48 protein-coding genes (1 of these 48 running past the window's edge) are annotated in these 57671 nt (G+C 59.1%); 27 read left to right on the forward strand and 21 right to left on the reverse strand.

Annotated elements, in window-relative coordinates:
- Positions 1-90: 90 nt before the first annotated feature.
- The 4 genes from HJY11_RS10450 to HJY11_RS10465 form a co-directional block, all read right to left on the reverse strand.
- A complete protein-coding gene (locus tag HJY11_RS10450) occupies positions 91-864 on the reverse strand; it encodes a GNAT family N-acetyltransferase (protein ID WP_208075907.1) in 774 nt (257 codons plus the stop codon).
- Positions 865-1292: 428 nt separating this feature from the next.
- Positions 1293-2816, reverse strand: a complete 1524-nt coding sequence (locus HJY11_RS10455) for a hypothetical protein (RefSeq protein ID WP_208075908.1) — start codon at positions 2814-2816, stop codon at positions 1293-1295.
- 371 nt (positions 2817-3187) lie between these two features.
- Entirely contained in the window at positions 3188-3613 is a 426-nt protein-coding gene (locus HJY11_RS10460) for an acyl-CoA thioesterase (RefSeq protein WP_208075909.1), read from the reverse strand.
- A 14-nt stretch (positions 3614-3627) separates the two neighbouring features.
- A complete protein-coding gene (locus HJY11_RS10465) occupies positions 3628-4953 on the reverse strand; it encodes a hemolysin family protein (RefSeq protein WP_208075910.1) in 1326 nt (441 codons plus the stop codon).
- A 637-nt stretch (positions 4954-5590) separates the two neighbouring features.
- On the opposite strand from HJY11_RS10465, the gene nifJ (HJY11_RS10470) reads away from it, so the two are divergent.
- Positions 5591-9136: a pyruvate:ferredoxin (flavodoxin) oxidoreductase gene (gene nifJ / locus HJY11_RS10470; protein ID WP_208075911.1), complete on the forward strand. Its 3546-nt coding sequence runs from the start codon at positions 5591-5593 to the stop codon at positions 9134-9136.
- Between the two features lie 90 nt (positions 9137-9226).
- Here the strand turns inward: nifJ (HJY11_RS10470) and HJY11_RS10475 are convergent, their stop codons facing one another.
- Positions 9227-9562, reverse strand: a complete 336-nt coding sequence (locus HJY11_RS10475; RefSeq protein ID WP_208075912.1) for a YcxB family protein — start codon at positions 9560-9562, stop codon at positions 9227-9229.
- A 639-nt stretch (positions 9563-10201) separates the two neighbouring features.
- Here HJY11_RS10475 and nifJ (HJY11_RS10480) point away from each other — a divergent pair.
- The 9 genes from nifJ (HJY11_RS10480) to HJY11_RS10520 all read left to right on the forward strand — a co-directional run bounded on the left by nifJ (HJY11_RS10480) (position 10202) and on the right by HJY11_RS10520 (position 23219).
- Positions 10202-13747 (forward strand): pyruvate:ferredoxin (flavodoxin) oxidoreductase, encoded by a 3546-nt coding sequence (gene nifJ, locus HJY11_RS10480; protein ID WP_208075913.1) that lies wholly within the window; start codon positions 10202-10204, stop codon positions 13745-13747.
- A 410-nt stretch (positions 13748-14157) separates the two neighbouring features.
- On the forward strand, positions 14158-14409 hold the full coding sequence (locus HJY11_RS15685; RefSeq protein WP_368041580.1) for a helix-turn-helix transcriptional regulator: 252 nt from the start codon (positions 14158-14160) through the stop codon (positions 14407-14409).
- Positions 14366-14596, forward strand: coding sequence for a DUF6514 family protein (locus HJY11_RS10490; RefSeq protein ID WP_208075915.1), 231 nt, complete (start codon positions 14366-14368; stop codon positions 14594-14596). Before HJY11_RS15685 ends, HJY11_RS10490 begins: the two co-directional genes overlap by 44 nt.
- A gap of 188 nt (positions 14597-14784) precedes the next feature.
- The gene (locus HJY11_RS10495; RefSeq protein WP_279571075.1) at positions 14785-15702 is read left to right on the forward strand and encodes a LysR family transcriptional regulator; all 918 of its coding nucleotides are present in this window, start codon (positions 14785-14787) and stop codon (positions 15700-15702) included.
- A 251-nt stretch (positions 15703-15953) separates the two neighbouring features.
- A complete protein-coding gene (locus tag HJY11_RS10500) occupies positions 15954-17144 on the forward strand; it encodes an iron-containing alcohol dehydrogenase (RefSeq protein ID WP_208075917.1) in 1191 nt (396 codons plus the stop codon).
- A 211-nt stretch (positions 17145-17355) separates the two neighbouring features.
- The gene (locus HJY11_RS10505; protein ID WP_208075918.1) at positions 17356-18198 is read left to right on the forward strand and encodes a sulfide/dihydroorotate dehydrogenase-like FAD/NAD-binding protein; all 843 of its coding nucleotides are present in this window, start codon (positions 17356-17358) and stop codon (positions 18196-18198) included.
- Positions 18199-18200: 2 nt separating this feature from the next.
- Positions 18201-19595: an NADPH-dependent glutamate synthase gene (gltA, locus tag HJY11_RS10510; protein ID WP_208075919.1), complete on the forward strand. Its 1395-nt coding sequence runs from the start codon at positions 18201-18203 to the stop codon at positions 19593-19595.
- 519 nt (positions 19596-20114) lie between these two features.
- Complete coding sequence (locus HJY11_RS10515; protein WP_243764430.1) at positions 20115-22418, forward strand: vitamin B12-dependent ribonucleotide reductase; 2304 nt, start codon at positions 20115-20117, stop codon at positions 22416-22418.
- Positions 22419-22868: 450 nt separating this feature from the next.
- Positions 22869-23219, forward strand: a complete 351-nt coding sequence (locus HJY11_RS10520; RefSeq protein WP_208075921.1) for a DsrE family protein — start codon at positions 22869-22871, stop codon at positions 23217-23219.
- 78 nt (positions 23220-23297) lie between these two features.
- Here HJY11_RS10520 and HJY11_RS10525 read toward each other — a convergent pair whose 3' ends face one another.
- From HJY11_RS10525 to HJY11_RS10535, 3 genes are all read right to left on the reverse strand, one after another.
- Positions 23298-24242, reverse strand: a complete 945-nt coding sequence (locus HJY11_RS10525; RefSeq protein WP_208075922.1) for a nucleoside hydrolase — start codon at positions 24240-24242, stop codon at positions 23298-23300.
- 18 nt (positions 24243-24260) lie between these two features.
- Positions 24261-25211 (reverse strand): nucleoside hydrolase, encoded by a 951-nt coding sequence (locus HJY11_RS10530; RefSeq protein WP_208075923.1) that lies wholly within the window; start codon positions 25209-25211, stop codon positions 24261-24263.
- A gap of 265 nt (positions 25212-25476) precedes the next feature.
- Positions 25477-26406: a DUF1848 domain-containing protein gene (locus HJY11_RS10535; RefSeq protein ID WP_208075924.1), complete on the reverse strand. Its 930-nt coding sequence runs from the start codon at positions 26404-26406 to the stop codon at positions 25477-25479.
- Positions 26407-26896: 490 nt separating this feature from the next.
- Between HJY11_RS10535 and HJY11_RS10540 the strand changes: the two genes are divergently transcribed.
- From HJY11_RS10540 to HJY11_RS10560, 5 genes are all read left to right on the forward strand, one after another.
- Complete coding sequence (locus HJY11_RS10540; RefSeq protein WP_208075925.1) at positions 26897-27817, forward strand: carbohydrate kinase family protein; 921 nt, start codon at positions 26897-26899, stop codon at positions 27815-27817.
- A gap of 266 nt (positions 27818-28083) precedes the next feature.
- Positions 28084-28638 (forward strand): hypothetical protein, encoded by a 555-nt coding sequence (locus HJY11_RS10545; protein ID WP_208075926.1) that lies wholly within the window; start codon positions 28084-28086, stop codon positions 28636-28638.
- A 256-nt stretch (positions 28639-28894) separates the two neighbouring features.
- Positions 28895-30295, forward strand: coding sequence for an MATE family efflux transporter (locus tag HJY11_RS10550; protein WP_243764432.1), 1401 nt, complete (start codon positions 28895-28897; stop codon positions 30293-30295).
- Between the two features lie 83 nt (positions 30296-30378).
- Complete coding sequence (locus HJY11_RS10555) at positions 30379-31251, forward strand: patatin-like phospholipase family protein (protein WP_208075928.1); 873 nt, start codon at positions 30379-30381, stop codon at positions 31249-31251.
- Positions 31248-32213 carry a D-2-hydroxyacid dehydrogenase gene (locus HJY11_RS10560; protein ID WP_208075929.1) on the forward strand — a complete coding sequence of 322 codons (966 nt, stop codon included), beginning with the start codon at positions 31248-31250 and terminating at the stop codon, positions 32211-32213. Before HJY11_RS10555 ends, HJY11_RS10560 begins: the two co-directional genes overlap by 4 nt.
- A gap of 74 nt (positions 32214-32287) precedes the next feature.
- Here the strand turns inward: HJY11_RS10560 and HJY11_RS10565 are convergent, their stop codons facing one another.
- From HJY11_RS10565 to HJY11_RS10575, 3 genes are all read right to left on the reverse strand, one after another.
- A complete protein-coding gene (locus HJY11_RS10565) occupies positions 32288-32725 on the reverse strand; it encodes a Fur family transcriptional regulator (RefSeq protein WP_208075930.1) in 438 nt (145 codons plus the stop codon).
- A gap of 42 nt (positions 32726-32767) precedes the next feature.
- Positions 32768-33655 (reverse strand): putative manganese transporter, encoded by an 888-nt coding sequence (locus HJY11_RS10570; protein ID WP_243764433.1) that lies wholly within the window; start codon positions 33653-33655, stop codon positions 32768-32770.
- Positions 33656-33798: 143 nt separating this feature from the next.
- The gene (locus HJY11_RS10575) at positions 33799-34545 is read right to left on the reverse strand and encodes an aspartate/glutamate racemase family protein (RefSeq protein WP_208075931.1); all 747 of its coding nucleotides are present in this window, start codon (positions 34543-34545) and stop codon (positions 33799-33801) included.
- Between the two features lie 234 nt (positions 34546-34779).
- Between HJY11_RS10575 and HJY11_RS10580 the strand changes: the two genes are divergently transcribed.
- Positions 34780-35772, forward strand: coding sequence for a hypothetical protein (locus tag HJY11_RS10580; protein ID WP_208075932.1), 993 nt, complete (start codon positions 34780-34782; stop codon positions 35770-35772).
- Positions 35773-35856: 84 nt separating this feature from the next.
- On the opposite strand, the gene gyrA is transcribed toward HJY11_RS10580, so the two are convergent.
- From gyrA to dnaA, 10 genes are all read right to left on the reverse strand, one after another.
- Positions 35857-38394, reverse strand: a complete 2538-nt coding sequence (gene gyrA, locus HJY11_RS10585; RefSeq protein WP_208075933.1) for a DNA gyrase subunit A — start codon at positions 38392-38394, stop codon at positions 35857-35859.
- A gap of 60 nt (positions 38395-38454) precedes the next feature.
- A complete protein-coding gene (locus HJY11_RS10590) occupies positions 38455-39135 on the reverse strand; it encodes a YcxB family protein (RefSeq protein WP_208075934.1) in 681 nt (226 codons plus the stop codon).
- Positions 39132-39788: a YcxB family protein gene (locus HJY11_RS10595; RefSeq protein WP_208075935.1), complete on the reverse strand. Its 657-nt coding sequence runs from the start codon at positions 39786-39788 to the stop codon at positions 39132-39134. The genes HJY11_RS10590 and HJY11_RS10595 overlap by 4 nt, the downstream gene beginning before the upstream one ends.
- A gap of 16 nt (positions 39789-39804) precedes the next feature.
- Entirely contained in the window at positions 39805-40458 is a 654-nt protein-coding gene (locus HJY11_RS10600; protein WP_208075936.1) for a hypothetical protein, read from the reverse strand.
- A gap of 28 nt (positions 40459-40486) precedes the next feature.
- On the reverse strand, positions 40487-42415 hold the full coding sequence (gene gyrB, locus HJY11_RS10605) for a DNA topoisomerase (ATP-hydrolyzing) subunit B (protein WP_368041577.1): 1929 nt from the start codon (positions 42413-42415) through the stop codon (positions 40487-40489).
- A gap of 35 nt (positions 42416-42450) precedes the next feature.
- Positions 42451-42750 carry an extracellular matrix regulator RemB gene (gene remB / locus HJY11_RS10610; protein ID WP_208075937.1) on the reverse strand — a complete coding sequence of 100 codons (300 nt, stop codon included), beginning with the start codon at positions 42748-42750 and terminating at the stop codon, positions 42451-42453.
- Between the two features lie 27 nt (positions 42751-42777).
- On the reverse strand, positions 42778-43878 hold the full coding sequence (gene recF, locus HJY11_RS10615) for a DNA replication/repair protein RecF (RefSeq protein WP_208075938.1): 1101 nt from the start codon (positions 43876-43878) through the stop codon (positions 42778-42780).
- Positions 43875-44090: an RNA-binding S4 domain-containing protein gene (locus HJY11_RS10620; protein WP_208075939.1), complete on the reverse strand. Its 216-nt coding sequence runs from the start codon at positions 44088-44090 to the stop codon at positions 43875-43877. The genes recF and HJY11_RS10620 overlap by 4 nt, the downstream gene beginning before the upstream one ends.
- On the reverse strand, positions 44080-45186 hold the full coding sequence (gene dnaN / locus HJY11_RS10625; protein ID WP_208075940.1) for a DNA polymerase III subunit beta: 1107 nt from the start codon (positions 45184-45186) through the stop codon (positions 44080-44082). Before dnaN ends, HJY11_RS10620 begins: the two co-directional genes overlap by 11 nt.
- Positions 45187-45546: 360 nt before the next feature.
- A complete protein-coding gene (gene dnaA, locus HJY11_RS10630) occupies positions 45547-46881 on the reverse strand; it encodes a chromosomal replication initiator protein DnaA (RefSeq protein ID WP_208075941.1) in 1335 nt (444 codons plus the stop codon).
- A 404-nt stretch (positions 46882-47285) separates the two neighbouring features.
- On the opposite strand from dnaA, the gene rpmH reads away from it, so the two are divergent.
- From rpmH to HJY11_RS10685, 11 genes are all read left to right on the forward strand, one after another.
- Positions 47286-47420 carry a 50S ribosomal protein L34 gene (gene rpmH, locus HJY11_RS10635; RefSeq protein ID WP_021660069.1) on the forward strand — a complete coding sequence of 45 codons (135 nt, stop codon included), beginning with the start codon at positions 47286-47288 and terminating at the stop codon, positions 47418-47420.
- A 59-nt stretch (positions 47421-47479) separates the two neighbouring features.
- Positions 47480-47851: a ribonuclease P protein component gene (gene rnpA, locus HJY11_RS10640; protein WP_208075942.1), complete on the forward strand. Its 372-nt coding sequence runs from the start codon at positions 47480-47482 to the stop codon at positions 47849-47851.
- Complete coding sequence (gene yidD / locus HJY11_RS10645; protein ID WP_208075943.1) at positions 47848-48075, forward strand: membrane protein insertion efficiency factor YidD; 228 nt, start codon at positions 47848-47850, stop codon at positions 48073-48075. Before rnpA ends, yidD begins: the two co-directional genes overlap by 4 nt.
- A 34-nt stretch (positions 48076-48109) precedes the next feature.
- On the forward strand, positions 48110-49171 hold the full coding sequence (locus tag HJY11_RS10650; protein WP_208075944.1) for a YidC/Oxa1 family membrane protein insertase: 1062 nt from the start codon (positions 48110-48112) through the stop codon (positions 49169-49171).
- A gap of 30 nt (positions 49172-49201) precedes the next feature.
- On the forward strand, positions 49202-50179 hold the full coding sequence (gene jag, locus HJY11_RS10655) for an RNA-binding cell elongation regulator Jag/EloR (RefSeq protein ID WP_208075945.1): 978 nt from the start codon (positions 49202-49204) through the stop codon (positions 50177-50179).
- Positions 50180-51103: 924 nt separating this feature from the next.
- On the forward strand, positions 51104-52483 hold the full coding sequence (mnmE, locus tag HJY11_RS10660; RefSeq protein WP_208075946.1) for a tRNA uridine-5-carboxymethylaminomethyl(34) synthesis GTPase MnmE: 1380 nt from the start codon (positions 51104-51106) through the stop codon (positions 52481-52483).
- A 63-nt stretch (positions 52484-52546) separates the two neighbouring features.
- Positions 52547-54472 carry a tRNA uridine-5-carboxymethylaminomethyl(34) synthesis enzyme MnmG gene (mnmG, locus tag HJY11_RS10665; protein ID WP_208075947.1) on the forward strand — a complete coding sequence of 642 codons (1926 nt, stop codon included), beginning with the start codon at positions 52547-52549 and terminating at the stop codon, positions 54470-54472.
- The gene (rsmG, locus tag HJY11_RS10670) at positions 54465-55175 is read left to right on the forward strand and encodes a 16S rRNA (guanine(527)-N(7))-methyltransferase RsmG (protein ID WP_208075948.1); all 711 of its coding nucleotides are present in this window, start codon (positions 54465-54467) and stop codon (positions 55173-55175) included. Before mnmG ends, rsmG begins: the two co-directional genes overlap by 8 nt.
- 197 nt (positions 55176-55372) lie before the next feature.
- The gene (locus HJY11_RS10675; protein WP_368041578.1) at positions 55373-56167 is read left to right on the forward strand and encodes a ParB/RepB/Spo0J family partition protein; all 795 of its coding nucleotides are present in this window, start codon (positions 55373-55375) and stop codon (positions 56165-56167) included.
- A 302-nt stretch (positions 56168-56469) separates the two neighbouring features.
- Complete coding sequence (locus HJY11_RS10680) at positions 56470-57249, forward strand: ParA family protein (protein ID WP_208075971.1); 780 nt, start codon at positions 56470-56472, stop codon at positions 57247-57249.
- Between the two features lie 2 nt (positions 57250-57251).
- On the forward strand, positions 57252-57671 hold the 5' end (the start) of the coding sequence (locus HJY11_RS10685; protein WP_208075950.1) for a ParB/RepB/Spo0J family partition protein. The gene runs 432 nt beyond the window's last position; 420 of the gene's 852 nt are visible here — the first part of the coding sequence; its start codon is at positions 57252-57254; the stop codon falls past the right edge of the window.

The following is a 57671-nucleotide window of genomic DNA, read 5'->3' on the forward strand; positions in this document are numbered from 1 at the left end:
CCCCTGACGTAGTCTGTTTTCCTACATCAGGGGGCCTTTTGTCTCTGTCCTTTTTTTTACTGGACCTGTTCAAAAAGCCGGCGTTCTTTTTTACAAATTGCCGTTGCACTCCTCCACAAAGGCGCGCTCCCGGGCAGTCACCTCCACCCAGGCGGGGCGAAAGCCGCTCTTTACGGCGTTTCTCACCGAGGGGATGTTCGACCACGCCGCGCAGTAAAAGGGCACCTTGTCCCGCCGCAACACCTCTGCCGCCAGCTGGCTGGTGAGGGCGGCGGCAATTCCCCGGCAGCGGTAGCCGGGCAGCACGTCGATGCCGATCTGCCACATTTCCTCGCAGTCGGCCGAGCAGCCGGCCAGCCCCACCAGTTTTGCCCCATCGTAGGCCCCCACCGCCAATACGTCCAGTTCCCGCCGCTTTTCACAGAGGGCATTGCCCCACTGGGGCAGGTAAAGGGGGGCCAGCTCCTCCGGCCCCAGCAGCCGGGTGGGCAGGGGGGAGGGGAGGGGCCGCAGCGCCCGCAGGTCGGGGAGAAAGTACTCGGCCATAAAGCAGACGCGCAGCCCGTAGGGCTCCAGGGCGTCGTTTAAGACATGCAGGTTGGGGGTCTCAAAGCAGTGGACGGGGTCAAACCGATCCAAATAGTCTTTCACCAGCCCCTCCAGCTCGCCGCTGACCGAGGCCACTACCCCGCCCCCGTAGGAGACCAGGTTGCAGAAGAAGGGGAGGGTGAGATACCGACGCGCCCTCTCGTGGGGGCAGGAGAGGACGACCCGGTTCTCCCCCGCCAAAAAGTCCTCCGGCCGGCAGCTGCAGTCGATGGCCGACTGGCGCAGGGCCGTCTGGTAAATCTGTTCGCCTGTCATCCGCTCACCCTCCTCAAGGCAGTTTTTCATAGCGGTAAAACCGCTTTAAATCCAAGATACCAGCCCCAAACCCGCCTGGGTGCGGCGCTCAACCCCCTTCTTTTCGCAGGGGGCGACAGCCCGCACATTTCCCCAAAGACGTCCAGGCGCAGTGCCCGCAGCCCCGCCCAGCAGCCCTCGGCCGCGGCGAAACCCGGCGGACTGGAGGCTGCCGCCTCCACCAGAGCACCGATGGTTCTGGCGCGAAGAGAGGCGCCATCCCCCGTCCAGCCCTTGCCAACCGTCCAATCCACCTCCCGCGCCTCCTCTCTCCTCTGTTTTCCACTATATCACAGCAGGGCAGGGGGGAGAAAGGCCCCTTCACCTCGGCGCAAAGAGGGGGCGGCCGGTTGACATCGACCGCCCCCTCCGGGAACTCTTTTTAGGGTCTACTGGACCGGCAGAGTCTCTACCTTGTCGTAGCCGCTGAAGTTGCTCTTGATATAGGCGGCGACTTCTTGATCGCTCTCCACCCGGTAGGAGATATTGGTTGCGCTCACACTGGCGTCGGTGGCCGAGAACTGGTCGTTGATGGGCCCGACCTTCACCATGTAGTAATAGACCTTCTCAACGTCCTCAAACACCTCTTCCGGGTAGTAGGAGGTCTGCTGCTGGCCCTTGACGGTGACGGCGTAGACCAACACGATCTCGTCGTCGGAGTAGCTGCCCGGCTCGTCGTGGAGGAAGTAGGAACCCACCAGCTTCTGCCCGGCAACGGTTTTGTCCTTTTTGTAGGAGAAGCCGTAGGCGCTGCTGAGAATCGAGCTCTTCTTGGAGGAGAGGAGCGACTCAGCCTGGGCCTTGGCGGCGCTCACCGTCTCGGCGGGGATGCTGGCGGCGCTGTCGTACCGCTCGGTCAGGCCGGTGACCTCGATTTCGCGCACATCTTCCTTGATCTTGATACGCATCCGCTTGGCGGTCTCTTTGGAGTAGACCGCCCGCACGACCACCTTGTCGCCGTTTTTCAGGCCGTCGCTGGGCTCAAACTGGTAGCTGACAGAGGAGACGAAGTTGGCCACGTCGCTGTCGTTGTAGTCGTACTCCACATTGGCGCGATCCATCACAATGTAGGCGTCTCCCGACTCGCCCTCCAGAGTGTACTCCACATTGGAGACCAGGTCCAGCCGGGTCTGGGTGAGGATCGAGAGGGCGATGCCCCCGCCGATGAGGAGGACCAGCGCCGCCGCGATCCCGATAAAGGTGAGTTTGCCGGCCTTGCTCTTGGCGAATTCTTTGAATTTCTTCAGCCCCTCGCCCTTGGGCGCCTGGGGAGCCGGGGCGTACCCGCCCTGGGGAACGGTGTACCCGCCCTGCGGGGGGACAGGCGCGCCCGCCACAGTGCCGGCAGCGGCGGCAACCGGCGCCTCGCCGAAGGCGCTAGAGCCCTGGGCGGCAGCCGGGTGCTTTTTCGCCCAGACCATCAAAAATACCTGGTAGCCGGCGAGGGCAATCTGCAAGAACATGCCGAACTGCAACAGCCCCAGCCGCAGCGAGAGGGTGGTGATCAGGCTGGCCCCGCTGCCCAAAGCCCCATAGACATTGCCGGAGAAGAGGCTGAAGCAGAACCCGATGACCCGAAAATTGAGGCAGAGAAAGAGCAGGTTCAGGCAGGCCACGGCAAAGGCGGCAATGGTGAAGGGGCGGCGGTCCTTCCAGGCAAACAGGCGAATGCCGTTGCCCGCACCGGACACGAGGGTGGCCAACAGGGAGACAAAGAAGGCCAGCATCAGCGCTATCAGCAGGATCACCATGAGGCCCAAGCCGTTTTCGTTTGCGCCAAAGCTGGTGAAATAGCTCTTGATGCTGCCGTAGACGATGCCCAGAGCGATCCAACAGAGCAGAGCGCCGCCGCCCATGCCGATGGCCAGCCAACCGGTGGCCTTCGGCGTCAGATACTTTTTCAATTTTTCCATCTGCAAAACATCCTCCTTGCATGGGAGCGGCTGCCGGGATATATCCCAACCAGCCGAACAAATTGATTTTCTTGCAGCCCCTGACCTGCAAAGGGAGGTGTTTTCCCTGACAGGATGGGAGCTAGTTATTTCTATTTTAACATATATTCACGGTTTGTGCACAATTTGTTCTTATTTTTTCCGCCTTTTATACTGCATTGGGACAGAAAACTGCAAAAAGCGATCCTTTTTTCAGTCGACAGGGCCGACAGAGCGAGGGGCAGAGGGAGAAAGGGGCCCTGGCACTGTGACGACTTTTTTTCTGAACGGCACAAGAGAAAAGGGGGGCATATCTTTTGATATGCCCCCCTTGCGCGCTGGTTTTTTGCCGGTCAGCCCTCTTCCCCCTCCATGGCGGAGAGGACGAGCCGGTAGATGTCCGGCCGGCGCTTTTTTAGGTTGAGGGGGCGCAGGTCGGGGCCGGTCCAGCCGTGGGTGGTGCTGCCGGTGTTGATCGGCCGCTCCTCCCCCTCTTTGAAGATCCGATAGGCAAAGACCACCCGGGCCGGGGTCAAGCGATCGACCCAGACCTCGACGCAGAGGCGATCCTCGTAGGTACAGCTGCCTTTAAAGTGGCACTCCAGGGCGCTCAAGGGGGTGAGGACCCCCTCCTTCTCCATCTGGGAGTAGGGGAGGCCCAGGGCGGCCACAAACTCGCTGCGGGCCTGCTCGTACCAAATGGGGTAGACCGAGTGGTGGGCAATCCCCATCCGATCGGTCTCGGCGTAGCGAACGGCAATTTGGGTGCGGTAGCGCACGGGCGATTCCTCCTCTACTGTTGCAAATCCCCCTCGGGGGAAAGGCGGGTGATGCGCACCAGGGCGATGCGCCGCTCCTCGACCCGGGCCACCTGAAAGTGATAGCCCCCGCAGTCGACAAAGGGGGTCTCCCCGTCGTCGGGGATAAAGCCCAGCCGGTCGGTGAGAAAACCGGCCACCGTGTCGTAGAGCGAGTCGTCGTAGTCGATCTCGATGCCCAGCTCCTCGCAGAGGTCGTCGAGATCGGTGGAGCCATCCACCAAGTAGGCGTCTTCCCCCTCCCGGCGGATTTCCTCCTCCTCGCGGTCGTACTCGTCCTGAATGTTGCCGACGATCGACTCCAGGATGTCCTCCATCGAGACCAGTCCGGCGGTGCCGCCGTACTCGTCCACCACAATTGCCAGCTGGGCGTGTTTTTGGGTGAGGGACTGAAAGAGGTCGCGGCATTTGACCGAGCCGGGCACATAGGGTACCGGGCGGACATAGTCGGCTGCCCGCTGTCCGGCGGCGTCGTTTTTTTCCACCAGGGGGAGCAGGTCTTTGACCATCACCACCCCGACAATGTTGTCCAGATCGCCGTCGTAGACGGGGATGCGGGAAAAGCCGGTGCGGATGGCCGCCTCCACCAGGTCGTGAACGGTGGCCGCCCGCTCCACCGCCTCGATCTCGGTGCGGTGGGTCATGATGTCCTCGGCGGTGGTGTCGTCAAACTCGAAGATATTGGCGATCATGTCCTTCTGACTCTGTTCGATGACCCCGGTCTCGCCCCCCTCGTCCACCATCATCAAAATTTCCTCTTCGGTGACCGTCTCGACCCCTTTTGGGGCCCGGGCGCCAAAAAGGGAGGCCAGCGCTCGGCCCAGACCGGCGGCCAGCAGCCCCAGGGGGATGGCCAGCAGTGAGAGCAGCCGGTAAACCGGCAGCAGCCCCCTGGCGCAAGCACGGCTGTACCGCTGCCCCAAGGCGGCGGGAAAGAAGCGGCAAAGGGCGGCGAAAAGGGCGCTCCAAACAAGGGCGAAGGCCAGCAGCCAAACCGGGGCAAACCAGGCCCCGCCACCGACCAACTGCTCCAACATCTGCCGGGCGGGGCGGGCAGCGGCCAGAGCGGCCAGCAGCCCTCCAAAGCCCAGGGCCAGGGTGCCGGTGAGCACCGCCGCCTCCACCCGGCGGGGGGCGCGCATTATCCGGGCCAGGGCCGCGTCGGCGCCGGCAAGGGCGGTCTGCTTGCGCAGCCGCTCATCCCAGTCGGCGAGAGCGCCGTGGTAAAAGGCGGTGAGCAGGGCCGCTCCCAGCGCGCAGCCAAGGGCGAGAAATAGCCAACAAGTCCCGTCAGGGTCCATTCTGTTTTTTCCTCCTCTATAAGCGCCTGCGGCGGCAACCCGCCGGGGCGTTGATCGCATTCCTTGCACCCTCTGTGTACAGGGGCGCTGTCCCGCCCTCTTGCCGGGCGAAAACGGCTTCTCTTCCCGGGGAAAGGGGCGCGGTATCACCCTGTGCCCGCCCTTCCCCGTCGCCCTCTGCGGGGCAAATCCCTTTCAATTTGTGCGTTTTTTGCTGCGGCAGGAAAAGAAAGGGGACCGGAAACATTTTCTGCAAGATATATACCTTTTATCATACCGGCATCGGCCGTCCTTGTCAAACGGGGGCGGCCACAGAGAAAAAAGCCTGTCCCGCCGCCCCACAGGTGGAATTTTCTTTTTTTGCCGGGGGAAGATTTGTCCCGCTTTTCCTTTACAATAGAGGGTAAACGTGTTAGAATTTTGAAGTAAAGAGGGGAGAAAATTTCCCTTCTTTTGCCCGCCAAATACATAGCTTCCGCAGAAGAAGGCCTTCTCCGGCCTTTTCGTTGCGCTTTTTTGCGCCTTTGCGAGGGGCCAGGCCGGGCGCGGCGCACCTGCGCGCTGTCCGGGCCGGTCGGTCCAGCGGGCGTGCTCCAGCAAGCAAAGAGGTTCTCTTTAATCAAAAGGAGGAAACACAATGGCAAGAAAAATGAAGACCATGGACGGCAACAATGCCGCCGCGTATGTGTCCTATGCGTTCACAGAAGTGGCTGGCATCTACCCCATCACCCCGTCCAGTCCCATGGCCGACTACGTTGACCAGTGGTCTGCCCAGGGCCAGAAAAACATCTTCGGCGACACCGTCAAGGTCGTCGAGATGCAGTCGGAGGCCGGCGCTTCCGGCACCGTGCACGGCTCGCTGAACGCGGGTGCGCTGACCACCACCTACACCGCCTCGCAGGGCCTGCTGCTGATGATCCCCAATATGTACAAGATCGCCGGCGAGCTGTTGCCCGCTGTCTTCCACGTGTCTGCCCGCACCGTGGCGTCCCATGCGCTGAACATCTTCGGCGACCACTCCGACGTCTACGCCTGCCGCCAGACCGGCTTTGCCATGCTGGCCGAGACCAACCCTCAGGAGGTCATGGACCTGGGCGCTGTCGCCCATCTGGCCGCCATCAAAGGCCGGGTTCCCTTCATCAACTTCTTTGACGGGTTCCGCACCTCCCACGAGATTCAGAAGATCTCCATCTGGGACTACGAGGACCTGAAGGACATGGTGGACATGGACGCCGTGGCCGCCTTCCGCCAGCGGGCGCTCAACCCCGAGCACCCCACCATGCGCGGCTCCCACGAAAACGGCGACATCTTCTTCCAGCACCGCGAGGCCTGCAACAGCTACTACGACGCCATCCCCGAGGTGGTCGAGGAGTACATGGGCAAGGTCAACGAGAAGCTGGGCACCAACTACCACCTGTTTGACTACTACGGCGACCCCGCCGCCGAGCGCGTCATCATCGCCATGGGCTCCATCTGCGACGTGGCGGAAGAGGTCATCGACTACCTCTGCGCCAAGGGCGAGAAGGTCGGCCTGGTGAAGGTCCGCCTCTACCGGCCCTTCTCCGCCAAGCACCTGCTGGCCGCCATCCCCGAGACCGCGACCAAGATCGCCGTTCTCGACCGCACCAAAGAGCCCGGCGCCTATGCCGAGCCCCTGCACCTGGATGTCATGAGCGCCATGGCCGAGGCCGGCCGCAAGGCCACCATCGTCGGCGGCCGCTACGGTCTGGGCTCCAAGGACACCACCCCGGCCAGCGTCTTCGCCGTCTATGAGGAGCTGTCCAAGGACGCCCCCAAGGCCCGCTTCACCATCGGCATCAACGACGACGTGACCCACCTGTCCCTGCCCGAGCACGAGGCCCCCAACACCGCGGCCGAGGGCACCATCGAGTGCAAGTTCTGGGGTCTGGGCGGCGACGGCACCGTCGGCGCCAACAAAAACTCCATCAAGATCATCGGCGACCACACCGACAAATACGTGCAGGCGTACTTCCAGTACGACTCCAAGAAGACCGGCGGTGTGACCATCTCCCACCTGCGCTTCGGCGACAAGCCCATCAAGAGCCCCTACTACATCAACAAGGCCGACTTTGTTGCCTGCCACAACCCCTCCTACGTCATCAAGGGCTACAAGATGGTGCGGGACGTGAAGCCCGGCGGCGTCTTCCTGATCAACTGCCAGTGGGATTTCGACGAGCTGAACCAGCACATGCCCGCCGAGGCCAAGCGCTACATCGCCAAGAATAACATCCAGCTCTACACCATCAACGCCATTGACAAGGCCATTGAGATCGGGCTGGGCAAGCGCACCAACACCATCCTGCAGTCGGCCTTCTTCGCCCTGGCCGGCGTTCTGCCCAAAGAGGATGCCATCACCTACATGAAGGACGCCGCCACCCGCAGCTTCTCCAAGAAGGGCGAGGCCATTGTCAAGATGAACCACGACGCCATCGACGCCGGGTTTGACTACTATGTAAAGATCGACGTGCCCGCCGACTGGGCCGACGCTGTCGACGCGGTGGATGAGACCGTTCTCGCCGGCACCAACGGCAAGCTGGTCAACATGGTCAAAAACATCCTGCATCCCGTTGGCAAGATGGACGGCGACAGCCTGCCGGTCTCCGCCTTTGTGGAGCACGCCGACGGCACCTTCGAGCAGGGCGCTTCCGCCTACGAGAAACGCGGCGTAGCCGTGACCGTTCCCCAGTGGGACGCCGACAAGTGCATTCAGTGCAACCGCTGTGCCTATGTCTGCCCCCACGCCACCATCCGCCCCTTCGCCCTGAACGAGGATGAGGTGAAAGCCGCTCCCGCCGGGCTCAAGAGCGCCAAGATGATCGGCAAGGGAATGGAGAACTACCGCTTCACCATGTCCGTCTCCCCCATGGACTGCATGGGCTGTGGCGTCTGTGTCGGCGTCTGCCCGGCCAAGGAGAAAGCCCTGACCATGGTCGCCCAGGAGAGCCAGGCCGACCAGCAGCCGGTGTTTGACTACCTGGTGGAGAAAGTCGGCAAGAAAGAGGGCATGCCCGCTGCCGAGACCGTCAAGGGCAGCCAGTTCGAGAAACCGCTGCTGGAGTTCTCTGGCTCCTGCGCCGGCTGTGCCGAGACCTCTTACGCCCGCCTGATCACCCAGCTGTTTGGCGACCGGATGTACATCTCCAACGCCACCGGCTGTTCCTCCATCTGGGGCGGCCCCGCTGCCACCTCCCCCTACACCGTGAACAAAGAGGGGCACGGTCCCGCCTGGGCCAACTCCCTGTTTGAGGACAACGCCGAGCACGGCTTTGGCCTCTACCTGGGCCAGAAGGCCATCCGCGAGAGCCTGATTGCCAAGATCGGCGAGATGGCTGCCAACAGTGAGGACGAGGGCTTCAAGTCCGCTGCCAAGGCCTACCTGGACAGCAAGGACAACGGCAAGGCCAACAAGGCCGCCACCGCCGCCCTGATCGCCGAGTTGGAGAAACACCCCACCTGCCCCGACTGCCAGGACATCCTGAAGAAGAAAGAGTACCTGGCCAAGAAGTCGGTTTGGGCCTTTGGCGGCGACGGTTGGGCCTACGACATCGGCTTCGGCGGCGTTGACCACGTGCTGGCTTCCGGCGAGGACATCAACATCATGGTGTTTGACACCGAGGTCTACTCCAACACCGGCGGCCAGGCCTCCAAGGCCTCGCAGATCGGCCAGGTGGCCCAGTTTGCCGCTGCCGGCAAGGCCATCGCCAAGAAGAGCCTGGCGGAGATCGCCATGTCCTACGGCTACATCTATGTGGCGCAGATCGCCATGGGCGCCGACATGAACCAGACCATCAAAGCCCTGGCCGAGGCCGAGGCTTACCCCGGCCCCTCGCTGGTCATCGGCTACGCCCCCTGCGAGATGCACTCCATCAAGGGCGGCATGGTCAACTGCCAGGCCGAGATGAAGAAGGCTGTGGACTGCGGCTACTGGAACATGTTCCGCTTCAACCCCGCTCTCAAAGAGCAGGGCAAGAACCCCTTCATCCTGGACAGCAAGGCCCCGACCACCGATTACAAGGAGTTCATCCTGAATGAGGCCCGCTACTCCTCCCTGACCCGCTCCTTCCCCGAGCGCGCCGAGAAGCTGTTTGACGCGGCCGCGGAGAACGCCATCAAGCGGTACAACCACCTGCTGAACCTGCAGAAGATGTACGAGGCCGAGTAGGCTTTTCAAAGCTACACCAACTGCAACAACAAAAAAGAGAGCTGCCGAGAGGCAGCTCTCTTTTTTTGCCTGTGGAAGGGGAGGGGGGGCTCACTGCTCCCGGGCGACGGCGGCGAGGAGATTCTCCATCTCCCGGCACTCCTCCGCCGACAGCTTTTCCCGGTCTATCAGCACCACCTGGTTGTCCAGCCGCTTAAGGTAGAGATAGTGTTCGATCTCCCCCCAGCAGCGGAAGGCGCGCCAATGGTTTTTTCCCGTGCCCAGTTCAGATACCACCTGAACGCCATCGCTGTCAAAGAAATACTCCCGCTCCCCCGAATACAGGGATCGGTCCACCCCCTTCATCGCCCTTCGGAGGACCGCTTTCTGAAACCACTTCGCCCCGCCGAAAAGCACCGCAAAAAAGAAGGCGGCAAACAGCGACATGGAAACGCCGCCCCGGGGAAACCCTCTCCTAAAAAAGGAAATAGCTGCGGCCAAACAGAGGATCGCCATTCCCGCGCTGACGGCGGAGGCGGCTCTCCGCCTTTTCACATTGGCCCGGCTCGACAGCGCGATCCTCTGCAAAACCTCCGCTTCCTCTTCGCCAAAATAGAACTTGTAATGCACCACTCTCCATCGCCCTCTCCGCTCTCCATTTTTAAAGACAGAATATCACATTCTTGTTAACGCCCGCCACCGTTCAGGTGAAGAACCTGTGATTTTTGTGGGGACAAGCCCCGCTGCCCTCCGTCTTCCCTGCCCCCAACGCCACAGCGGTGGAATGCGGGCCGCCCTTTTACAAACACCCTCTTCTTTCCCAGCAGCTGTTTTCACCCTTGGCGCGAAAGGGGGCTTTTTCCGAAGCGAGGACCCGCGGGGGAGGGCGGACAGGCAGAGGCGTGGCGGCTGCAGATGAGCAGGGGAAGAGGGGTGAAAAGCAGGGGAGATGGGAGAGCGTCAGAAGGGGTGGAGGGGTGCAGTTTTTTCCGCCCTTTCGGTCTGAACGATGGGGAAAGCGGCCATCCTCCCTATTAGAAGAGAGCCGCGCCCCAAAGGGCGTGGCCCGCAAAAGGAGGAACCAATATGGCGAGAAAAACCATGACCATGGACGGAAACACTGCCGCGGCCTATGCGGCCTACCCCTTTACCGAGGTGGCGGCCATCTACCCCATCACCCCTTCGTCGCCCATGGCGGAGGTGACCGACCGCTGGGCTGCCGAGGGGCGGGAGAACTTCTTTGACCAGCCGGTGCGGGTGGTGGAGATGCAGGCAGAGGGGGGCGCGGCGGGGGCGGTACACGGCTCCCTAGCGGCGGGGGCGCTGACGGCCACCTACACCGCCTCCCAGGGGCTGCTGCTGATGCTGCCCAACCTCTACAAGATGGCGGGGGAGCTGCTGCCGGGGGTGATTCATGTGTCGGCCCGGGCGGTGGCCAGCCACGCCCTCTCCATCTTCGGCGACCACTCGGACATCTACGCCTGCCGCCAGACTGGTGTGGCCATGCTCTGCGCCCAGAATCCCCAGGAGGTGATGGACCTGGCGGCGGTGGCCCATCTCTCGGCCATCGCCGGGCGGGTGCCGGTGATCCACTTCTTTGACGGGTTTCGCACCTCCCACGAGATTCAAAAGGTGGCCGTCTGGGAGCGGGAGACCCTGCGGGAGATGGTGGACTGGGAGGCAGTGGACGCCTTTCGCCGCCGGTCCCTCAACCCCGAGCGGCCGGTGTTGCGGGGGAGCGCCCAGAACCCCGACGTCTTCTTCCAAAACAGGGAGGCGGCCAACCCCTTTTACGACGCCTTCCCCCAGGTGGTGGAGGCACAGATGGAGAAGGTCAACCGGGCCGCGGGCACCGACTACCACCTCTTTGACTACTACGGCGCCCCCGACGCCGAGCAGGTCATTGTGGCCATGGGGTCGGTCTGCGACACCGCCGAGGAGACGGTGGACTACCTGAACGCCCAGGGGGAAAAGACCGGGGTGGTGAAGGTGCGGCTCTACCGCCCCTTCTGCCCCGACCGGCTGGTGGCGGCCATCCCGAGAACGGCAAAGGCCATTTCGGTGTTGGACCGCACCAAAGAGCCCGGCTCGGTGGGGGAACCCCTCTGGCTGGACGTGGCCGCCGCCCTGCGGGAGAGCCCCTTTGCCCACATCCCCCTCTACTCCGGGCGCTACGGCCTGGGCTCCAAAGACACCACTCCCGGCCAGATTGCCGCCGTGTTCGCCAACGGCAGGTGTGGGGGTAAACCTCGCTTCACCATCGGCATTGAGGACGACGTGACCCACCTCTCCCTCAAGGAGGTCGAGCTGCCCGACACCACCCCTCAGGGAACGGTCAACTGCAAGTTCTGGGGGCTGGGGTCCGACGGGACGGTGGGGGCCAACAAAAACGCCATCAAGATCATCGGCGACCACACCGATTTGCGGGTACAGGCCTATTTCAGCTACGACTCCAAAAAGTCGGGCGGGCTGACCATCTCCAACCTGCGCTTCGGCAAGGCACCCATCAAATCCACCTATCTGGTGCGCAAGGCAGATTTTGTGGCCTGCCACAACCCCGCCTACCTGGGCCGCTACCCCATGGTGGAAGACCTGGCCGACGGGGGAACGTTCCTCCTCAACTGCAGCTGGGACCCCGAGGAGTTGGAGCGCCACCTGCCGGCTGCCGACCGGCGGTATATGGCCGCGCACAACATCTCCCTCTACACCATCGATGGGGTAAAGATTGCCCGGAAAATCGGCCTGGGCGGGCGGATTAACACCATCTTGCAGGCGGCCTTTTTCAAGTTGACCGAAATCATCCCTGCCAAGGAAGCCATCGCCTACATGAAGGCCGCCGCCGAGTCCTCTTACGGCCGCAAAGGGGAACGGGTGGTGGCCATGAACCAAGCGGCCATCGACCAGGGCTTTGCGGCGGTGCACCGCGTCGAGGTGCCCGCCCGCTGGGCCCAGGCCACAGGGGAGGAGAGGGACCAAAACAGCCACCACGCCGGGGCGGAGATGGAGCGCTACCTGCGCGACATCCAGGACCCCATTGCCGCCCAGCAGGGGGACTCTCTGCCGGTGTCGGCCTTTCTCGGGCGAGAGGACGGCGCCCTGCCCCAGGGATCGGCCGCCTTTGAGAAGCGGGGGATCGCGGTGGACGTCTCCACCTGGGTGCCGGAAAACTGCATCCAGTGCAACTTCTGCTCCTACGTCTGCCCCCACGCCGTCATCCGCCCGGCGGTGATGAGCGCCCAGGAGCTGGACGCGGCCCCCGAGGGGATGGAGGCGGTTGCCATGACGGGGATGCCGGGACTCTCCTTTGCGGTGACCATCTCCCAGTTGGACTGCACCGGCTGCGGCTCCTGCGCCAACGTCTGTCCCGGCAAAAAGGGGGAGAAGGCGCTGGTGATGCGTCCTCTGGACAGCCAGCGGGAAAAGCAGCCCTATTTCGACTACGGACAGGGGCTTTCTAAAAAACCCGAAGTGGCGGAGAAATTTCGCCCGACCACCGTCAAGGGCAGCCAGTTCCAGCGCCCCTTGCTGGAGTTTTCGGGGGCTTGCGGGGGTTGTGGGGAGACCCCCTATGCCAAGCTCGTGACCCAGCTCTTCGGGGAGCGGATGGTGATCGCCAACGCCACCGGCTGCTCCTCCATCTGGGGCGGCAGCTATCCCTCCACCCCCTACACCGTGACCGAGGATGGGCGGGGGCCGGCCTGGGCCAACTCCCTCTTTGAGGACAACGCCGAGTTCGGCTACGGCATCTACCTGGCCCTGGACACGGTGCGCCGCCGACAGATCAGCCGGGTGAGACAGCTGCGGCAACAGGCTGCCGGAGCGCTGGCGGAGGCCTGTGAGCACTACCTGTCCACCCTGGATCAGGGGGCGGAAAACGCGGCCGCTGCCCGCGCCCTGCAAAAGGCCTTACAGGGGGAGAGGAGCGAGATAGCCCAGGCCATTCTGGCCGAAGGGGACTTTCTGGGCAAGAAGTCCTGCTGGGCCTTTGGCGGCGATGGCTGGGCTTACGACATCGGCTTTGGGGGGCTGGATCACCTGTTGGCCTCCGGTGCAGATGTAAACGTGCTGGTCTTTGACACCGAGGTCTATTCCAATACCGGCGGCCAGGCCTCCAAGGCGACCCCCACCGGGGCGGTGGCCCAGTTTGCCGCCGCCGGGAAGGAAGCCCAGAAAAAGGACCTGGCGGCCATGGCCATGAGTTACGGCAGCGTCTATGTGGCCCAGGTGGGGATGGGGGCCGACTACAACCAGTGTGTTAAAGCCCTGGTGGAGGCGGAGAGCTACCCCGGCCCCTCCCTGGTCATCTGCTATGCCCCCTGCATCAGCCACGGCATGAAAGGCGGGCTGGTGAATGCCCAGAGCGAGATCAAACGGGCGGTGGAGACCGGGTACTGGCAGCTGTTTCGCTTTGACCCCCGCCGGCGGGCAACAGGGGAAAACCCCTTTGTACTCGACAGCAAGGAGCCAACCCTGACCTACCGCGACTTTTTGGAGGGGGAAATTCGCTACACTGCCCTGCAAAAGGCCTTTCCCAAACGGGCGGAGGCCCTGTTTGAGCGGGCTGGATCGGCGGCCGGGGAGAAATACCGACGCCTGTTGGAGCTGCAAGCGCTCTATGCGCCCAAAAACTAAATCCCTTGCCTGCATGGGGGGACTGCGCCAATGGCGCAGTCCCCCCTTTTCTTTCTAGCGCGAAAAAAGGGACTAAATAACAATAAAAAAATTTTATTGTTTTCCTCTTTTTCTTGATAATATCTCGACATTTTTTGTTTTGTACGTTGAGAATGCGTCTCTTTCTCCTCTCTTATCAAGTACAATAAAAAGGAGACCTTTGCGTTTTTCCACCGGGCGTTCTTTTCCTCAAAAAGCGCGCCAGACCTTATTTTGACACCATTCGACAAAACTCGCTAGACAGATTACACCATTTCTTAAAACGGGCGAAAGGGGAAACGTGCACTTCTCACAAGGTGAACGCATAGTTCGTGGAAAAGGCGGAAAAACAAATATAAACTTCCTTTATAGGGGAGGTTGTCGTTTTGTCTTTGAAATCTGCCTTTTCGACCCAAATCCTGCATGCCCGCAGCGAGCGACGCCTCACCCAGGCGCAGGTCGCAGAGGCTGTTTGCATCTCTGTGCGGTGGTATCAAAAAATTGAAAAGGGGATCGCCCTTCCCAGCTCCGAAATCCTGCTTCGGCTGATTCTGTTCTTGCAGCTTGACGTCGAAGTGTTCCGGGAGGAGGTGGGTTTGCGTGTTCCAGTACACGGTGGTCAAAGAGGCCCTAAAAGACTGTGAGATCGGTCCCTACACCGGCTACGGCATCCGGGTTATAGAGGTTTCTTCCTGCGGGAGCGAGGAGGTGGCCTTTGTTTCGGACGTCTCCTGCGAGCGGGGGGTTGTCGAGCAATTGGCTGCGCTCTGTACCCGGTTGCAGCTGTATCCCTGTCATCTGTATGACGTCGTGCTTGACGCCATCTCTTGACCGATCGTTCTCTCCCTTTCCCTGGCAGGCTCTGCCAGGGCTTTTTATTGCCCCCATCAATCGGGTGGCGCAGGGGATAAATTGGGGAAAATATCGGCCTGACGCGGGCGAAAGTTGGTGCGGCTGTGGTATACTGGTAGGGTAAGACAATCTGCCGGAAGGGGGCGATTTGGCTGAACCTGCTACATCTGCGGTACGCGCTCGAGGTGGAGAAAACCGGCTCCATGACCCAGGCGGCCGACAACCTCTACACCACCCAGCCCAACTTGAGCAAAGCCGTGAAAAAATTGGAGGCCGATCTGGGGATGACCATCTTCAAGCGGACCCCCAAAGGGCTGCTTCCCACCAAGCAGGGGGCTGATTTTTTAGAGCGGGCTCGCTCGATTTTGGAACAGATGGACCAGTTGGAGGCCCGCTACCACCCGGGAGAGGCCGAACGCGTCTCCTTTAGTGTGGCAGTACCCAGGGCCAGCTATATCACCCACGCCTTTACCAAGTTCGTCCACTCCTTGGGCAGCACCGGGGGAATGGAGATCGACTTTAAAGAGACCGGTTCCCTGGACGCCGTCGGCTGTGTGGCGGGGCGGGACTATCAGCTGGGCATCCTTCGCACCGCGCCGGAGCAGGAGCAGTACTTTTTGCGCCTGCTCTACGAGCGGGAGCTGCAGCATCACCTCCTCTGGGAGTTTGAGCCCCTGCTCCTCTTCTCCCAAGACCACCCGCTGGCCCGGCAGGAGACCATCTACGAGCGGGACCTTGCCTCCTCCATCCTGCTGGAACACGGGGACTTGAGCCACCCCACCGCCGCCCGATTGGGGGGACGGGAGGAGCAACCCCTCTCCCTGCGGAGAATCTCCCTCTACGAGCGGGGAAGCCAGTTTGACCTGTTACAGGCCGTCCCCTCCTCCTATATCTGGGCCTCTCCTGTCCCCCAGGAGGTGCTGTCCCGCTGCCGTCTGGTGCAGCGGCGCTGCCACCGCAAGAGCGCGCGCTGCCAAGACCTCATCATCTACGCCAAGGGCTATCGCTTCAGTGAACTGGACCGCGCCTTTATCGGCAAACTCACCGCCACCATCCGGGAGCTGGGGGAGACCGAATACCACTGACCGAATCGAAACAGCTCCGGCAAAAAGCGCATTGGAAGCGTTTTCTGCCGGGGCTGTTAAATTGTAGAGCGCTCATATCCCGGAGACTATGGCGCCATGCCGATTATTCATTTCCCCTGAAGAAGGGTTTGTGTTAAACTATTAACGAAGCGAGAGAGGGGCGGCTGGGAGCGGGCCATCACCCCCGGTCACCTTTCTTCCTTGCTTTTAACCAACCAACTTTATCCACCTATTTCAAGGAGGTATTTTTTATGGCACGGTTTACACTGCCCCGGGACTTGTATCACGGAAAGGGCTCTCTGGAAGAGCTGAAAAACCTCAAGGGAAGCAAGGCCATTGTTGTGGTCGGCGGCGGCTCTATGAAGCGCTTCGGCTTTTTAGACAGAGCGGTCTCCTACCTGAAAGAGGCCGGGATGGAGGTCAAACTCTTTGAGGGCGTCGAGCCCGATCCCTCGGTGGAGACGGTGATGAAGGGCGCTGCCATGATGCGGGAGTTTGAGCCCGACTGGATCGTCGCCATGGGCGGCGGTTCCCCCATCGACGCCGCCAAGGCCATGTGGGCCTTTTACGAGTACCCCGAGACCACCTTTGAGGATCTGATCACCCCCTTCTCCTTCCCCACCCTGCGGCAGAAAGCGCATTTCTGTGCCATCCCCTCCACCTCTGGCACCGCCACCGAGGTGACTGCCTTCGCCGTTATCACCGACTACCAGAAGGGGATCAAATACCCTCTGGCCGACTTCAACATCACCCCCGATGTGGCCATCGTCGATCCGGACCTGGCCGAGACCATGCCCCAGAAGCTGACCGCTCACACCGGGATGGACGCCATGACCCACGCCATTGAGGCCTATGTCTCCACCCTGCACTGCAACTACACCGATCCCCTGGCCCTGCACGCCATCAAGATGATTCACCAGGATCTGAAAAAATCCTATGACGGCGATATGGCGGCCCGCGACCGGATGCACGACGCCCAGTGCCTGGCAGGGATGGCCTTCTCCAACGCCCTGCTGGGGATCGTCCACTCCATGGCCCACAAGACCGGGGCGGCGTACAGCGGCGGCCACATTGTCCACGGCTGCGCCAACGCCATGTACCTGCCCAAGGTCATCAAGTACAATGCCAAAAACCCCGAGGCCTGCGCCCGCTACGCCGAGATCGCCCGCTTCATCGGCCTGCAGGGAGAGAGCGACAGCGCCCTGACCGACGCCCTGATCGCCGAGCTGAAGGCCATGAACGCCTCGCTGAATATCCCCACCTGCATTAAAGACTACGAGGGCGGCATCATCGACGAAAAGGAGTTTCACGACAAGCTGGCCGATGTGGCGGCTCTGGCCATCAGCGATGCCTGCACTGGGTCCAACCCCCGTGTCCCCACCCAGGAGGAGATGGAGAAGCTGCTGAATGCCTGCTACTATGACCTGGAGATCGACTTTTAGCAAAACTCTGTAAATAGAGGGCGGCCCCGCCCGACGGGGCGCACACCGGTGCGAGGGGGGCTTGGTAAAGTCCCCCTCGCCTGCTGCTGTGCCAGAGAACCCCACCTTGTTTTTTTGCCCCAATCGTGTATAGTAATAGAGGTAAAAGCCAATCAAAACCTGCTGTGCTCGGCCAACTGCCGGGGCCCGCGAAAGGAGCAGCGATACGCCTATGTATAAAATTGTCAAAAAAGAGGTGCTCAACCCCACCGTCACCCGGATGGAGATCGACGCCCCGCTGGTGGCGAAAAAGGCCCAGCCGGGCCAGTTCATCATTCTGCGGGTGGACGACGAGGGGGAGCGCATCCCCCTGACGGTCGCCGACTACGACCGGGAGAAGGGGACGGTCACCATCATCTTTCAGATCGTGGGGGCCACCACCGAAAAACTAAACCACCTGGAAGAGGGGGAGTGCCTGCAGGACTTTGTGGGCCCCCTGGGCACCCCCTCCCACACCGACGGGCTGCACAAGGTCGCCGTCATCGGCGGCGGGGTGGGTTGCGCCATCGCCTATCCGATCGCCAAAAAACTGCATCAGCAGGGGGCGACGGTCCACTCGGTGGTGGGTTTTCGCAACACCGACTTGGTGATCTTGCAAGAGGAGTTCGAGGCAGTCAGCGACAAGCTGGTCATCATGACCGACGACGGTTCCAGCGGCCGCAAGGGCCTGGTGACCGACGCCCTGAAAGAGCTCATCGAGAGCGGGGAGCAGTATGACGAGGTCATCGCCATCGGTCCCCTGGTGATGATGAAGTTCGTCTCCGCCCTCACCAAAAACTACGGCATCAAAACGGTGGTGAGCATGAATCCCATCATGATCGACGGCACCGGGATGTGCGGCGGTTGCCGGCTGACGGTGGGCGGCGAGACCAAATTCGCCTGTGTGGACGGGCCCGACTTCGACGGCCACCTGGTGGACTTTGACGAGGCCATTGAGCGCTCGAGCATGTACCGGGATTTTGAAAAGCAGGCCCGGGAAGAGACCTGCAATCTGTTTGCCAAGGAGGTGCAGTGACTGTGCCCAACATGTCTTTGAAAAAAAATGAAATGCCCTCCCAGGCGCCCGACGTGCGCAACAAAAACTTTTTGGAGGTGGCTCTGGGCTATACCGAAGAGCAGGCGGTGGACGAGGCAAACCGCTGCCTGCACTGCAAAAACGCCCCCTGCGTGGGCGGCTGCCCGGTGGCCATCGACATCCCCGCCTTTATCGACAAGGTGAAGGAGCGGGATTTTGAGGGGGCCTACCAGGTGATCGCCCGGCAGAGTTCCCTCCCCGCCGTCTGCGGACGGGTTTGCCCCCAGGAGACCCAGTGCGAGGGAAAATGCGTGCGGGGCATCAAGGGGGAGCCGGTGGCCATCGGCCGGTTGGAGCGGTTTGTGGCCGACTGGCACAACAGCCACAGCACAGAGGCGCCCCAGCGCCCCGCCCCCAACGGGCACAAGGTGGCCGTCATCGGCTCTGGCCCCTCGGGCCTGACCTGCGCCGGGGACCTGGTGAAAAAGGGCTATGACGTGACCGTGTTTGAGGCCCTGCACCTGGCCGGCGGGGTGCTGGTCTACGGCATCCCCGAGTTCCGGCTGCCCAAGGCCATTGTGCAAAAGGAGATCGACGGCCTGAAGGCCCTGGGCTGCAAGGTGGAGACCAACATGGTCATCGGCAAGGTGCTCTCCATCGACGAGCTGTTCGAGCAGGGCTTCGAGTCGGTCTTTATCGGCTCGGGCGCGGGATTGCCTCGGTTCATGCGCATCCCCGGGGAGAACCTGAAGGGGGTCTACTCGGCCAACGAGTTTTTGACCCGCGTCAACCTGATGAAGGCCTACAAAGAGGGGGCCGACACCCCCATTGAGCGCGCCAAAAAGGTGGCCGTAGTGGGCGGCGGCAACGTGGCCATGGACGCGGCCCGCTGTGCCAAGCGGCTGGGCGCTGAAGAGGTCTACATCGTCTACCGCCGCTCAGAGGTGGAGCTGCCCGCCCGCCGCGAAGAGGTGGAGCACGCCAAGGAAGAGGGCATCATCTTTAAACTGCTGTGCAACCCGGTGCAGATCCTGCCCGACGAAAACAAGTTGGTGGGCGGCATCGAGTGCGTGGAGATGGAGCTGGGCGAGCCCGACGAGTCGGGTCGCCGCCGACCGGTGGCAAAGGAGGGGTCGGAGTTCGTGCTGGACGTGGACTGTGTGATCATGGCCATCGGCACCTCTCCCAACCCGCTGATCAAGTCCACCACCGCGGGGCTGGAGACCCAGAAGTGGGGCGGCATCATTGCCGACGAGGAGACCGGCCGCACTTCCCGCGAGGGGGTGTACGCCGGGGGCGACGCCGTGACCGGCGCAGCCACCGTCATTCTGGCCATGGGGGCGGGCAAAAAGGCCGCCACCGCCATCGACCAATACATACAGGGGAAAAACAGCTGAGTTTTCCCACCGAGAAGAGGGCGCGAGCTTTCCCAAAAAGGGGAGCCGCGCCCTCTCTTTTTGCCGCAATGGGGGCGAATGGGCAGGGCTTTTTGGGGGAGAGGCGAGCGCGTGTGAGAGAAAGGGGGAAAAGGCCTTCCTCTTCTCCACGACGCCTGCCCCGCCACCGGATCGCACAGGTGAAACGGGGACAGGCAGTTCAAGGAAAATTTTCCCGCCCCTTGTACAAACAGGCCCAGCGATCCTTCGCCCTCTCCGCCGCCTGCCCGCTCAAACTGGCGCGCCCCACCGCCCCCTCACAAAATGCCTTGAGAAGATATTGGAAACGCAATATTTTCTCTTCTGCACAAAAGGGGAAAAGAATCTTCTCTATTTTTCGGACCGCCAGGTTGATAACAGATATTGCCCCTATACAGCAGCAGTGATACAATATATAGTGTTATGGCCGGCCGACGGTTTTCCTGCGATGCGGCAAGGCCCCTGTTTTCCCGAGGATCGAAGAAAGAGGAGAGAAGCGAGATGCCAGTTTCAAAGAACGCAGAGACCGTACTGGAGCGGCGGTATTTAATACGCGATGAGAGCGGAAAGGTGACCGAGACGGTGGAGGGATTGTTTCACCGGGTGGCCAGCTCCATCGCCGACGCGGACAAGCCCTATACCGGCGGCGCCTCCACCAAGGCGCTGGAAAAGGAATTCTACGAGGCAATGACCAACCTGGAGTTCCTGCCCAACTCCCCCACCCTGATGAATGCCGGGCGACCCCTGGGCCAGCTGTCGGCATGCTTTGTGCTGCCGGTGGCCGACTCGATGGAGGACATCTTTGAGGCGGTGAAGCAGGCGGCCCTGATCCACAAATCGGGCGGCGGCACCGGCTTCTCCTTCTCCCGGCTGCGCCCCTGCGGCAGCGCCGTCAAATCCACCGGCGGGGTGGCCAGCGGCCCCATCAGCTTTATGCGGGTGTTCAACATGGCCACCGAGGCGGTGAAGCAGGGCGGCACCCGGCGGGGGGCCAATATGGGGATTTTGCGGGTGGACCATCCGGACATCCTAGAATTCATCGACTGCAAGAAGAACAATGCTGACATCACCAACTTCAACATCAGCGTGGGCATTACCGAGGAGTTCATGGCTGCGGTGATTGCCGACGGGGAGTACGACCTGGTCGACCCCTCCACCAAAAAGGTGGTGGGGTCCCTGGGAGCGAAGATGGTCTACGACAAGATCGTGGAGGGCGCCTGGCGAAACGGCGAGCCCGGCATCATCTTCCTGGATCGGCTCAACCGGGACAACGTGGTCCCTGGCCAGGGGCCGATCGAGAGCACCAACCCCTGCGGCGAACAGCCCCTGTTGCCCTATGAGAGCTGCAACCTGGGTTCCATCAATCTGGTGAAGATGCTCAAAGAGGGCAAAACTGGCTGTGAGGTGGACTGGGAGAAGCTCGAAAAGACGGTTCGCACCGCCGTCCACTTCTTGGACAATGTCATCGACGTGAACAAGTACCCCCTGGACAAAATCGACGAGACCACCAAGGCCACCCGCAAGATCGGCCTGGGGGTGATGGGATTTGCCGATATGCTGCTGATGCGGGGCATCTCCTACAACTCCGACGAGGGGGTAGAGGCGGCCCGGGAGATCATGTCCTTTATCAACCGGGTGGGCCACGAGGCCAGCGAGGAGCTGGCCAAGCAGCGGGGCGCCTTCCCCCTGTTTGAAGAGAGCATCCTCAAAGATGGGGCGGCCCGCCGCAACGGCACCGTCACCACCATCGCCCCCACCGGCACCCTCTCCATCATCGCCGGGTGCTCCTCGGGAGTGGAGCCGGTGTTCGCCTATGTCTTCATCCGCAACGTGATGGACGGCACCGAACTCATCGAGGTCAATCCGGTGCTCAAGCAGCTGTTGGAGGAGCGGGGACTCTACTCTGACGAGCTGATGCGGCGCATCTCCAAAGAGGGAACCATTGCCCACATCGAAGAGATTCCCGAGGACATTCGCCGGGTGTTTGTCTGCGCCCACGACGTGACCCCCGAATACCACGTGAAGATGCAGGCTGCCTTCCAGGAATACACCGACAACGCCGTCTCCAAAACGGTCAATTTTGGCCACACCGCAACCCTGGAGGATGTCTCCCAGGTGTACATGCTGGCCTACCGCCTGGGCTGCAAAGGCGTGACCATCTACCGCGACGGCAGCCGGGACAGCCAGGTGCTCAACATCGGCAAGGTCAACGACGGCTCCAAAGAGGCGGAAGTCCCCGCCCTGCCCACCCGTCAGATCGGCCCCCGCCCCCGGCCGGAGGTGGTCAACGGCTTTACCGAGCGGATGAAGATCGGCTGCGGCAACCTCTATATCACCGTCAACTACGACAAAGAGGGGATCGTGGAGGTCTTCACCAACACCGGCAAGGCGGGCGGCTGCCCCAGCCAATCGGAGGCCACCGCCCGGCTCACCTCCATCGCCCTGCGCTCCGGCATCTCGGTGGACGAGATCATCGACCAGCTCAAGGGGATCCGCTGTCCCTCCACCATCCGCCAGCAGGGGATGAGCTGCACCTCCTGCCCGGACGCCATCGCCAAGATCGTCAAAAAGGTGGACGACTTTTTGAAGAGCGGCGGCGCGGAACAAGGGGCCACCATCCCCAGTTCCACCCGCCATCCGGAGGCCCCCGCCAAGCGCACCGAGACCCCCCGCGCCGAAAAGGCCTGGATCGGCTACCACCTGCCCACCCACGCCCTGCGCACCTGTCCCGAGTGCGGCAGCGCCCTGGAGCACGAGGGCGGCTGTGTGACCTGCCGCAACTGCGGTTTTTCCAAGTGCGGTTGATGCCGCACCGCCTTACCGCCAAAAAAACGGAGTGGACACCCCGCCTTTTCCCCTAAGGGCGGTGGGGCGCGCCCTCTACAAAATGCCAACTGCCCGTACACCGACTTTCCCGGTGTGCGGGCAGCTTTTCTCTGTAATTGGATAAGGGTCGCCAAGTTTTCAACCTTTTCCACATAGCTGCTGTGGATTTCTTCGCGTCCTTCCAACTATCTCCCCTCTTTTTTCGACCTATCGCACTGCCAAAACGCTTTTTTCGTGGGCTTTTGCCCCTTTCTCCTTTTTCCCCAAACACCCAACAGGGCAGTTTTCAACATCTGTTGAAAACCCTGTTGAGAAACAGGAGCTTCAAAATAGTGTTTATATATTATTCACTATAAAATGCAAATATAGACATATTGTTCATATATCTTAAGGGTAGAAGCCATCCACCGATTGGGTCAGGAGGAGAGTATGCGCACGATTTTTCATGTAAGCGATTTGTCCAAGTGGGAACTGGCAATCAAAAATGCCATTCACATGCTCAACTACGGGAGGGACACCAAAACCGACTTCACCATTGAATTTATGGTCAATGGACCCGCCGTCACCCCACTCAACCTGCACGACGAGGCGGGGGAGCCGGTTCGCACCGCTCTGCAAGACCTGGTGAAACGGGGGGTCAACGTAGCGGTGAGTCAGAATACCATGAACCACCTGGGACTGGGGGTCAAGGACATCCCCTCCTATGCGCTGCTGGTGCCCGCCACCGCCATTGAATTGACCCGCAGACAGGACGAGGAGTACGCCTATATCCGCCCCTAGTGCCCGCAAACTGACAGAGAGCCGCCGGACTTTCGATCCGGCGGCTCTCTTCTCTTTTAAAAATAGGGCCTGTGTTGCCTAGTCGTAAGATTTGCAGGCTTTGATGAGCATCTCAACAAAGGCGTCGCGGTCGGTGGAGACACACCAGTAATTTTTCTTGCTGGGCTCCTTGTAGACCCGCATATCCACATAGGTAAAGCCATAGGTGTGCTCACCCTCGTACTCGACGGTGATGTCCCGGTGCTCCACCTGGAACAGTTCGGGGGCGATGGTGTAGGCCACCGGGCAGGCATCGTGAATGGGGCAGGCCTTCATGCCGTTTTTCTCCTGGCAGCGGTAGAAGAAGGCCAGCAGCTCAGAGACCACCTTGCCCACCTTGCCGCCCTCGGCGGCAAAGCGCTCAAACTCGGCCGGGGTGACGCAGGTCTGGTAGGTCATGTCCAGGCCGAACATGGTCACCGGCACGTCTAAATCAAAGACGTAGTGGGCGCTCTCTGCGTCCTGCCAGATGTTGAACTCGGCCCCTTTGCAGGGGTAGTCCTTAAAGTCAACGGCGCGGTTGGCCCCGCCCATGACGTTGATGGCAGCCACCTTCTCCACCAGTTCGGGGTGGCAGTAGAAGAGGGTGGCGATGTTGGTCAGGGGGCCAACTGCGAGGATGGTGACCTTCTCGCTGCTCTCGCGGAGGATGTCGGCGTAAAAATCGACGAAGTTTTTGTCCAGCACCTCGGTGGTGGGGTCGGGGAGAGAGGGGCCGTCGAGCCCCGACTCGCCGTGCACATGGGGCACCGGCACATGGGCTTTGCGCATGGGTTTGGCACTGCCGGCGACCACCGGCACGTCGGTGCGGCCCATCAGCTCAACGGCCTTGAGGGCGTTGACAGTGACCTTCTCCAGCGTCTGGTTGCCGGCGACGGTGACAATGCCCTTGACGTCCAGCTTATCGCTGGCCAGGGCCAGAGCCAGGGCGATAAAGTCGTCGTGGCCCGGATCGCAATCAATGATGACAGGAATCTTGCTCATGTTGGTTTTCCCTCCCGTTTATTTGTAGAATTTGACCATTTCCACGCACAGCTGCATGTACTTTTCCATATCCACATCCTGGATGTCGTTGCAGTTGTGGGGGGCCTCTTCGCTGATGACGTAGTTGGGCAGGGTAGCGCCGTAGCCGCCCATCTTGCTCTGGCACTCCATATCGATGTGGCAGGGCTTGTAGGTGACCATGTCGGGATCAATGAGCATCAGGAAGGGGATGGCGTCGTGGATGATGCTGGAAAGTTTGCCGTTGCGGTCGGGCTTGACATCCTTGTAGCCCTCCACCAGCCCGGCAAGAACGTCGCTGACCCGGCTCTCCATCTGGGAGAGCTCGGCCAAAAAATCCAGGGGCAGGCCGGTTTTAAGGGTGACGTTGAGGCCGGCCATGTTCACCAAGAGGCCGGATTTAAAGACGATGTCGGCGGCGTGTACATCCACCAAAATGTTAAACTCGGCAGTGGGGTTGGCGTTGCCGGTGGTGGTGGAACCGCCCATGATGTAAAAGCCTTTGATCATCTTGGGCAACTCGGGGTATTTGAGAAGGGCGATGGCGATATTGGTCAGGGGACCGGTGGCGACGATGACCAGTTCGCCTTCGCACTCGACCGCCTTTTCATAGATAAAGTCCCAGGCGGGCTTGGGGTAGACAGGGTTTTTGGCCGGAGGCAGGGTGACCGGGCCCAAACCGTTAACGCCGTGGGTGCCGGAGGCGGGGCGGTAGATGTCGTAGGAGAGGAGGGGCTTCTCGGCCCCGTAGGCCACTGGGCAGTTGATGCCCAGATACTCGGACAGATCGCGGGCGTTGCGCCGGGTGTGTTTGGCCTCGACGTTGCCGGCCACCGGGGTAATGCCCAGAATGTCAAACTTCTGGGTGGAGTGGGCCAGCATAATGGCAATGGCGTCGTCAATGCCGGGGTCACAGTCGATGACAATGGGGATTTTCTTGGTGTTTTCCATGACTTCGGATACCTCCATCTTCTATTTTGATACGGCGTTTTGCACATAAATCCGCATATTACAAAATCATTGTACCTTACCCCAGAGAGGTTGGCAAATAGAAGTTTCCTTTGCTTTTCTGTGAGATGTGAACAATTTCCAGGAGCAAAACTTTTCCCTGTTACCGCGAAAAAGCAAAAAGGGGATGAGGAAAACCGGACTCGCCGGGCCGGTCAAACCCGTTTGAGAAACTGAAAAGAGCGGGCAAAATGCCCGCTCGAAAAAATCAGAAAAACCGCAGCTGATCGTCCACCAGGGAGGCCATCTCCCTCTTGGCGACCTGGTCGCCTGGGGCGAGGGAGGAGCAGAGCAGAGGGCTGTACTCGTCGTAGCGCTCGTACCGGCGCAGGGCCGACTGGCCGCCCCCACCGGCGTAACAGTAGCGGCAGCCATTCAGGCAGCTGTCGTAAACGCCCACATCCACGCTCTCACAGCAGCCGCAGCCGGGGCGCTGCCCCCGGTCGGGCAGATGGCGCAGAGGGGTGCCGGAGATGGCGGCCAGCCGGCCTGCATCCACACAGCTGCCGTGGGAAATGCCCCATTGGGAGAGATCGACGCTCTCACAGCAGGTGGAGAGGGCGAAGCCGCAGGTCGCAGCCGTTTCCGAAAAGGAATGGGCCAGCTGTTCGATTTCGGCCCGGTTGGGGGCCCGCAAACCCAGGTCACGGCCTGCGCGGCCGGTCTTTTGATACGAGTCGAGAAAGCTGATGACACAGCTGTCAGCAGCCCCGGCCAACCGGCGGGCCATGGCGTCAAAGGAGCGCAGGTGGTATTCCACCGTGTAGGTGGGGCTGATGAGGATGGGGTCATAGCGCCAGACCACCTGTTTGGGGGAGGTGGCTTGGGAGAGCTGCCAAAACAGGTCGATGAGCTGCCTTTTTTCGGGGAGGCCGGGCTCCAGGTCCCTGCCGTAGGGGGTGATGGTGAACTGAAAGTAGAAGGGATAGGGGACCTGTCCCAGCAGGGGGAGGAGGGGGGCGGGGTTTTTGCTCCAAAACACCACCCCGTCCACCACCTGGGGGGAGAGGGAGATCTCACTGACCTGGTGGGGGTGAAAGGGATTTCTCACCCAGACCGAACCGGCCTTGATGCGGTTGATGAACCAGCGGCTGTAATAGCAGGGGATGTCGGTGCGGCGGCTGGCGCTGATGATCACGGCTCTACACCTCCTGACGGGCAGCTGAGGGGAAGTGGCCCCTCCCCCTGCAGCGGAAAATTTTTGTTTTTCTTCTTTCATTGTACTGCAAAAAGGGGGACAGACGCCAGCACTTTTGCTAGAAAAAAAGGAAAATATCACGATTTTTTAGAGACAGGGAGCATTCCTTTCTTTTTGGACAAGTCAACTGCTTGGGACATCTGCTGTCAAAAAGCAGCCGCCCTCTCCAAAGGGGAGACCACCCTCTCGGCCGTCGGATTATCTCCGGCGACAAATGCACAAACTGCGCTCTGTGCACCTGCCCTCTTTGAACGGAACCTCTTTTTTCTCCCCTTTGCCCCCTTCAAAACCTCCCTTCTTTGTGCAAAACAGAGAGAGTAGTCCCTCTTTTTCCGGCAACCCTACAATGTGGGCCGCGGCTCTTGAAAAGGCCGAGGCCCTACTGGTATAGTGGAGGTGTACGAAAACCTGTTGCAAAGGAGGAGCAGCTGTGAAATACATTGTGGCGGGAATGACCATCACCAACGACGTGGTCTTTGCCGACGGCACCAAGAGCGATTGCCATTTGGGGGGCGCTATTTTTTCACTGGAAGGGGTGCGCACCTACACCGACGACGTGCTCTACGTCTCCAACGTGGGGGAGGATTTTGAGGAGTACTACGGCGAGTGGATGGCCCGCAACAACATGAAACTGGACGGGATGAGCAAGGTGCTCGAACACACCCACTACAACATCGTCAAATACCATCCGGACGGCACCTACTATGAGTACTCCATCTACGGGCCGGAGTTTGAGGCCCGCAACCGCGAGGCCACCTGGATCAACGCCGATCAGGTGCTGGCCGTCTGTCAGGGGGCCAAGGCCATGTACATCGACAGCCACGAGAAGGAGCCCTTCTGGCAGCGGGTGGACGAGGTGCGGGCCACCGGCTGCCAAATCCTGTGGGAGCCCCCCACCAAATGCCTGGTGGACCCTGCGGTGCGGGAAAAAACCTGGAAGATCATCGACAAGGTGGATATGTACACCATGAACCGGCCCGAGTCCTTCGCCTTTTTCGGGGTGGACAGCGAGGAGGCGGTTCTCGAAAAGCTGCTGGAATACGGCAAGCCCTGCTTCTACCGGGTGGGTTCCAAGGGCTCTTACATGGTGTCGGGAGGGGAGTACGCCTTTGCCCCCAGCATTGACATCGGCGCCTTCGTGGACCAGACCGGATGCGGAAACTGCTCCACTGCAGCGGCCATGTACGCCTATTTTGAGGGGTATGACAATCTGATGGTGGCGGTGATGGCCAACATTGCCGCAGGGTACAATCTGCTGCAGTACGGCCCCTACCCCCACTTTACCCCCGAGGTGACCGCCGACGCCCTGACCCTGGCGGAAAAGACCTGTGCCGAGCTGCGGGCCAAATAAAATTTCTCTGCACCTGTAAGGGGGCGGCGGCCGATTGGGCTGGCCGTCCCCTTTTTTGCCCGCAAAGGAAGGGGGCTAGGAGACCTTTCTCTCGACTGAAAACCGTGGTATAATACACTGTAAAATGGATTTTTATACCGGGACGGCTGGGGGCAGATGGGCAAGTGCCGTTTGCTTCTTGCCCCACAGCCAAATACCGCTGTGTCTTCTGCGCCTGTAAAAGCACAGCCGCAACCGGCCGGCGGCCGGGGAAAGGAGGGGAGAAGATGGGCGAACAAAGTCCCAAGCGCAAGCTGTTTAACATCGTGCTGCTCTGCTGCGCAGCGGTGCTGTTGGTGGGGGTGGTCAACTACTTTCTCAACGGCCGGGGCCGCAGCAAAAAAATCGACGCCGCCGAACTGATGGAGCGCTACCAGAGCGCCTGTCAGGAAGCGGGGATAGAGGCTGATTGGGAGGCCATGACCTTTTCTGAAAACACCTGGAACGCCAAATTTGCCGCCGGTGAGGGACAGTTGGTGATGCGGGTGGAGCAAAACGACAAGGGCTACCTGAAAGCTGCCCAGTTTCAGTGGGACACCGGCTCTGTGAGCGATGAAGAGATGCGCTCTTGGGTGGATCTCATGTTTCTCTGCGCCGATGCGGAGTTGGCTGCCAGCGATCTGGACTCGGTCTGGTACAACCTGACCGACGAGTCCTCTATCAAAAAAAACGATCAGGGGGCCGACACCTCGTCCTACTCGCTGCACAAGATGGCCTATTCCTGGTACCGGGATGAAAACTTCACCGCTGTGCTGGTGGGAGACCCAGGAGCTTATCGGTAGGTTTTTGGTTTTGATATAAGTATAAAACAAATTGTATATTACTATTCGTATTATAAAGAGGGCAGGTTTTCACCGTTTGCCCTCTTTTTCTTCGCCCATCTTTCCTATTATCCTTAAAAGGCGCATCACAGCGCGCCAATTTTTCCTGTGACTCGACAAAAGTGGGGCGTTTTGAATGGCGAAAACTGTTTTGTTGTGCTACTATATTCATTGGTAGAAAATGACCGGGGGAGATCCCCCGAAAGGAGAGACCAACTTGGAAGCAAGCGCAGAAAAACAGAGTCAATTTGCCACCGGTAACATCTTTAAACTGGTGTTAAAACTGTCCATTCCCGCCATCACGGCCCAGCTCATCAACGCCCTGTACAACATCGTCGATCGGATGTACATCGGCCGGATGGAGGGGGTGGGGGCCGCCGCCCTCACCGGAGTCGGGGTGTCGATGCCCATCATCATGATCATTTCGGCCTTTGCCGCCCTCATCGGGATGGGGGGCGCCCCCCTCACCAGCATCCGTCTGGGGGCGGGGAAGAAGGAGGAGGCCGAGTCGATTCTCGGCAACTGCATGGCCCTGCTGGTGGCGGTGGGGTTGGTGCTGACGGCGGTCTTCCTTCTCTTCAAGCGGCCGATGCTGTTGGCCTTTGGCGCCAGCGAGAACACCCTGCCCTATGCCGACAGCTACCTGACCATCTATCTGCTGGGCACCCTCTTCGTACAGACCAGCCTGGGGATGAACGCCTTTATCAACTCCCAGGGGTTTGCCGCCACCGGGATGGTGACCGTCCTCATTGGCGCAGTGCTCAACATCATCCTCGACCCCATATTCATCTTTGGATTGGGGATGGGGGTGCAGGGAGCGGCTCTGGCCACCATCCTCTCCCAGGCAGTGTCGGCAGTCTGGGTCATTGCCTTCCTCTCCTCCAAAAAGACCATCCTCAAGATCAGGCGGCCCAACTTAAAACTCTGGACCCCCCACTCGGGGCAGGTATTGGCCCTGGGAATGGCCCCTTTCATCATGCAGTCCACCGAGAGCCTGGTGCAGATCGCCTTCAACTCCAACTTACAGCTTTACGGCAACGACCTCTATGTGGGGGCCATGACCATCCTCTCCTCGGTGATGCAGGTGCTGCTCATGCCCCTGATGGGCTTTACCCAAGGGGCTCAGCCCATCATCGGCTACAACTACGGAGCGGGCAACGCCCACCGGGTGAAAAAGGCGGTGGGCTACTCAGTGGGGTTGTGCATGGTCTACGCCGTGGCCATGTGGCTGGCCATTCGCCTAGCCCCCACCGTCTTCACCGGCATCTTCACCAGCGACCCCGCCCTGACCGAGACGGCGGTGGGGGCGATGAACATCTTTTTCTTCTCGATGTTCATCATGGGCGCCCAGTGTGCCTTTCAAAATGCCTTTATCGCCCTGGGAAAGGCAAAGGTGTCCATCTTTTTGGCGCTGCTGCGCAAGGTGATCCTGCTCATCCCCCTCATCTACATCCTGCCCCACTTCTTCGGCACCGACGGCATCTTTACCGCTGAGCCGGTGGCCGACTTTTTGGCGGCCGTGACCACCATCACCGTCTTCCTGACCCAGTTTGGAAAGATTCGCCGGGAGATGGATGAGACCCGTCTGCATCTCGCCCAGAAAGAAACCACAGACTGACCGCAACCTCAAAAAATAAAAAGCGCGCCGGGCAGCCCTCTCCAAAAGGGGGACGGCGGAAACAGAACAGGGAGGGAACATCATTGAAAACAGCACTGGTATTGGAGGGCGGCGGCATTCGCGGAACGTACACCGCGGGGGTGCTGGACGTCTTTTTGGAGGAGGGGATTGCCTTCCCCTATGTCATCGGCTCCTCGGCAGGGGCCTGTAACGCCTGCTCCTACCTCGCGGGGCAGAAGGGGCGTCAGTACACCATCAACACCAAGTACCTGGACAAGCGGTACGCCGGCTTCTGGCAGTTGATGAAAAACGGCAGTTTCATGAATATGGACTACCTCTTTCACACCCTGCCCACCGAACTGGTCCCCTTTGACTTTGACGCCTTTGACCAAAACCACACCACCTTTTACGCCACTGCCACCAACTGCTACACCGGCATGACCGAGTATTTTGAGAAGGAGGGGATGGATCGCTTCCTCACTCCGGTGCGGGCCTCCTCTTCCCTGCCGCTGATGACGCCGATGGTGGTCTGGAAAAAGGCCGCCTACCTAGACGGCGGGCTCACCGATCCCATCCCCTTTCAGCGGGCGCTGGAGGACGGAAACGACCGGGTGGTGGCGGTGCTGACCCGCCCCCAGGGCTATGTGAAGAAAAAGCCGGACAGTTTTCGCGCCATCAAGAGCGTGTACAAGGAGTTTCCCCAATTTGTCGCCGCAGTGAAGGAACGGCCCCAGGTCTACAACGGCCAAACGGCTGCTCTGGCCCAGTTGGAAGGGCAGGGGAAGGCCTTTGTACTGCGCCCCAGCGAGGGCATTCAGATAGGGCGGGTGCGGGCCAAGCCCGAGCAGATTGAGTCCCTCTACCGGCTGGGGCAGAAGGATGCCCGGGACAATCTGCCAGCCCTCAAGCAGTTTTTGCTGCAGGGGGACAAGGAGAGCGAGGAGACGACTCGATGAAAGCAGTGGTTTTGGACGGATACACCCTCAATCCGGGGGACTTGAGTTGGGAGGGGATCTCCTCCCAGGTGGAGGAATTTATCCTCTACGACGGCACCCCCCAGGAGCTGGCTGCCCAGCGGATCGGAAACTGCGAAATTGTCTTTACCAACAAGGTGGGGATCACCCGCGAGGTGATGGAAGCCTGCCCCTCTATGAGGATGGTGGGCTTGCTGGCCACCGGCTACAACATTGTGGATATTGCAGAGGCGGCGCGGCGGGGTATTTTTGTCTGCAACGTACCCAGCTACTCCACCCCCTCGGTGGCGCAGATGACCTTTGCCCTGCTGCTGGAAATTGCCAATGGGGTGGGCCTACATGACGAGTCGGTCAAGGCGGGGGAGTGGACCGGCTGCAAGACCTTTTCCTACTGGAAAAAGCCCCAGGTTGAACTCTGCGACAAGACCTTCGGCGTGGTGGGCTTTGGCAGTACCGGCCGGGCGGCCGCAGCCATTGCCCGCGCCTTTGGGATGGAGGTGCGCGTCTACACCCGCACCCAGCGGCCCGAACAGTTGGGGGAGGGGATGGCCTTTTGCACCCTGGACGAACTGTTGCAGACCAGCGACGTGCTCAGCCTCCACTGCCCGCTGACGGATGAGACGCAGGGCCTGATCGACGCCGACGCCCTGCGCCGGATGAAGAGGGGGGCCATCCTCCTCAACACCGCCCGGGGGGCCCTCTGCGATGAGAGGGCGGTGGCCGACGCCCTGCGCACCGGACAGCTGGCCGGGGCGGGCTTTGATGTGGCCTCGGTAGAACCAATTGCCGCCGACAACCCCCTGTTGACCGCACCCAACTGCTTTATCACCCCTCACATCGCCTGGGCGACCAAGGCAGCCCGCAGCCGGCTGATGGAGGTACTGGGACAAAATTTGCGGGCTTTTTTAGCCGGTAAGCCGCAAAATGTGGTCAATGGACTGTAAGACTAGACAGTTTCTTGGAGTCACCAGACAGAAAGAGAACCCTGCCGAAACCGGATTTCGGCAGGGTTCTCTTTTCATTTTTTGATCTTCTCCCGGCACTCGGCGCAGACGCCGGTAAATTCCAAGCTGTGGCCCTGCACCAAAAAACCGGTGGTCTCGTAAATCTCCCGCTCCAGTCCCTCCAGGGGACACTGGATGAGGGAAAACCTTCGCCCACAGACAAGGTAGTACAGAATATGGCCGTGATGTTCTCGCCGCAGGGCATAGAGGGTGCTGCCGTCGGCTCCTAACCGCCGGTAGACCAGGCCCCGCCCCTCCAGTGCGGCGAGGGTGCGGTAGACGGTAGAGCGGTTGCAACCGGTTGGATCGCCGCTCTGCTCGGCCACCGCCTCGGCTGTCAGGGGTCCCCCCGCCTGCAGGAGGGCGGCCATCACCAGTTGGCGCTGGCGGGTGATCCGCATCCCGCCCTGCCGCAGAATGGCGGCGGCTTCTTCTCTCGTCTGGTTTTCCACAATTCCACACCCCTATGGTTGAAAAACAACCGTTTTTCCCCGCTAAAACCCCAGCAGTTGCAGGACAATCCCCACACCGATGCCGATAGCCAGCAGGGTTGCAAAGATGAGGACATTCTGCCTCTTGTTGTGATTTTGTTTAAAGAGGACCACTAGTCCCAGCCCCGCGCCGGTGGTGAGCCCAGCCACCACCGAACCAAAGGTGAGACTTCCAGAGAGATAGAGCTCGGTCAGCAAAACCGATGAGGCGCAGTTGGGAATGGCCCCTATGAACGCCGCCAGCACCGGCTGCCAGAGACTGTTTTGCAAGAGTAACCGAGAGAGGTTGTCGGTGCCGATGAGGGCAATGGCCAGGTTGAGGGCCAGCATAATGCCCACGACAAAGGCAAAAATTTGCAGGGTGTGCACCGCTGCGGCCCGCAGGAGAGGGTGGCGGCCCCGATAGGCGTCACAACTGCCGCAGCCGTGGTGATGGTGGTGTTCCCCCTCGCGGGTGGCCTGGACAGCCGATTTTTCTCCCTGCCGGTTTCGGCGGAAGAACAGGTCGGCGATCAGGCCCACCGCCACGGCCAACAGCGCTTTGGTGAGGAGCAGCTGTCCCATCAGTCCCAGGCTGCCGGGGTTTGCCAACAACACGGGAATGGCCTCGTCAGAGGTGGAGATAAAGACCGCCAGCAGGGTACCGGTGGTGATGAGCCCCCGGGCGTAGAGGTTGGCGGCGGCAGCCGAAAACCCGCACTGGGGAACCAGCCCCAACAGCGCGCCCCCCACCGCCCCAAAGGGACCGCCGAGGGCCCGGTGCAGGTTTTTGGCCCGGTGTTCCATGTACTCGATGAGGAGATAAGCTCCAAAAAGGAAGGGCAACATCTTGACACCGTCAATAGCGGTATCGAGGAGTATATCAAACAGGGTTTCCATCAATTCAGACAAAAGAGGTCCTCCCGGCCATCCGACAATCTCTGCCGCGGCCTACTTCAAAAGAATAGTAGTTGCAACACAGTCGCAACTACTTTATGAGTATACCCCTTTTTTTGTAAAAAATCCAGTGAAAAATAACTTTTTGAAAAATTCGTTCAGACCAGGCGCAGAGCTTCTCCCTCTTTGCCGCCGACAAGGGCCTTGTAAGCAGACTTGAGGCGGGCGCCACAGGCAAGAACAGAAGCGCGGGCCAACACATCCAACACATCCAGGTATCTGCTGTCCAGATGGAGCTCGTCTCGGACCACGGAGAGTTCGGTGCAGCCCAGGAGGATCTGTTGACAGCCCTTTTGCCAAAGGCCATCACTGACCTGTGCAAAGGCGATGGCATCGACTGGACGGCCCGCTTTGACGTGGCGATAGATGATGTCCATCACCCTGCGCTGGTTGGCCCAGTCGGGCATTACCGACGTGATTCCCCGGTGGGCGAATGCCTTTTGCAGGAGGCCGGTGCGGATGGTTCCCTCGGTGGCCAGGATTCCCACCTTGCTCACCCCTTCCCTCTGCAAGCAGAGGGCTGCTTCCTCCAGAGCGTTGAGAATGGGCACCCCTGCCACCTGTTGAAGGGCGTCAAAAAAGTAGTGGGCGGTGACACAGGGGATGGCAATACACCCTGCGCCCAGTCCTTCTAGGGTCTTGACCGCATCGGCAAGGGCTGGCAGGGGATTGGGCTGGCTGCAGTCAAGAATATAAGCGGTGCGGTCGGGGGTGGAAGGGCGGCTGAGAAGAGCAATCTCCAGGTGCTCCTGATCGCTCTCGGCATCGGTCATCTCCACACAGCGTCGCATAAAGCAGGCTGTGGCCAGGGGACCAAGGCCACCCACAACCCCCAAAATTTTCATTTTTTTGCTTCCTTTCTCGTCTTTCAATCGGACTTCTTGGCTCTGCTCATAAAAACAAAACACCCTGATACAGGGTGTTTTGGACGCCCTTTGGGAGAACAGGGGCAGTCAGGATTCACTGATTATTCATATTCCGTTATTAGTCTACCAGGTAAATTAGTTTATTATATATATAAATTGTAAATGTTAAATAAAAAATTTATTGTAAAAATAGACAAAAGGAGGAATATGCCATTGAATAGAAAAGTGGTGTTGCTGGCGGACCGGGTACAGTCTTACGGAGAGGTGACTCAGTTCAGCGACAACTTGGAGTGTGTGAGCGAGGCGTATTTTAAATCTCTTTACAGTGGTTTGCAGGAGGTGGCGCCCGCAGTGGTTCACTACAGCCACCCAGCCCAACTGATGGAGCACATCCGCGAACACCGGGACGACATTGTCTTTACAGTTTGGTCGGGGCGGCGCTCTCGCAATCGGCGTGGGTATGTGGGCTCCATCTGCGAGGCCTATGGCATCCCTTATGTGGGGGCCGATCCCTACGTACAACTGCTGACAGAGGACAAAAGTCTAACCAAACAGTTCTGTCAGAAATACGGCATCGACAGCGCCCGTGAAGTATTGGTGGAGGGTCCTGATCAGCTGCCCCTGATCGATGCTCTGCGCTGCCCACTGGTGGTCAAACCCAACGCTGAAGGGGGGTCTAACGGCATCACCAAGCGGAGTTTGACAGACAGCCACAAAGGAGCCAAACAGCTGGCCACAGAGCTGCTTACCTATTTTCAACAACCTATTTTGGTGGAAGAATACCTTGAAGGACAAGAGGTTTGCGCCAGCATTGCCGGCACCCCAGAGCGAATCGACGTGTTGGAGGCCGACTTGCTGATTTTGAACGGAAAGGACTACCAAGCCCACGAAATTTACAGCTGTGAACCCAAGAAGGGGGAGCAGGGAAAGGTGGAGATGGTGCGGGGGACCCATCTGCTCACCAGGCAGATGAAGGAACAGTTTGCCCATCTCTTCAAGGCCTTGGGCAAGGTGGATGTCATGCGAGTGGATGGCCGCATCGGTCCTGACGGGTTTAAACTCATCGAGCTTTCGCCCGACTGCTATATGGGGGCAGACGGCAGCACCGCCCTCTGCTTTGAATGGGCGGGGTACAGCTATCCTCAGATGTTGGACCTGCTTCTGCAAAATGCCCTAGCGGAGTTTGTAAAGAGACAATCTCTTTAGTACCCCAAGATCGTCCGCAACAGGTTTGGCCAAACCGTTATAAAAAGGGAGCAGCCCATGGGCTGCTCCCTCTTTTCAAAACTGCTATTCTGCCGGCTCCTCGGCTGGGGATTCAGAGGCGGACACGCTGTCAGACGGTTCTTCTTGACCGCCTTCCCACCCGTTGCTCTCTTCCTCTTCCTTTGCGGTGCGGGCCATGGTGACCACCCGTTCCCCTTCGGGGACCCGCATCACCCGCACGCCCTGGGCGTAGCGGGACTGGATGCTGATGTCTGCCACCGAAATGCGGATGATGACCCCGTTGGAGGCGATGAGAATCAAGTCGTCCTCTTCATCTACCACCTTGATGTTGCAGACCTGGCCGTTCTGCTCGACCTGCTTGTAGTTGGTGATACCCTTGCCGCCACGGGCCTGCAGCCGATATTCGGACAGGTCGGTGCGGCGGCCCAGACCCTTTTCGGTCACAGTGACCAAGGTGGCCCCTTCGCGAACACGGGCCATGCCGATGACCTGATCCCCCTCTTCCAGGGCGATGGCCTTTACGCCCCGGGCGCTGCGGCCCAAGGGGCGGACGTCGTTCTCGTCAAAGCGGATGGCTTTGCCCATCCGGGTGGCGACGATCAGCTGGTTTTGGCCGCCGGTGAGACGGCACCAAGCCAGTTCATCCCCCTCGTCGAGGGTGATACAGATGAGTCCGCCCTTGCGGTTGGTATAGAAAGCCGAGAGGGCGGTGCGCTTGATGACTCCTTGTCGGGTGACCATGATCAGGTACTGGTCATCGGTGAATTCGGTGACCTTTATCATTGAGGTGACCTTTTCGTTCTCCTCCAGCGGCAGCAGGTTGACGATGTTGATGCCGCGAGAACCGCGGGAACCCTCGGGCACCTGGTAGCACTTCTGCCGGTAAAGGCGTCCCCGATTGGTCATGAAGAGGACATAGTCGTGGCTGGAGCAGACAAACAGCTCCTCGGCGAAATCCTCTTCTCGCCGGGTCATCCCCGACAGACCGCGGCCGCCCCGGCGCTGGGTCTTATAGGTGGCCACTGGCTGGCGCTTGATGTAGCCGTAATGGGTGAGGGTGAGGACGCATTCCTCCTGGGGAATGAGGTCCTCGATGTCCACCTCGCCGCTGACGGCGGCAATCTCGGTGCGGCGGTCGTCGCCGTACTTCTCTTTGATCTCGTTTGCCTCGTCTTTGATGATGGAGAGAAGTTTGCTCTCGTCGGCGAGGATGGCCTCCAATTCGCCGATCTGCGTCATTAGGGCGGCCAATTCCTCTTCAATTTTGCTGCGCTCCAAACCGGTGAGTTGGCCCAGACGCATGGCGACAATGGCTGAGGCCTGCACGTCGTCAAAGCCAAAGCGCTCCATCAGCCGTTCTTTGCCCTCGGGGATGGTCTTGCTCTCCCGCAGGATGGCAATGACCTCGTCAATGAAGTCCAGGGCAATCTTAAGGCCCTCTAAAATATGTGCCCGCTCTCTGGCCTTTTTCAGGTCAAACTGGGTGCGGCGAGTAATGACCGACTTTTGAAAGTCGATGTACTGCTGGAGCATCTCCTTGAGGCTCAAAACCTTGGGTTCGCCGCCGGACATGGCCAGCATAATGACCCCCACCGTCTCCTGCAGCTGGGTATAGGAGTAGAGCTGGTTGAGGATGACCTGGGGAATGGCGTCTTTTTTCAGTTCCACCACAATGTGGATGCCCTGCATATTGGATTGATCTTTGAGGGAGGAGATGCCGTCTACCCGTTTTTCCTTGACCAGATCGGCGATGCTGGAGACCAGTCGCGACTTGTTGACCATGTAGGGAATTTCGCTGATGATGATCTGATTGCGGCCATTTTTTCCCTCGACAATCTCCGCCCGGCCCCGCAGGGTGATCTTGCCGCGGCCGGTGGCGTAAGCGGCGCGGATGCCCGAGTAGCCCATAATGATTCCCCCGGTGGGGAAATCGGGGCCCTTGATGTGATCCATCAACTCGGCGACAGAGGCGTCGGGGTTGTCGATGAGGAAGTTCATCCCCTCGATGACTTCCCTCATGTTGTGGGGGGGAATATTGGTGGCCATTCCCACGGCAATGCCGGTGGAGCCGTTGACCAGCAGGTTGGGGAAGCGGGAGGGCAAGACCGACGGCTCTTGCAGCCGGTCATCGTAGTTGGGGACAAAGTCCACCGTCTCCTTCTCAATGTCCTGCAGCATGTACTCGGAAATCCGGCTCATCTTCGACTCGGTGTACCGGTAGGCGGCGGGGGGATCGCCGTCGATGGAACCGAAGTTGCCCTGTCCCTGCACCAGGGGATAGCGCAGGGAGAAGTCCTGCGCCAGGCGGACCATGGCGTCATAGACCGCCGCGTCGCCGTGGGGGTGGTAGCTGCCCAACACCGAACCGACGGTGTCGGCGCACTTGCGAAACGCCTTGGACGCAGTGAGGCCGCGCTCAAACATGGTGTATAAAATGCGGCGGTGAACCGGCTTGAGGCCGTCCCTCACATCGGGCAGGGCGCGGCCAACAATAACTGCCATCGAGTAGTCCAGATAGGACTTTTTCATCTCTTTTTCCAGGTCGACGACGATGACTTTGGTGTTGTCAGCCGCTGGCGTCACGGATTCTCCTGTACTCATAATGGTTTCTTGCCTCCTCATTGGGGTTTTCGGGTGTGGGCGGGGGAACGCAGGGGCTTGCTACTTGATCTTCCGCCTCGTAAAGTCGCCGAAGATGGTCTTCATCTCCACCTCGGTGTTCATGTATCCGTTTTTGAAAAAATACTCCTTCAGATCAATGGAGAGAATCTTCGAGAGCTCGGCAAACTGCTCGGTCTCCATCTTGGATTTGGGGATGGGAACACAGGTTTGATCGCCGGTGATGAGAGCGAAGAAGTCGGCGTCTTCATAGGCCTCATAGAGGTCTTTGTACTCCTTGTTGACCTCGATCCTGCCATCGTCACTGCGAAAGAGAAAACTCTCCCGCCCCAGAACGACAATCCCACCGTGCATGGCCTTATGCCGGTCTTTGACGATGCTCTCCATCCGGCGGCGGGTGTAGATGTTGTAAAAGATCGCCATCGCGATGCAGATGACCATCAGCAGGGCAGACATTCCCACCATCTGCCAATTGACCTTGGAAAAGTTCAGGTTGGAGTAGTCGATATAGGGAGAAAGGGTGCCATTTTCCAGGGTGTGCACCGACACTGCCGCCTGGCCCAGGGCATAAACCATGCTGCAAAAGAAGATGAGGGCCATGACCGAAAAGAAGATGGTGCGGATGACATTGCCCCGCTTTTCCTTTTTTCCGTAGACCAAGTCAAACACTTTGCGGGTGTCGTCTAAGGTGAGTTCGTACTGCAGTTGCAGGGGAAATTTCATTGCTCGCCGTTCCTTTCAAGGGGGGTATCACCGGATTCATCGGCCCCTTCTTCCTTCTGGGCGGCCAGCTCGTCGGCCTCTCGGTCCAGCTCCTCCGCCTCTTCCAGTTCGGCCTCGTCCATCTTTTGGCGCACCAGCTCTTCAATCTGATCGATCTTCTCCTCGCCGATGGCCTTCAGGGGCAGCACATAGCCCCCCTCTTTGCTCATCCGCAAAATCAGGCAGTCCCCTAGGCGATAGACCTTTTGTAGGTCCTTGTAGGCGACACTGCCGGTGCCCACACAAGAGGTTTCAAAAATTTTGTCCTCCAAAAATTCCAGGGTGACGTCGTTGTGGAAATACTCGTTTTGGTCAAACGTCTTTTTTACCGCTTTGGAGAGCTGCCGCTCAAAGAAGGCGGGATAGAAGAGAACCGAGAACAGCCCCATGCACAGCAGGGCCACTGCCAGCACCAGATTGAGGGAAGAGTTGGACTCGCTGGAGAAGTTGAGCACCAAAAAGACCACGGCCATCACGATTTCCACTATGCCGAAGATGGTGACCTTTTTTTTGCTCTTGTCGATCATCTCTTTGGAGATGTGCATGTTGAAGTTGTAAAAGTCATTAAAGTCCATCTGGAAGGTAACTTTGAGAATAGGGGATTCCTTACTCATGGAAAACACTCCTTTTTTAGCGGGCCGAACGGTCCTCAGTGGCCAGGTGAAGGTCCTTCATCTCCTCCTCGGAGAGGAGTTTGGGAATGTGATACTCCTCGATCTTTTCTCCCAAAAAAGCGCGCAGCTTTTCGACTTTGTCGGGGAAGATATAGCGCTTGGAGATGATGACGCGCTGAAATTGACGCAGATTGGGCTTGTTGGTGTTCTCCCTGATGCGGATGATGATCAAATTTGACGTCTCTTGAATATAGGCGATGTCCTCGTACTCAAAAAAGCGCCGGTAGTTATCTGCGGCGAGGTTGACCTCGGTCTGCCCGAAGGAGAGGGAGATCTTGTCGTCGTAGATGTTGACGATATTGCTCTTTTTCAAGTTGAGGTAGAGATTTGTCATGTTGCGGTAGTCAGCGATGTATCCACTGTAATACTCGTAGAAAAAGCGCAACACAAAGACCGCCGCAAAAGCCAGGGTCAACCAAATATAAGCCTTGTCGATAAAAGGGGCAAAGACAAAGAAAAGGGTGAACAGCAAATCGGCGATCAAGCACTTCATCAGCACATTGGCGGCGTTTTTGCGGTCATCTAAGCAGGACCAGTACTGCTCAAAGAGGAGAAATTCATACCAGTCGTCTTGGTTGTTGATATAGGTAACTTGAGGGTATTCGTTCATAGGTGCTCTCCTGTTGCCATGCGGCCGGTCAGATGTCCAGATTCTTGACGTACCGGGCGTTTTTCTCAATAAACTCGCGGCGGGGAGCCACCTTGTCGCCCATGAGGATGGTGAATATCTCGTCGGCGCGGGCAGCATCGTCCATCTCCACCTTGAGTACAGTGCGGTTCTCCGGGTTCATGGTGGTCTCCCACAGCTGCTTGGGATTCATCTCGCCAAGGCCCTTGTAGCGGGAAATATCCCACTTGCCCTCCAGGGTGGCCATGTACTGGTCGCGCTCTTTGTCGGTATATGCGTAGTAGACCTTTTTGCCCTTGAAAATCTTGTAGAGGGGGGGCTGGGCCAGATAGACCCGGCCGTCCTCGATGAGGGGGCGCATGTAGCGGAAGAAGAAGGTCAGCAGCAGGGTGCGGATGTGGGAGCCGTCCACATCGGCATCGGCCATGATGATGATCTTGCCGTAGCGAACTTTTTTAATATCAAAATCCTCGCCGATGCCACAGCCCAGGGCCAGGACGATGGGCATCAGTTTGTCGTTGCCGTAGACCCGGTCCACCCGGGCCTTCTCCACGTTGAGCATCTTGCCCCAGAGGGGGAGGATGGCCTGGAAGCTGGAATCCCGCCCCATCTTGGCGGAGCCGCCGGCGGAATCGCCCTCCACGATGTAGAGTTCGGTGTGGACGTTGTCGGTGTCGGCGCAGTCGGCCAACTTGCCGGGGAGGGAGGCCGATTCCAGCGCGGTCTTGCGCCGGGTCAGCTCCCTGGCCTTGCGGGCGGCCTCCCTGGCGCGGGAGGCGGTGAGGGCCTTGTCAAAGACCGCTTTGACCACGGCGGGATTCTCTTCGAAGTAGACCATCAGCTTGTCGTAGACCATCGACTCCACCAGGGAGCGCACCTCGGTGTTGCCCAGGCGGGCCTTGGTCTGGCCCTCAAACTGGGCCTCGGTCAGCTTGACGCTGATGACCACCGTCAGCCCCTCCCGCACGTCCTCGCCGGAGAGGTTTTTGTCCCCGTCTTTGAGGATGCCGGCCTTCTTGCCGTACTCGTTGAACACCCGGGTGAGGGCCGACTTGAAGCCCATTTCGTGGGTGCCGCCGTCGGTGGTGTGGATGTCGTTGGCAAAGGAGAGGATGACCTCGTTGTAGCTGTCGTTGTACTGCATGGCGATCTCGGCGGTGGTGTCGCCCTTCTGCCCCGACAGGTAGATGATGTCGGGGTGGATGCAGTCGAGCCCCTTCTTTTTGTGCAGATACTCTACAAAGCTGCGGATGCCGCCTTCATAGTGGAGGGTCTCGGAGAGGAGGTTCTCCCCGTCGCGCTGGTCGGACACCCGCACCCGCACCCCAGCGTTGAGGAAGGCCTGCTCCCGCAGACGGGAGAGAAGGGTGTCGTAGTCGTACTCCACCTCTTCAAAAATTTCTTCGTCGGCCTTGAACTGGACAATGGTGCCGGTCCCCTCACAGGGACCCACCACCTTTAAATCCTCTTCGGGTACGCCCCGGTGAAATTTCTGATAGTGCAGTTTGCCGTCATGCTTGACCCAGACTTCCAACTCGGTGGAGAGGGCGTTGACCACAGAAGCGCCCACGCCGTGGAGACCGCCGGAGACCTTGTACCCGCCACCGCCGAATTTGCCGCCGGCATGGAGGATGGTAAAGACCACCGTCACCGCCGGCAAACCGGTCTTGTGCTGGATCCCCACCGGGATGCCGCGGCCGTTGTCCTCCACCCGGATGACGTTGCCCGGGAGGATGTCCACAGAGATGTCGGTACAAAAACCCGCCATGGTTTCGTCGATGGCATTGTCCACGATCTCATAGACCAGGTGGTGAAGACCCCGGGGGCCGGTGGAGCCGATGTACATGCCTGGGCGCTTGCGCACCGCTTCCAGTCCCTCCAAAACCTGAATCTGGTCTCCGCCGTACTCTTGTTCACTCAAGGGTTTATTTTCTTCCACAGATGATTCCTCCCATTGGATGGCGCTGCAAAGCTCTATTGGCCCTGCGGCTGGGTTTTGCGGTTGTAGCGGCCAGCCCGCTTGCGCAGGGTGGCCGATGAAATCTGCGAGATATAGATGCGGGTCTTCCCCCGCTCGCCGCAGATAATAAAGGACTTGGGCAATTCTACCTGCAAGGGGTCTTGTTGGGAACAGACGTTGACAACCCCGCCCGCCGCCTCACAACCTCTAAAAAAGGCTTTGGTGTCGCGAGACACCGAGGTGTTTTCGATGTCGAAGATGCCGATGATTGAGTCGGTGGAGACCACCGTATCCTGACCGAGGTGGATGTACATAGATCGCTCTCCCTTTCCTAGCGGCGCTTAGATGGGGGACAGGGCGCCCCGCTCCATCCGAAAGACTTTTCCAGACAGAAGGCCCTCAAAGTGGCCGGCGTCACAGCAGGTGACAAAAACCTGCGCCCCTTCCAGGTGGTTGAGGATATACCTCTGTCGGCCCTGGTCCAGTTCGCTCATCACATCGTCTAAAAGCATCACCGGCGTCTCCCCTGAAACCTCCTTGAGCAGATACCCTTCAGCCAGTTTGAGGGAAAGGGCTGCGCTTCTCTGTTGCCCTTGGGAGCCGTAGACCTTGGCGTCGAGGCCGTCGATCTGTAGAGAAAAGTCGTCCCGATGGACTCCCAAAGTCGAAAATCCGGCGCCGGTGTCGTCGGCGCGGACGGTGCGCAACATCTCTCGATAGGCCCCCTGCACCTGGGAAAGGGGGATATCGGGAGAGAGGGAGAGAAAGCTCTTGTAGCCGACTTCCAATTTTTCCCGACTGGAAGAAAGGCCTTCGTAGACAGCGCAAGCACTCTGCCCCAATTTGTTTAGATAGCGCGCTCTGGTGCGCCAGATCTGCGCCCCCCAAGCGGCGATGGATTCATCAAATACGTCCAGTAGGTCGTAGGCAGCCCCGTTTTTATAGAGTTCTTTGAGGACGGCGTTTTTCTGCGATAAGGCCTTTTTGTACTGGTAGAGCACATGGATATAGCGGGGCCGCACCTGACAGATAGCCCCGTCCAAAAAGCGACGGCGGACTGATGGACCCTCTTTGACGATGGAGAGGTGGGCGGGGGAGAAGACCACACAACAAAAATTACCGGCCAGTTCGGCTGGGGTGGTCTTGCTCACCCCGTTGAGGAAGATTTCCCGCCGTTCACCGTAGCGCAGTTTGGCGCTTTGTTCCCGCCCCTGTGCCGAAAAGGAGAGGGAGATGGTGGCGGCCCGCTCTCCTTTTTTGACAAAATCCCGCTCTTTGGAGGGACGAAAGCTCTTGGCGCCGGTGAAATTCCAGATCGCTTCGATCAAATTGGTCTTTCCTTGGGCGTTGTCACCGCAGATGACGTTGACCCCTTCGTCGGGGAAGATGGAGACGGCAGAGAGGTTGCGGTACCCCTCTGCCGAGAGGGAGAGGACCTTCACAGGGTGACCTCGTACTCCTGACCGCCGAAGGAGAGAATATCGCCGGGGTAGATCTTTTTTCCCCGCTGGGTGACAACCTCGCCGTTGACCTTGACCAGCCCTTCAGCCACCACCTCTTTGGCCTCTCCACCGGTGCCGATGAGCCCGGCGAATTTTAGCAACTGGTCAAGCTTGATGAAGGGGGGGCGGATGGAAATGGGATCAGCCTTCATTTTTCAACCTCACGGGCAGTACCAGAAAGAGGAAGGAATCCCCCTCTGGCGGGGTGACGGTCATGGGGGTGAGGGAGCTGGTAAAAGAGAGTTTTACCTCGTCGCAATGGGCGTATTTGAGGGCGTCGAGGAGGTATTTGTTGTTGAAGCCGATCTCTATATCATCTCCCTGCTTATTGGCGATAAACTCGTCCTGCACCTTGCCCAGGGGGGTTTTGCAGAGAACGCTGACCGTCGCGTCTTCAAAGGAGATTTTGAGGGGGTTTTTGAAGCGGTCGTTGATGATGATAGAGGCTCTCTCCACGCTGTCGATAAAGGTGCGGGTGGCAACGGTGACCACTGTGTTGGCAGATTTGGGAATAGAATTTTTGTAATCAAGGAAGTTGCCTTCCAGCAGACGGGAAAAGACCGAGTACCCCGAGACCTGAAAGAGGATGTGTTTGGGGGAGAGGTAGACGTCGGCCTGGTTTTCCTCCTCTTTGATCAGTTTGGCGATCTCGTTGGCGGTGCGGCCGGGGACAATGAAGTCACAGGGGGTGAGAATCTGGGCGGGCTCTCGCCGCAGGGCCAGCCGGTAGCCGTCGACGGCTACCAAAGTCAAAATGCCTTCCTCCGCCTCGAACTTGATGCCGGTGTGAACCGGTTTTTGGTCGTTTTGGGCCACGGCGTAGAGGGTCTGTTCGATCATGCTTTTGAGGGTGGCCTGGTCGATGGAGAGGGTTTTTTCCCCGTCGATTTGGGGGATGGCGGGAAATTCGGCTGCGTCGATGCCGATGATGGTGAATTCGGTCTGTTTGGTGGTAACGGTGGTGAGGAGGTTTGCATCCACACTTACACTGACCGAATCGTCGGAGAGTTTGCGGATGATGTCTGAAAAGAGGCGGGCGGGAAGGACGATGGTGCCAGTCTCCTCGATCTCAGCGGGTATCTGGGTGGTGATGCCAAACTCCAGATCGTAGCCCGAGAGGGTGATGCTGTCCTCCCCGGTTTGGATGAGGACCCCTTCCAGGGCGGGAATGTTGGATTTGCCGGGTACTGCCTTTTGGATATTCAACATTGCCTCGCTGAGGGATTGGCGGTCGCAGATGAATTTCATGGCAATTTCCTTTCTGTTTGGAAGATAGAAAAGATAAAGATAGTCGTAGTAGTAGGGGGTGTGAAAACGGTGGAAAAAGGGGGTGAAGCTTGTCTGTGAGCGGCTTGAGGGCATTTTTTTAGCAGTGGGGATCGGTGTGAAAAAGTTGTGGAGTTTGCAGGTGGTGTCATACTTCTTCACATCGCTGTGAAAAGAAGAGGTCTTTATGTGGGAAAAATGTGGGGTGTTTCGGGGAATTTGATTCGCGCTTCTCTCTTTTTTTCGCCTATAATTATATAGGAAGGGAAAAGGGCGGTGAAATGGCTGCGCGGGAGGGTTTTCCACGGTTGGGGGAGAGGGTGTGGAATTTGGGCTCTCCCGCTACTTTTTGATGTTTTTGATGATGTCGTTGATGGTCTCCTGCAGGCGCTGATTTTTCTGGAGTTTGTTCTTCATCTCGTTGAGGCTGTAAACAATGGTGGAGTGGTCCCGCCCGCCCAGTTCCTCGCCGATGTTTTTCATGGGCATTTGGGTCACCTCGCGGATGACGTAGATGGCCACCTGGCGGGCCTGGGAGACATCGGCCGACTTCTTTTTGCTCTTGATGTCCTGGGGGGAGACGTTAAAGGTGCGGGACACCTCGCTGATGATCCGCTCCACTGTCACCGGGATGGGTTGGTTGTCGTTGAGGATGTCCTTGATGGCCGCGTGGGCCACCGCCACCGTGGGGGAGATGCCCTCGAGCATCTTGTAGGCGTTGATTTTCTTCACCGCCCCCTCCAGCTGGCGGATGTTGTTTTTGATTCGGTTGGCGATGAACTCGGTCACGTCGGAGGGGAGGTCGAGGCCCAGCAGCTCCGCTTTGCGGCGGATGATGGCGATACGGGTCTCAAAGTCAGGGGGCTGGATGTCGGCCAGGAGTCCCGACTCAAACCGGGAGCGAAGCCTGTCCTCTAAAGTCTTGATCTCTTTTGGGGGACGGTCGGAGGAGAGAACGATCTGCTTGTGGGATTGAAAGAGGGTCTCAAAGGTGTGGAAGAACTCCTCCTGGGTGGAGATCTTGCCGCCGATGAACTGAATGTCGTCGATGAGGAGGACGTCGGCCACCCGGTATTTGTTGCGAAACTCCATGGTGGTGCCTGAGCCGATGGCCGAGATCATCTCGTTTGTGAACTCTTCGCCCTTGACGTAGACGATGTTGGCCTGGGGGTTGTTTTTTTTGACCTCGTTGCAGATGGCGAAGAGAAGGTGGGTCTTGCCCAATCCTGAGTCGCCGTAGATGAAGAGGGGGTTGTACACGTTGGAGGGGTTGGCCGCCACAGCCATGGCCGCTGCGTGGGCAAAGTTGTTGGAGGAGCCGACGATGAAGGAGGCAAAGGTGTAGTCGTAGTCGCCGCCGATGCCCACCTGGTTGAGGGCCTCTTCCGGTTGCTTGTTCTCCTCTTTGGTGGCGCCATCGCCCTTGACCATGGCATCGCAGGTGATCTGTACGGCGACAGGGAAGCCCAACACGCTCTCAAAGCCCTGCTTGATGATCTCCAGGTATTTTTCGTTGATCAAGTCCTGCTGAAACTTGCTGCGGACGTAGAGCAGGGCGGTGTCGTTTTCCAGTTTGACGGGTTCGATGCATTTGATCCACAGGTCGTACACCATGTCGGACAGTTGGGTTTTGCAGTGGTGGGCGACCAGTTCCCACACATCGCTGAAGGAATCCATAACGGCGAGTACCTCCCCTATCGAAAATAAAAATATTTTTGGATGCTATTTCATCACACTATTTTAGCACAAAATAGGGCCAGTTTTCAACTGAAAAAGGGCCATTTGGAAGCATTTATAAAAGGAAACGGCGCAAATTTTCGTTTTGCGGGGAAGTAGAGAGGTTTTGCAGGGGGGATGGGTGGAATGCAAAAGAGCCATTGCAGGGCAAATTTCCGGGAGAGGAAAAATGACCGCTGCCCAAAGGGGAGGGAGAAAGGAGGGAAACAACGAAAAGTAAAGGACCGCAAAAAGCCGAAAAAGGGCGTAGCCGTCCCCTTTTTTTAAAAAACCAGTTGACAGTTCGGGGAGAAATCCGTATACTAATTAAATGCAAGGTTTTGCCTCGAAAGGAGGGGTTTAGAGTGAAGAGAACCTACCAGCCCAAGAAGATCCACCGGAAAAAGGAGCACGGTTTCCGCAAGCGGATGAGCACCAGAAATGGCCGCCGTGTCTTGTCCCGCAGAAGAGCCAAGGGCAGAAAACATCTGAGCTACTAATGTGAAGGCCACAATCCGCATTGTGGCTTTTCTTTTTCTGCACGGAAAAAAGGGACGAAATGAAGCGACATCCGCACCGGCTGCCAGCTCCCCCTCCGGGGAAGGTGGCGCCAATCAAAGAAAATCGCGAATATCTCAAGGTCTACAAAAGGGGGCGCTCTCAAGTGCATCCCCTTATTGTGACATACGCGCTTAAAAACCGGCTGGGCTACACCCGGCTGGGGATCACCACCAGCAAAAAAATCGGCAAGGCGGTCCAGAGAAATCGGGCCCGCCGGCTGATTAAAACGGCCTATCGAAACCTCCTGCCGGAGATGGCGCCGGGTTATGACATTGTGGTGGTGGCGCGGACCAAGGCCACCTTCTCCAAGGAACAGATGGTGGAGCGCGCCCTTCGCAGCCAGCTGAAAAAGGCGGGCGTGTTGCCATGATACGGCGGTTTCTCATCGGCTGTATCCACTTCTATCAGCGCCATTTTCACCATCCCCCCAGCTGCCGGTTTTACCCCACCTGCTCGCAGTACGCCGAGGAGGCATTGGCGGTGCACGGCGCCCTCTGGGGGAGTGTGTTGAGCATTTGGCGGGTGCTGCGCTGCAACCCGTTTGGCAAGGGCGGATTTGACCCCGTCCCGCCCAAGCGCCAAAAATCGAGGTAGATATTCTCGCACAGTACGGAGGAAAGAAACAACTATGAATTTCATCAGCGAAATTTTCGGGTACCCCTTGGGGTTCTTGATGCAGGGGTGCTACTTCCTGGTTCAGAACTACGCCGTGGCGCTGTTCCTGTTTACTCTGGTCACCAAAATCCTGCTGTTCCCGCTGGCTGTCAAGCAGCAGAAGTCCACCGCCCAGATGGCGGTGTTCCAACCCAAGATCACCGAGATCAACAAAAAATTCGCCACCGACAAGCGGCGCCAGCAGGAAGAGATGATGAAGCTGTACGAGGAGTACGGCTATAATCCCACCGGCGGCTGCCTGCCGATGCTCATTCAGTTTCCCATTCTCTTTGGTCTCATTGACGTGGTGTACAAGCCCCTGACTCACATCGTTCGCATCCCCAGCGATGTGATCCAAAAGGGACTCACCTTTGCCGGTGAGACACTGAATCTGGAGTTGAGCAAGGTCAACCCCCAGGTCTCCCTCATCAACGCGGTGAAGGCTGACCCGGGCAGTTTTGAGATGTTTAACGCCGATCAGATCCAAAAGATCACCAACATCAACTTCAACTTCTTCGGGATTGACATGTCCGCCACCCCCCACTTTGCGCTGGAGCCCTTGGTCTTGGTTCCCATTCTGGCCGGGTTGACCATGATCCTATCCTCCTGGGCGTCCATGAAGTTTTCCGGCTCGGGACAGGCCATGCAGGGAAACCCCGCTGGCGGGATGAGCAAATTCATGCTCTACGGCATGTCCCTCTTCTCGGTGGTCTTTGCCTTTCAGGTGCCTGCCGGCGTCGGACTCTACTGGATTTTCTCCAATGTGTTGCTGATCCTGCAGTCCTACCTCCTCAACAAAATATACAACCCCAAAAAGCTGGCGGTTGAGTATGAGGCGAAGGTGGCGGCCATCAGAGAGGCCAAGAAAAAGAAGGTCAAGGTGGAGATCAAGGACCAAGAGGGCCACAAGAAGACGGTGGAAAAGGTTCTCACCGAAAAAGAACTCAACCGTCTGCGCCTGGCCAAGGCCCGCGAGTTGGACGAGGCCCGTTATGGAAAAGAGGGCCCCAAGCCGCAAGACAGCGAATCAAAATAGCCGCCGAAGGCAAGTAGGGGGTATATCGCTATGAGAGAGTGTATCAAAACCGCACCCGATGTGGACCGCGCCATTGCGCTGGCCTGCGAGGAATTGGGAGTGAGCCCGGAAGAGGCCAATGTAGAGGTGCTGGAACTGCCCTCTAAACGGCTGTTTGGGCTGTTGGGCACCACCCCCGCCAAAGTGCGGGTGCAGGTGGAGGAGCCGGAGTGGGAGAAAAAACAGGCCGCCGAGGCCGCCAAGCCCATCCCTGCCGCGCCCCCCGCAAAGAGAGAGCCGCAGCCGGTCAAACAGGCGGACAGGTCCGCCCCGGCCCCTGAAAAAGGGGTTGAGGAAAAGACTGCCGCCCCCGCAAAGGCGCGAGAGGTGAGCGAGGCCGAGGAGGCCAAGGCAGCTGTGGCCGAGAGCTACCTGCGCGACATCTTGCAGAAGATGGGGATAGAGGGGATCACTGTCGAGCGCCGCTTTGGCAAAGACGGGGTGATCTTCAACCTCAGTGGCAGCAAGGTCGGCGGGCTGATCGGCCGCCGCGGCGAGACTCTGGACGCCATTCAGTACCTGACCAGCCTTTGCTGTAACCGGGGCGGCGGCGACTACCTGAAAGTGTCGATCGACAGCGGCGATTACCGGGAGAAACGCAAGGATACTCTGGAAGCCCTGGCCAAAAAAATCGCTGGACAGGTGGTCAAGAGCGGCCGCTCTACCGCACTGGAGCCCATGAACCCCTACGAGCGGCGGATCATTCACTCCGCTGTGCAGACAGTGGAAGGGGCAACTTCCAAGTCGGTGGGAGAGGATCCCTACCGCAAGGTGGTCATCAGCTCGAAAAACCCGGTGAAGCGCAGCCGGCCCCCCTACGACCGCAGCCGCCGCAGCGGCGGGCGGAGAGACGGGGGAGAGAACCGCTCTAGAGAGCGGAGCCAGACCCCTCGCCCCCCGCAGAAACCGGCGGAGAAGCCGAAGGACGAGGCGGCGGAGCTGCCCCTGTACGGGAAAATCGAACTGTAAGAGTGAGCGGGAGAAGCCTAGGCTTCTCCCGCTTTTTTGGCAGAGAGAAGCGGTGAGGTTTTCCACATCTTGCAAAGAAATGTGGAAAACAGGGATCTTCTGTATGGTAGATAGAAAAACAGACAGAAGATAAATGTATAATAAAATGAATATAATACAATTAGTATATACTGGTGGGCGATTTTTGAGCCAATGAGCGATAGCCCTTTCCCACCTTTTGAAAAAAAGAGAAAAGGGTGGGGGACGGCTCTTGTAATTTGCCGGTGCAATCCGTACAATAAAAAATGGATTTCAAGAAACGCCTTGTGTGTCCGCCCTCTGCGCGAAGCGGCGGGAAGATCATTTGGACACCCTGCGGCAGGGCAAACTGCTCGGCGACGGGAGAAGGGGAGACGAGGATGGAAACAAATATCTGTTTGGTACCGGCTGTTTTCTTCACCCCAGATATGGAGAGAACGGCGCAGTATTGCGGCGATATTTTTGGATTGTGGGCAGCGGCCCATCTAACCGTGTAAGAGCTGTACGTCTGCCTTTACCGAGATCAGACGGAGATTTTGTTGACTGGGGCCAATTGGGAGCGGATTTTTCCCCACTGGGAGCGTTGCGAATACGGGGAAGACGCTTGTTTGGCGGTTCGCGATCAAGGGGTGCTGGAAGCGGAGTTTCGAGAAAAGGGGCGCAGATTGTCTGCCCCTTGCAGCTGACTGGCTACAACAAGCGGGAGTTTGTACTGGAAGACATCGACGGCCACTGGCTTGCCTTTGGGGTGAAACAGGGGTAAAGCTAGCGCGGTAAGGCGCAGCGGAACAGCCCGACTTTGGGTGTTGGCAATGTGCCGGGGATGTCGGAATTGCGGGCTGGGTTTTCCACCAACAGATAACTGGCGGTGGAAAACCAGCTGTTCTTTAAAGAGGAGGAAATTTCATGCAAACCACCATTGCCGCCATTGCCACCCCTCTGGGGACCGGAGGGCTGGGGGTGGTGCGGCTGTCGGGACCCCGGGCGTACGAGATTGCGGCCCAGGTCTTTGTCCCCATCAGCGGCAGGGACATTCGCCGCCAAAAGGGGTATACTGCCCTATTGGGCCGGGTGGAGCGCACCCTGCCCAACGGCGGGCGGGAGATGCTCGATCAGGCGGTGGCCCTCTTTTTCCGGAGCCCCAGGAGCTATACTGGGGAGGACGCGGTGGAGCTCTCCTGCCACGGCGGAGTGGCGGTGTTGCAGGAGACCCTGCGAGCCCTACTGGATGCCGGTGCGGAGTTGGCGGGCCCGGGCGAGTTTTCCAAGCGGGCTGTGTTGGCGGGGAAGATGACCCTCACCCAAGCGGAGGGGGTCATGGACCTGATCAACGCCCAGACCAGGCAGGGGGCGGCGGCCGCCCTCTCGGCCATGGACGGCCGCCTCTATCGGCATGCCTCCGCTATCCGCACCGATCTTGTGGATCTGGCGGCCCACCTGGCGGCCTATGTAGACTACCCGGACGAGGACATCCCCCAGCTGAAGGAGGACGTTCTGACCGACCGGTTGCAGCTGGCTGCCGACCAGCTGACCGCCCTTTTGCAGAGTTTCGACACCGGTTCGATGATTCGTGACGGCATTGATACCGCCATTGTAGGCAAGCCAAATGTGGGCAAGTCCACCCTGATGAACCTGTTGGCCGGGTACCAGCGCAGCATCGTCACCCAGATACCGGGCACCACCCGCGACGTGGTAGAGGACCGGGTACGGCTGGGGGAGGTGACCCTCAACCTGGCCGACACAGCCGGCATTCGGGAGACAGAGGACCTGGTGGAACAGCTGGGGGTGCAGCGCTCCCGGGAGAAATTGGAGCGGGCTCAGCTGGTGCTCGCCCTCTTTGACGGCTCGATCCCCCTGGATGAGGAGGACCGGCAGCTCCTTTTGCAGATTGGGGACAAGCCTTGCATCGCCGTCATCAACAAGCAGGACAAGGCCCAGCGGCTGGACGTCGAGGCAGTGCGGGCCCAAATCCCCGACCTGGTGACCATGAGCGCCCGCGAGGAGCGAGGGGTAGAGGAGTTGGAGCAGGCCATTTTGCGCAAGCTGCAACTGGAGAAGATCGACCTGCAAAACGGGCTGCTCATCAATGAGCGGCAGCGGCAGGCCACCAGCCGGGCGGCGGCCCGGGTTGTGGATGGACTGGACGCCCTGCGGGCGGGGATGACCTACGACGCGGTGGCGGTGGAGATCGACGAGGCCATTGCCGCCCTGTCAGAACTCACCGGCGAGAGCGCTGGGGAGCAGGTCATTGACGCGGTGTTTGCAAATTTTTGCGTGGGCAAATAGAGCGGGCTGAATTCCACCGCTTTTTAAGAGATGTGGAAAACAAAAGTGGAGGACGGAAGAGAGATGGGACAAGAGATAAAACGGCTTCGTTTGGGCGAGTACGACGTGGTGGTCATTGGCGCCGGCCACGCCGGAGTAGAGGCGGCGCTGGCTGCCGCCCGGCTGGGGTGTAGGACAGCCCTCTTCACCATCACCCTGGACTTTATCGCCAACATGCCCTGCAACCCCTCCATCGGGGGAACGGCCAAAGGCCACCTGGTGCGGGAGATTGATGCCCTGGGCGGGGAGATGGGCCGCGCTGCCGACGCCACCTTTTTACAGAGCCGGATGCTCAACCGAGGCAAGGGGCCGGCGGTGCACAGCCTGCGGGTACAGTCGGATCGAGCTGCCTACCACGCCTATATGAAACAGGTGGTGGAGCGGCAGGAGAATCTGGATGTCAAACAGGCCGAGATTGTGGAAATCCTCACCGAGGGGGGACGGGTCTCGGGGGTGGTGACCAAACTGGGGGCCGAGTATAGCTGCCAGGCCGCCGTCATTGCCAGCGGCACCTTTTTGAACGCGATGGTCTATGTGGGAGATGCCTCCTACCGCTCGGGTCCTGACGAGACGAGGGGGGCCGACCTCCTCTCCGATTCGCTGCGGCAGTTGGGCATCGGTCTGCGCCGGTTTAAAACCGGCACCCCGGCCCGGGTCAACCGGCGAAGCATCGACTTCTCTAAGCTGGAGCCCCAGGAGGGGGATGAGGAGATTGTCCCCTTTTCCTTTGAGACTGGGGGAGAGCTGCAGAACAAAGCGCTTTGTTACGTGGCCTACACCAACGAGAGGACCCACCAGGTTATTCGGGACAATATCCACCGCTCTCCCCTCTACGGGGGAAAGATCGAAGGGATCGGTCCCCGCTACTGTCCCAGCATCGAGGACAAGGTGATGCGGTTCCCCGACAAGCCCCGCCACCAGATTTTTGTGGAGCCCTGCGGGGAGAATACCGAGGAGTATTATCTGCAGGGGATGAGTTCCTCCCTGCCGGTGGATGTACAGCTGGCCCTTTACCACACCATCGAGGGATTTGAAAAGCTGGAGATCATGCGCAACGCCTATGCCATTGAGTACGACTGCATCGATCCCACCCAGCTGGCCCCCACTCTGGAGTTCAAGGGAGTTCCCGGGCTCTTTGGGGCGGGACAGTTCAACGGCACCTCCGGCTATGAAGAGGCTGCCGCCCAGGGGCTGGTGGCCGGAATCAACGCCGCCCAGGGGGTGCGGGGGAAAGAGCCGCTGGTGCTCGACCGCTCTACCTCCTACATCGGCACCCTCATTGACGACCTGGTCATTAAAGGGGTCACCGACCCTTACCGAATGATGACCTCCCGCAGCGAGTACCGGCTGATTCTGCGCCAGGATAACGCTGACCAGCGGCTGACCCCCATCGGCTACCGGTTGGGACTCTGTTCCCAGGCGCGCTATGATGCCCTGGTGGAGAAAAAACGGGCCATCGACACCGAGTTGACCCGACTGGAGGGGACGACTGTCTCCCCGACAGAAGAGCTCAATGCCCTATTGCGGGAGTTGGGCACTGCCCCGCTGCGCAGCGGGGCAAAGCTCGCCGACCTGTTGCGCCGCCCCCAGGTGGGGTACGACGCCCTGGCCGGGGTGGACAGCCAGAGGCCGCCGCTGCCCCGGCCGGTGACCGAGCAGGTGGAAATTTCCCTGAAGTACGAGGGATATATCCGCCGCCAGCTGGAACAGGTGGAGCAGATGCAGAAGCTCGAGCGCAGACGGTTGCCCGCAGGGATGGACTACGCCGCCATCGGCGGGCTGCGGCTGGAGGCGCGGGAGAAGTTGGCGGCGGTCAGCCCCCAGAATCTGGGGCAGGCTTCCCGCATATCGGGGGTCTCCCCGGCAGACATCTCGGTGCTGCTCATCTGGTTGAGCCAACAGGCGGGCAAAGAGGGGAAGGATGAGAGAAAAGGGGAAAACGATGATTGACAGAGAGAGAATGAGAGCACTGGCGGCTTCTCAGGGAGTCGACTTGAGTGATTTGCAGTTGGAACAGCTGGACCGGTATGCCGTCACATTGGTGGAGGCCAACCAGAAGATGAACCTGACGGCCATTGTCGATCGGCAGGGGATCGAGGAAAAGCACTTTTTAGACAGTTTGCTTCTAGTGCCCCTGTTGCCAGAGGGCTGCAAAAGCCTCATTGACGTGGGGACCGGGGCGGGTTTTCCCGGGGTGGTGACCAAGATCGCCCTTCCTGGGCTTCGCCTCACCCTGCTGGACAGCCTGCAGAAACGGGTGACTTTTTTGGAGGAGCTCTGTACCCACTTGGGTTTTGGCGGGGTGAGCTGTCTGCACGGCCGGGCGGAGGAGAGCGGCCACGACTCTGTGCTGCGGGAGCGCTTTGATGTGGCCACTGCTCGAGCGGTGGCTGATCTGGCGGTACTGGCCGAGTACTGCCTGCCTTTTGTGCGGCTGGGCGGACGGTTTTTTGCCCTGAAAGGGCCTGCCTGTGAGGAGGAGTTGGATCGGGCTGGCTCGGCTATCGCCCTTTTGGGGGGAGAGGTGGCCGGTATTCACCCCCAGATGCTACCTGACGGTAGCCGCCGAAACATAGTAGAGGTCAAAAAAATATCGCAAACTCCGACAAAATACCCCCGGAACGCCGGGAAAATCAAAAAAAATCCGCTTTAAGGGCGGATTTTTTTGTTGCCCATGCGAAGGACGTGTCGATTTTGGAAGATGGAAATGTCTGGAAAATTCATTTCCCGCGTGCTATACTGAAAAAGAAGCAGGACAAGCTGTATTTTTACAGGATGCCGCCTTTTTTGAGAAAAGCGGTGAAGTGGGAGGAGACAACAATGGCATCTCTTTTTTCAAAAAGCAGGGTTGTGGGAAAGGTTGTAGATCTGCCCATTGAGGAGATTCGGGCCAATCCCGCCCAGCCCCGCATGGAGTTTGACGCCTATGAGCTCATTGGCCTTTCGGAGAGCATTCGCCAAAACGGACTGTTGCAGCCCATTACAGTGCGCAAGCTGGAGGAGGGGGGATATGAGCTTATCTCTGGGGAGAGACGGCTGCGCGCTTCCAAGCTGGCCCGGTTTTCCACCATTCACGCCATCGTTGTGGAATCCAGCGAGGAACAGTCGGCGGTATTTGCCCTGTTGGAAAACATCCAGCGACAGGACCTGAACTGCTTTGAGCAGGCGCGGGGGATCAAAAAGCTGATGGAGTGCTGGCATGTCACCCAAGAAGAGGCGGCCCGGCGTTTGGGAATTGCCCAATCCACCCTGGCCAATAAGTTGCGGCTACTGGGTTTGGACAGAGAAGTGCAGGACTGCATTGTCTCTCAAAAATTGAGCGAGCGCCATGCCCGCGCCCTGTTGCAGGTGGGGAGGGAAAAACGTCTTTCGGTGGCTCAGCTGGTGGCACAGCGCCACTACAGTGTGGCACAGACAGAGGACTACATTGCCCGGATGGCGGCAGAGGACGCCGCCACCTCTGCCAGGCAGAGAAACCGCTTTATTGTCAAGGATGTGCGCATCTTTCTCAACACGGTGGACAAGGCCATTGATTTGATGAAACAGGCCGGGGTTGACGCCCAGGCGAGCACGGTGAAGGGGGAGGAGTACATTGAGTACAACATTCGAATTCCCCTGAGAAAAAGGGAAAAGGAGAGCGCCTAGGTCTGCTCAGGAAGAGGCCGTTTTGGGAAGGACGGTTGTGCCTGGCAAACAAAAAGACCGACGTGCTCCTTTTGATAGAGCGCCTTCGGGCGCGAGAAGGGAAAAGAAAGGCCGTTTGGCCTTTCTTTTTTGCAGTTTTAGTGAGGAGAAGATGTTTCACGTGAAACATTAAAAGCAGTTTTGTTTCACGTGAAACATTTCAAAACAGGGAAAAAGGGGGGAAGGGTTTTTTTGAAGGAGGAGCTGTGTTATAATGGTTACAGACTTTGTTGCTACAAGATTGAAGGAGGAGGCGGATGTCCTTGGGAAAAACCATTGCCATTGCCAACCAAAAGGGCGGGGTGGGGAAGACCACCACTGCCGTCAATTTGGCGGCCAGCCTGGGAGAACTGGGAAAGCGGGTGCTTTTGGTGGACATTGATCCCCAGGGAAACGCCACCAGCGGCTTGGGGGTCAACAAACGCGCCAGCGAGCAGACTACCTATGAGTTGATGACTGGTGACGCCTCCTTTGACCAGGTTGTGGTGCACAGTGCCTTTCAAAACGTGGATCTACTGCCCTCCAGCATCCAACTGGCTGGAGCGGAGATCGAATTGGTGGAGATGGCAGACCGCCAAAACCGACTCAAAAAGACCATTGCTGAGGGGAAAGAGCGGTATGACTATCTGCTCATTGATAGCCCCCCCTCTCTGGGGCTCATTACTCTCAACGGGTTGGTGGCGGCAGACACCATTCTGATTCCCATTCAGTGCGAGTACTATGCACTGGAGGGGCTCTCCCAGCTGATGAACACGGTGCGGCAGGTCAAGCGGCTCTATAATCCCCTCCTTGAGGTGGAGGGCGTTGTGTTGACCATGTACGACAGCCGCCTCAATTTGACGGTGCAGGTGGTAGAAGAAGTCAAGCGCTACTTTGGCGCCAAGGTGTACGCGACAGCGGTTCCCCGCAATGTGCGCCTTTCCGAGGCGCCGAGTTTTGGACAGCCTGCCCTTTACTACGACAGGGGCTCCCGGGGAGCCAAGAGTTATCTGGAACTGGCGGAGGAGTTTCTCCGTCGAAATGGCGACAAGGCGGTGATTTAGAGATGGCGACCAAGAAGAGAGGGCTGGGAAAGGGACTTGACGCCCTGTTTGTGGACAACGCAGTGGAGAGTGAAAGCCGGATCAACACCCTGCCCATTGCTGAGGTGGAACCCAACAGGGACCAGCCCCGCAAGGAATTCGACCAGGAGGCCCTAGAGGAGCTGGCCGCCTCCATTGCCGAACACGGGGTGCTACAGCCCATTTTGGTGCGCCCAGTGTCCGGCGGATACCAGATCGTAGCTGGCGAACGCCGCTGGCGGGCCGCGAGGTTGGCGGGATTGGTGGAAATCCCCGCTGTCATCAAAGAGATGACCGACCAGGAGGTTGGGCAGGCCGCACTGGTGGAAAATTTGCAGCGGGAAGACTTGAACCCCGTGGAAGAGGCGCTGGGCTATCATCAATTGATGGAGCAGTTTGGTATG

The sequence above is a fragment of the Bittarella massiliensis (ex Durand et al. 2017) genome, assembly GCF_017566145.1.
Lineage (GTDB): Bacteria > Bacillota > Clostridia > Oscillospirales > Ruminococcaceae > Bittarella > Bittarella massiliensis_A.

Bases quoted from the DNA above. Each gene is read 5' to 3' on its own strand.
- HJY11_RS10450 (WP_208075907.1), bottom strand. From the start codon at position 864: ATGACAGGCGAACAGATTTACCAGACGGCCCTGCGCCAGTCGGCCATC.
- HJY11_RS10455 (WP_208075908.1), bottom strand. From the start codon at position 2,816: ATGGAAAAATTGAAAAAGTATCTGACGCCGAAGGCCACCGGTTGGCTG.
- HJY11_RS10465 (WP_208075910.1), bottom strand. From the start codon at position 4,953: ATGGACCCTGACGGGACTTGTTGGCTATTTCTCGCCCTTGGCTGCGCG.
- nifJ (WP_208075911.1), top strand. From the start codon at position 5,591: ATGGCAAGAAAAATGAAGACCATGGACGGCAACAATGCCGCCGCGTAT.
- HJY11_RS10475 (WP_208075912.1), bottom strand. From the start codon at position 9,562: ATGTCGCTGTTTGCCGCCTTCTTTTTTGCGGTGCTTTTCGGCGGGGCG.
- nifJ (WP_208075913.1), top strand. From the start codon at position 10,202: ATGGCGAGAAAAACCATGACCATGGACGGAAACACTGCCGCGGCCTAT.
- HJY11_RS10500 (WP_208075917.1), top strand. From the start codon at position 15,954: ATGGCACGGTTTACACTGCCCCGGGACTTGTATCACGGAAAGGGCTCT.
- HJY11_RS10505 (WP_208075918.1), top strand. From the start codon at position 17,356: ATGTATAAAATTGTCAAAAAAGAGGTGCTCAACCCCACCGTCACCCGG.
- HJY11_RS10515 (WP_243764430.1), top strand. From the start codon at position 20,115: ATGCCAGTTTCAAAGAACGCAGAGACCGTACTGGAGCGGCGGTATTTA.
- HJY11_RS10520 (WP_208075921.1), top strand. From the start codon at position 22,869: ATGCGCACGATTTTTCATGTAAGCGATTTGTCCAAGTGGGAACTGGCA.
- HJY11_RS10525 (WP_208075922.1), bottom strand. From the start codon at position 24,242: ATGAGCAAGATTCCTGTCATCATTGATTGCGATCCGGGCCACGACGAC.
- HJY11_RS10530 (WP_208075923.1), bottom strand. From the start codon at position 25,211: ATGGAAAACACCAAGAAAATCCCCATTGTCATCGACTGTGACCCCGGC.
- HJY11_RS10545 (WP_208075926.1), top strand. From the start codon at position 28,084: ATGGGCGAACAAAGTCCCAAGCGCAAGCTGTTTAACATCGTGCTGCTC.
- HJY11_RS10560 (WP_208075929.1), top strand. From the start codon at position 31,248: ATGAAAGCAGTGGTTTTGGACGGATACACCCTCAATCCGGGGGACTTG.
- HJY11_RS10575 (WP_208075931.1), bottom strand. From the start codon at position 34,545: ATGAAAATTTTGGGGGTTGTGGGTGGCCTTGGTCCCCTGGCCACAGCC.
- gyrA (WP_208075933.1), bottom strand. From the start codon at position 38,394: ATGAGTACAGGAGAATCCGTGACGCCAGCGGCTGACAACACCAAAGTC.
- HJY11_RS10590 (WP_208075934.1), bottom strand. From the start codon at position 39,135: ATGAAATTTCCCCTGCAACTGCAGTACGAACTCACCTTAGACGACACC.
- HJY11_RS10595 (WP_208075935.1), bottom strand. From the start codon at position 39,788: ATGAGTAAGGAATCCCCTATTCTCAAAGTTACCTTCCAGATGGACTTT.
- HJY11_RS10600 (WP_208075936.1), bottom strand. From the start codon at position 40,458: ATGAACGAATACCCTCAAGTTACCTATATCAACAACCAAGACGACTGG.
- remB (WP_208075937.1), bottom strand. From the start codon at position 42,750: ATGTACATCCACCTCGGTCAGGATACGGTGGTCTCCACCGACTCAATC.
- HJY11_RS10620 (WP_208075939.1), bottom strand. From the start codon at position 44,090: ATGAAGGCTGATCCCATTTCCATCCGCCCCCCCTTCATCAAGCTTGAC.
- dnaN (WP_208075940.1), bottom strand. From the start codon at position 45,186: ATGAAATTCATCTGCGACCGCCAATCCCTCAGCGAGGCAATGTTGAAT.
- dnaA (WP_208075941.1), bottom strand. From the start codon at position 46,881: ATGGATTCCTTCAGCGATGTGTGGGAACTGGTCGCCCACCACTGCAAA.
- rnpA (WP_208075942.1), top strand. From the start codon at position 47,480: ATGAAGCGACATCCGCACCGGCTGCCAGCTCCCCCTCCGGGGAAGGTG.
- yidD (WP_208075943.1), top strand. From the start codon at position 47,848: ATGATACGGCGGTTTCTCATCGGCTGTATCCACTTCTATCAGCGCCAT.
- HJY11_RS10650 (WP_208075944.1), top strand. From the start codon at position 48,110: ATGAATTTCATCAGCGAAATTTTCGGGTACCCCTTGGGGTTCTTGATG.
- jag (WP_208075945.1), top strand. From the start codon at position 49,202: ATGAGAGAGTGTATCAAAACCGCACCCGATGTGGACCGCGCCATTGCG.
- mnmE (WP_208075946.1), top strand. From the start codon at position 51,104: ATGCAAACCACCATTGCCGCCATTGCCACCCCTCTGGGGACCGGAGGG.
- mnmG (WP_208075947.1), top strand. From the start codon at position 52,547: ATGGGACAAGAGATAAAACGGCTTCGTTTGGGCGAGTACGACGTGGTG.
- rsmG (WP_208075948.1), top strand. From the start codon at position 54,465: ATGATTGACAGAGAGAGAATGAGAGCACTGGCGGCTTCTCAGGGAGTC.